This window comes from Kitasatospora sp. NPDC048239 (assembly GCF_043202015.1).
Classification (GTDB): Bacteria; Actinomycetota; Actinomycetes; order Streptomycetales; family Streptomycetaceae; genus Kitasatospora.
Genome location: NZ_JBICZP010000010.1, coordinates 1 through 57,671, shown reverse-complemented (window position 1 = coordinate 57,671; position 57,671 = coordinate 1). Strand labels below are relative to the sequence as shown.

At 73.7% G+C, this 57,671-nt stretch carries 29 protein-coding genes and 2 pseudogenes; 16 read left to right on the top strand and 15 right to left on the bottom strand.

The window, feature by feature from the left end; translation table 11 throughout:
* Window positions 1-29 precede the first annotated feature (29 nt).
* The 4 genes from ACGFZP_RS25345 (at window position 30) to ACGFZP_RS25330 (ending at window position 3,366) form a co-directional block, all read left to right on the top strand.
* The gene (locus tag ACGFZP_RS25345) at window positions 30-740 is read left to right on the top strand and encodes a VC0807 family protein (RefSeq protein ID WP_392937085.1); all 711 of its coding nucleotides are present in this window, start codon (window positions 30-32) and stop codon (window positions 738-740) included.
* Window positions 741-925: 185 nt separating this feature from the next.
* A complete protein-coding gene (locus ACGFZP_RS25340; RefSeq protein WP_392937082.1) occupies window positions 926-1,666 on the top strand; it encodes a tyrosine-protein phosphatase in 741 nt (246 codons plus the stop codon).
* A gap of 161 nt (window positions 1,667-1,827) precedes the next feature.
* Window positions 1,828-2,535 (top strand): class I SAM-dependent DNA methyltransferase, encoded by a 708-nt coding sequence (locus tag ACGFZP_RS25335; protein WP_392937079.1) that lies wholly within the window; start codon window positions 1,828-1,830, stop codon window positions 2,533-2,535.
* A gap of 81 nt (window positions 2,536-2,616) precedes the next feature.
* Window positions 2,617-3,366, top strand: a complete 750-nt coding sequence (locus tag ACGFZP_RS25330) for a Clp protease N-terminal domain-containing protein (RefSeq protein WP_392937076.1) — start codon at window positions 2,617-2,619, stop codon at window positions 3,364-3,366.
* 51 nt (window positions 3,367-3,417) lie between these two features.
* Here the strand turns inward: ACGFZP_RS25330 and ACGFZP_RS25325 are convergent, their stop codons facing one another.
* Window positions 3,418-3,909, bottom strand: a complete 492-nt coding sequence (locus ACGFZP_RS25325; RefSeq protein WP_392937074.1) for an NUDIX domain-containing protein — start codon at window positions 3,907-3,909, stop codon at window positions 3,418-3,420.
* A 218-nt stretch (window positions 3,910-4,127) separates the two neighbouring features.
* Here ACGFZP_RS25325 and ACGFZP_RS25320 point away from each other — a divergent pair, with 218 nt between their 5' ends.
* On the top strand, window positions 4,128-4,352 hold the full coding sequence (locus tag ACGFZP_RS25320; protein WP_392937071.1) for an STAS domain-containing protein: 225 nt from the start codon (window positions 4,128-4,130) through the stop codon (window positions 4,350-4,352).
* Between the two features lie 213 nt (window positions 4,353-4,565).
* Here the strand turns inward: ACGFZP_RS25320 and ACGFZP_RS25315 are convergent, their stop codons facing one another.
* The 5 genes and pseudogenes from ACGFZP_RS25315 to ACGFZP_RS25295 all read right to left on the bottom strand — a co-directional run.
* Window positions 4,566-5,540 carry a sigma-70 family RNA polymerase sigma factor gene (locus tag ACGFZP_RS25315; RefSeq protein WP_392937069.1) on the bottom strand — a complete coding sequence of 325 codons (975 nt, stop codon included), beginning with the start codon at window positions 5,538-5,540 and terminating at the stop codon, window positions 4,566-4,568.
* A gap of 132 nt (window positions 5,541-5,672) precedes the next feature.
* Window positions 5,673-6,914, bottom strand: coding sequence for a serine hydrolase domain-containing protein (locus ACGFZP_RS25310; RefSeq protein ID WP_392937067.1), 1,242 nt, complete (start codon window positions 6,912-6,914; stop codon window positions 5,673-5,675).
* Between the two features lie 219 nt (window positions 6,915-7,133).
* Window positions 7,134-7,406, bottom strand: coding sequence for a hypothetical protein (locus ACGFZP_RS25305; protein WP_392937065.1), 273 nt, complete (start codon window positions 7,404-7,406; stop codon window positions 7,134-7,136).
* A gap of 168 nt (window positions 7,407-7,574) precedes the next feature.
* The gene (locus ACGFZP_RS25300) at window positions 7,575-7,841 is read right to left on the bottom strand and encodes a UBP-type zinc finger domain-containing protein (protein ID WP_392937062.1); all 267 of its coding nucleotides are present in this window, start codon (window positions 7,839-7,841) and stop codon (window positions 7,575-7,577) included.
* Between the two features lie 58 nt (window positions 7,842-7,899).
* Window positions 7,900-8,107: pseudogene (locus ACGFZP_RS25295) on the bottom strand (transcriptional regulator); the annotation flags it as partial.
* A 170-nt stretch (window positions 8,108-8,277) separates the two neighbouring features.
* On the opposite strand from ACGFZP_RS25295, the gene ACGFZP_RS25290 reads away from it, so the two are divergent.
* Window positions 8,278-9,039 (top strand): SDR family oxidoreductase, encoded by a 762-nt coding sequence (locus tag ACGFZP_RS25290; protein WP_392937060.1) that lies wholly within the window; start codon window positions 8,278-8,280, stop codon window positions 9,037-9,039.
* 53 nt (window positions 9,040-9,092) lie between these two features.
* The gene (locus tag ACGFZP_RS25285; RefSeq protein ID WP_392937058.1) at window positions 9,093-11,690 is read left to right on the top strand and encodes a lysylphosphatidylglycerol synthase domain-containing protein; all 2,598 of its coding nucleotides are present in this window, start codon (window positions 9,093-9,095) and stop codon (window positions 11,688-11,690) included.
* A gap of 2 nt (window positions 11,691-11,692) precedes the next feature.
* Here the strand turns inward: ACGFZP_RS25285 and ACGFZP_RS25280 are convergent, their stop codons facing one another.
* Window positions 11,693-11,887 carry a hypothetical protein gene (locus ACGFZP_RS25280; RefSeq protein ID WP_392937055.1) on the bottom strand — a complete coding sequence of 65 codons (195 nt, stop codon included), beginning with the start codon at window positions 11,885-11,887 and terminating at the stop codon, window positions 11,693-11,695.
* Window positions 11,888-12,157: 270 nt separating this feature from the next.
* Between ACGFZP_RS25280 and ACGFZP_RS25275 the strand changes: the two genes are divergently transcribed.
* Both ACGFZP_RS25275 and ACGFZP_RS25270 read left to right on the top strand, forming a co-directional pair.
* Window positions 12,158-12,799 carry a class I SAM-dependent methyltransferase gene (locus ACGFZP_RS25275; RefSeq protein ID WP_392937053.1) on the top strand — a complete coding sequence of 214 codons (642 nt, stop codon included), beginning with the start codon at window positions 12,158-12,160 and terminating at the stop codon, window positions 12,797-12,799.
* Window positions 12,796-13,380: a TrmH family RNA methyltransferase gene (locus ACGFZP_RS25270; RefSeq protein WP_392937050.1), complete on the top strand. Its 585-nt coding sequence runs from the start codon at window positions 12,796-12,798 to the stop codon at window positions 13,378-13,380. Before ACGFZP_RS25275 ends, ACGFZP_RS25270 begins: the two co-directional genes overlap by 4 nt.
* A gap of 123 nt (window positions 13,381-13,503) precedes the next feature.
* Here ACGFZP_RS25270 and ACGFZP_RS25265 read toward each other — a convergent pair whose 3' ends face one another.
* From ACGFZP_RS25265 to ACGFZP_RS25230, 8 genes are all read right to left on the bottom strand, one after another.
* Complete coding sequence (locus ACGFZP_RS25265) at window positions 13,504-14,562, bottom strand: MDR family NADP-dependent oxidoreductase (RefSeq protein ID WP_392937047.1); 1,059 nt, start codon at window positions 14,560-14,562, stop codon at window positions 13,504-13,506.
* Complete coding sequence (locus ACGFZP_RS25260; protein WP_392937044.1) at window positions 14,559-16,304, bottom strand: phytoene desaturase family protein; 1,746 nt, start codon at window positions 16,302-16,304, stop codon at window positions 14,559-14,561. Before ACGFZP_RS25260 ends, ACGFZP_RS25265 begins: the two co-directional genes overlap by 4 nt.
* A 133-nt stretch (window positions 16,305-16,437) precedes the next feature.
* Window positions 16,438-17,628: a cytochrome P450 gene (locus ACGFZP_RS25255; RefSeq protein WP_392937041.1), complete on the bottom strand. Its 1,191-nt coding sequence runs from the start codon at window positions 17,626-17,628 to the stop codon at window positions 16,438-16,440.
* Window positions 17,629-17,731: 103 nt separating this feature from the next.
* Window positions 17,732-27,199 carry an amino acid adenylation domain-containing protein gene (locus tag ACGFZP_RS25250; RefSeq protein ID WP_392937038.1) on the bottom strand — a complete coding sequence of 3,156 codons (9,468 nt, stop codon included), beginning with the start codon at window positions 27,197-27,199 and terminating at the stop codon, window positions 17,732-17,734.
* Between the two features lie 253 nt (window positions 27,200-27,452).
* Window positions 27,453-28,322 carry a sterol desaturase family protein gene (locus ACGFZP_RS25245; RefSeq protein WP_392937035.1) on the bottom strand — a complete coding sequence of 290 codons (870 nt, stop codon included), beginning with the start codon at window positions 28,320-28,322 and terminating at the stop codon, window positions 27,453-27,455.
* A 355-nt stretch (window positions 28,323-28,677) separates the two neighbouring features.
* On the bottom strand, window positions 28,678-29,229 hold the full coding sequence (locus ACGFZP_RS25240) for a TetR/AcrR family transcriptional regulator (RefSeq protein ID WP_392937613.1): 552 nt from the start codon (window positions 29,227-29,229) through the stop codon (window positions 28,678-28,680).
* An 89-nt stretch (window positions 29,230-29,318) separates the two neighbouring features.
* Window positions 29,319-30,896, bottom strand: a complete 1,578-nt coding sequence (locus tag ACGFZP_RS25235) for a DHA2 family efflux MFS transporter permease subunit (protein ID WP_392937033.1) — start codon at window positions 30,894-30,896, stop codon at window positions 29,319-29,321.
* A gap of 243 nt (window positions 30,897-31,139) precedes the next feature.
* Window positions 31,140-31,922 (bottom strand): thioesterase II family protein, encoded by a 783-nt coding sequence (locus ACGFZP_RS25230; protein ID WP_392937031.1) that lies wholly within the window; start codon window positions 31,920-31,922, stop codon window positions 31,140-31,142.
* A 380-nt stretch (window positions 31,923-32,302) separates the two neighbouring features.
* On the opposite strand from ACGFZP_RS25230, the pseudogene ACGFZP_RS25225 reads away from it, so the two are divergent.
* The 7 genes and pseudogenes from ACGFZP_RS25225 to ACGFZP_RS25195 all read left to right on the top strand — a co-directional run.
* Window positions 32,303-35,509, top strand: a pseudogene (locus ACGFZP_RS25225) (type I polyketide synthase); the annotation flags it as partial.
* Between the two features lie 15 nt (window positions 35,510-35,524).
* Window positions 35,525-43,984, top strand: coding sequence for a type I polyketide synthase (locus tag ACGFZP_RS25220; RefSeq protein ID WP_392937029.1), 8,460 nt, complete (start codon window positions 35,525-35,527; stop codon window positions 43,982-43,984).
* A 126-nt stretch (window positions 43,985-44,110) separates the two neighbouring features.
* Window positions 44,111-45,268 carry an acyl-CoA dehydrogenase family protein gene (locus tag ACGFZP_RS25215; protein ID WP_392937028.1) on the top strand — a complete coding sequence of 386 codons (1,158 nt, stop codon included), beginning with the start codon at window positions 44,111-44,113 and terminating at the stop codon, window positions 45,266-45,268.
* A gap of 177 nt (window positions 45,269-45,445) precedes the next feature.
* A complete protein-coding gene (locus ACGFZP_RS25210) occupies window positions 45,446-46,276 on the top strand; it encodes a hypothetical protein (protein WP_392937025.1) in 831 nt (276 codons plus the stop codon).
* 29 nt (window positions 46,277-46,305) lie between these two features.
* Entirely contained in the window at window positions 46,306-49,488 is a 3,183-nt protein-coding gene (locus ACGFZP_RS25205; RefSeq protein ID WP_392937022.1) for an amino acid adenylation domain-containing protein, read from the top strand.
* Window positions 49,489-49,734: 246 nt separating this feature from the next.
* Window positions 49,735-55,146 carry an SDR family NAD(P)-dependent oxidoreductase gene (locus ACGFZP_RS25200; RefSeq protein WP_392937019.1) on the top strand — a complete coding sequence of 1,804 codons (5,412 nt, stop codon included), beginning with the start codon at window positions 49,735-49,737 and terminating at the stop codon, window positions 55,144-55,146.
* A 36-nt stretch (window positions 55,147-55,182) separates the two neighbouring features.
* On the top strand, window positions 55,183-57,671 hold a 2,489-nt coding region (locus ACGFZP_RS25195), incomplete at its 3' end, for a type I polyketide synthase (protein ID WP_392937016.1).

Here is a 57,671-nt window from a genome sequence, read left to right as displayed (position 1 = left end):
CCGAGCACCAGTCCGGGGAGGAACCCACCATGAGCCAGACCCTCACCACCGCCGCCACCGCGACCGCCACCACGCCGAAGACCCCGAACCCGGTCGCCGCGGCGCTCCGCCCGCTCGCCGTCGACGTCGCCGCCCCGCTGGCCGGCTACTACCTGCTCCACTCGGCCTTCGGGATGAGCGAGTTCGCCGCCCTCGCCTGGAGCGGCGCGATCCCCGCCGTCCGGACGGTCCACGGGCTGCTCCGCGAGCGCCGGCTCAACCTCTGGGCCTCGATGATGCTCGGCGTGAACGTCGTGGGCCTGGCGCTCACCACCGTCACCGGCGACGCCCGGCTGATGCTCGCCAAGGACGGCGCGCTCAGCGGCACCCTCGCCCTGGCCATCCTGTTCTCCGTGCTGGTCGGACGGCCGCTGATGTCGCCGATGCTGATGCCCTTCCTCACCAAGGGCGACCGGGCCCGCGGCGCCGCCTGGGAGCGGCTGGCGGGCGGGCGCTCGGCCCACTCGCGCGCCTTCCGCCGCCACGAGCGGGTGTTCTCCGGGATCTGGGGCACCGCGCTGCTGACGGAGTGCGCGGCCCGGGTGGTCGGCGCCTTCACCCTGCCGGTGGCCACCATGGCCTGGCTGTCCACGGTGTTCCTGATCGGCGCGATCGCCGCCGGCTCGGTGCTCGGCCACACCGCCGCCGACCCGATGGAGAAGCTGGTCCGCACCGAGGCCGCCGAGCCCGCCGGCCGCTGACCCGCCGGGCGCCGAAAGCCCGACCACCCGGACGTCCGAACCCTGACCACCCGACAGTCAGAACACCCGTCAATCCGAACGTCCGACAGCCTGAACACCGGACAGCCGCCAGGAACCATCCGGGAGCCCCCGGAGTCCTCTATAACGAGGGGGTAACGAGCCCCCGGTATGAAACGGGGAGCCTGATGAGCCGGACGCACACGCTGACCACCGCCACCGAGGACCGCACCCTGGTCTGGGACGGCTGCCTCAACGTACGCGACCTCGGCGGGCTCCCCACCCGCTCCGGCGGACGGACCGCCCACCGCGCCGTCGCCCGGGCCGACAACCTCGACCGCCTCACCGCCGAGGGCTGGGACGCCCTCCTCGACCACGGCGTCCGCACCGTCGTCGACCTGCGCAACATCGAGGAGTACAAGCCGCTGCTGCCGCTCCCGGCCGGCGTCGACCTGGTCCGCGTCCCGCTGGACGAACTGGCCGGATCCGCCTGGTGGAAGACCTACGGCCACCTGGACGGCACCCCGCTGGCGCTGCGCCCGTACCTCGACCACTGCCCGCGCGCCGCCGCCGAGTTGATCGCCACCATAGCCGGGGCCGGTCCCGGCGGCCTGGTCGTCCACTGCGGCGCCGGCCGCGACCGCACCGGCCTGGCCGCCCTTCTGCTGCTCTCCCTGGCGGGCGTCGAACCCGCCGAGATCGTCGCCGACTACCTGCTCAGCGCGCCCAACGTCCGCCCGCTGTACGGCATGCTCGGCCTGCCCGACCAGTACCGGCGGATCGACTCCGTGCTCGCCGACGCCGGCACCACCGCCGAGGACGCCCTGTTCGCGGCCCTGGACGGCTTCGACCCGGTCGACCACCTGCTCGCCGCGGGCGTCGACCCCGCCGACCTCTCCGCCGTCCGCGCCCGGCTGCTCGGCGCCTGAGCGGCTGAGCGGCCGAGGGGCTGACCGGCCGCCGGAATCCGGCGGCCGCACCCGCCCGGTTCGCGGCACCGCCCACCCCCGGCGGGGGCCTGCAACCGAATCGGTCCGCACGCGAGGTAATTCACTCGCCCGCCGCGCGACGCCGTGGCAATACTTCACCCATGGTGCAATTCTCCGACTTCGACTCCCGCAACTACCCCACTGTCGACGTCCGTTCCGGCTACGCGCAGTGGGTGGACAGCTATGAGCAGACCGTCGAGGACACGATGGACCTCGCCGTCCTCGACCGCCTCGCCACTCCCGACTGGACGGAGGTCCGCCGGGCCGCCGACCTCGGCTGCGGCACCGGCCGCACGGGCGCCTGGCTGCGCGGACGGGCCGCCCCGGGCCTGGTGCTGGACGGGGTGGACCTGACCCCGGAGATGCTGGCGGCCGCCAAGGCGAAGGGCGCGCACGACAGCCTCACCGAGGCGGACGTCGCGGACACCGGCCTGCCGGAGGGCGGCTACGACCTGGCCGTCTCCTCGCTGATCGACGAGCACCTGGCCGACCTCGGCCCGCTCTACCGCGAGGCCTGGCGGCTGGTCCGCCCCGGCGGGCGGTTCGTCCTGGTCGGCCTGCACCCGTACTTCATCATGGCGGCCGGCATGCCCACCCACTTCACCGGCGCCACCGGGGAGGACATCGCCATCACCACCCACGTCCACCTGGTCAGCGACCACCTGAGCGCCGGACTGGCGGCCGGCTGGACGCTCACCGAGATGTCCGAGGCGGTCGTGGACGACACCTGGATCGCCCTGAAGCCCAAGTGGGAGAAGTACCGCAGCCACCCGGTCTCGGCGGCGTACGTCTGGCGGAAGCAGGCCTGAGCGACCATCCGAACGACACAACTCGCACAATCGTCAACCGGCCGTTGACGATCCCAGGGTCGACAACCTACGGTTGACGGCATGGAGAATCCTGTCGTTCCCACGACCAGTCCGCTGCGCCTCGACGACCTGATCGACGCGATCAAGAAGGTCCACAGCGACGCGCTCGACCAGCTCTCCGGCGCGGTCATCGCCGCCGACCACCTCGACGACCTGGCCGACCACCTGATCGGCCACTTCGTCGACCAGGCCCGCCGCTCCGGCGCGTCCTGGACGGACATCGGCCGGAGCATGGGCGTCAGCAAGCAGGCCGCCCAGAAGCGCTTCGTCCCCAAGGATCCGGGCGCCCCCACGGACCTCGACCCCAGCCAGGGCTTCAGCCGGTTCACCGACCGGGCCCGGCACGTGGTGATGGCCTCCCAGGAGGAGGCCCGCCAGGCCGGCAACGACGAGATCGGGCCGGGGCACATCCTGCTCGGCCTGCTCGCCGAGCCGGAGGGCCTCGGCATGAAGGCGCTGGCCGCCCAGGGAGTCGCCCCGGACGCGGTCCGCACGGCCGCGACCGCGGCGCTCCCGGCCGCCGCGGGCGAGGTGCCCGGGCTGGTCCCGTACGACGCCCAGGGCAAGAAGGTGCTGGAGCTGACCTTCCGGGAGGCCCTGAAGCTGGGGCACAACTACGTCGGCACCGAGCACATCCTGCTGGCGCTGCTGGAGTTGGAGAACGGCGGCGGCGTACTCAACGACCTCGGAGTGGACCAGACCGAGGCCGAGACCTTCACCAGCGAGGCCGTCGCGGCCCTCATCGCGGCCCGGGCCACCGAGCCGCAGTGACCCGCACGCCCCGCCCGCACACGGCAGGCTCCGGCTCCGGCCGGAGCCTGCTCAGAAGCCCGACACGCGGGTGGTGATGATCCGCACCCGGCCGTCGGCGGCCGCCTCGATCGCCGCACGCAGCCGCAGCGACCTGGCAGGGCCCAGCAGTTCGAGCGCCTCCTGGTCGGTCACCCAGCGGTAGTCGTCCAGTTCACCGGCCGGGACGGTCACGGGGGTGCCGTCCGGCACGGTGCCGAAGTCGAAGAGGAAGTGCTCGGCGGGGTGGTCGAGCTCGTCCGACGCGTGGGTCCACGAGATCGCCAGCAGGTCCCCGGCCGGCCGGACGAGGCCGGTCTCCTCCAGCAGCTCCCGCGCGGCGCACTCGGCCGGCCCCTCGCCCAGGTCGATCGTCCCGCCCGGGAACTGCCAGTACTCCCGGTACCCGGCCTTCACGATCAGCAGCCGACCCGAGGCGTCCCGCAGCACACCCCCCGCGGCCGCGTAGATCCGCGGCAGGGAGGCCAGCCACTCTTCCCGGGACTTCAACGGCTCGGCCGCCATGGTGCTGCTCCTGGACTCGGGGGACCCACAAGGGGTCAGGCAGACGCGGGCACCCGTGCGGGACACCGCGCGGCCTACTCTGCCACGGGCGGCAGGCGGGCGGCGCGGGCGGTGACGGCCTGCCTGCCGCGTCGGAGGCCGCCGTCTCCGAGGGGGGATTTTGCGACAAACGCGCCCCGGACCGATGAGCCGGGGCCGCCGGACCGGTCCACACCTGTATGAACACCGACCGCACGACCCCGACCGACCCCGTGCTGACCTGTGACGTCGGCGCCCTCACCCGCCCTGACCTGGCCGTCCTCGACGCCCTCGCCCGCCTGCAGCTGGCCGCCGGACGCCAGGGCGTCCGGGTCGTCCTGAAGAACGCGGGCGGACCCCTGCGGGAGCTGCTCGCGCTGACCGGGCTGTCCGACGCCCTGCCGGTGGACGACCCGGTGTCCTGAGTCTGACAATTCGCGTCGGATCAGCGTGCGGCTCCCCAGCCTTCGGCCGGGAGGTACCCCCGATCCGCGCCCGGCTGGGCGTGCCGGCGGAGCGGCCTCGTACTGGGTCGTACGTGGCCGATTCGCCGGTGCGTCCAGGTGGGGTGCCTCCCGGCCGGAGGCTGGGGGAGGATGCCCGGCGTCGCGCGCCCGGCGGGAATTGTCAGACCCGGCCTACGCGTCCAGCCGGGCCGGGAGGCCGAACAGCGGGAAGACGGTGTCGGTGTCGAGGAAGTTGGTGAGGCCGGCGATCCGGCCCGCTGACACCTCCAGCACGATCAGCGCCCACGGCTCGTACCCGCCCGCCGGGCTGGGCCGGTACTGGCCGAAGGCCGGGCTGCCGTTGGCCTCCACCGGGACGAGCCGCGAACCCCGGCAGCCGTGGCCCGGGCCGAGCATCCACGCGCGGATGTCGCCGTGGCCGCACAGCCACAGCTCGTACGGCGGCATGTTCAGCGTGACGTCCTCGTGCAGCAGCGCGGCCAGCCCGTCCATGTCGTACGCCTCGAAGGCGCTGACGTAGCGGGCGAGCAGCGCACGGTGGTCCTCGTCCAGCGCGGGGGCCGGGCGGGCCGCCGCGGTGTCCGCCGCGAGCACCGAACGGGCCCGCTGGAGGGCGCTGTTGACGGAGGCCACGGTGACACCGAGCAGCTCGGCAACCTCGGCCGCCCGCCAGCCCAGGACCTCGCGCAGGATCAGCACCGCGCGCTGCCGGGGCGCCAGCCGCTGCAGCACGGCGATGAAGGCCAGCCGCACCGACTCGCGCTGGGCGGCCACCTCGGCCGGGTCGCCCGTCTCCGGGACGACCCGGCCGTCCGGGGCGGGCCCGATCCAGGTCACCTCGGGCAGCTGCGCCTCGGTCGCGGTGGCCACGGTGGACGGGCCGGCCAGGTCCATCGGCCGGGCCCGGTTCTTGCGGCCGTTCAGCGCATCCAGGCAGACGTTGGTGGCGATCCGGTAGAGCCAGGAGCGCAGCGCGGCCCGGCCCTCGAAGCCCTGGTGGCCGCGCCAGGCGCGGACCATCGTCTCCTGCACCGCGTCCTCGGCCTCGAAGACCGAGCCGAGCATGCGGTAGCAGTAGCCGGTCAGCTCCGTGCGGAACCGCTCCAGTTGGAGCTCGACCGGCTCCTGCGTCAACTGCCCTGTCATCGCCCTGTGCCCCTTGCGTACTCTCGGTCACCGCGCACCGTCGGCCACCGCGGACGGCCGACCCCCTCGCTGCCGCCGCCGTCACCGGCCGACCCGAACAGCCCGAACGTACCGCAGGCCACTGACAACCGGTCAGCCCTCCTGCCCGTAGACCTGGCCGGAGCCGAAGGAGGTGGTCACGATCTGCCACAGCTTGGGGAACTCGCCGCCGGAGATGTCCGTCGGGTTGAGCGAGAGCACCACCTTGCGGCTGAGGTCCCGGGTGGCGAAGACGGCGCTGGAGTAGCCGGGCCGGGAGCCGGTCTTGCCCCAGACCACGGTGCCGTTGGGCAGGGTGGCGCTCATCAGGCCCTTGCTGAAGCAGGCGTGGCCGGCGGTCGGGCCGATCTCGCAGTTCCTGTTCCGCTGGTTGGGCACGTCCGGGACGTTGAACAGCTCGGCCTGCTGCGCGGGCGGCAGCAGCCGGCCGCGGAACAGCGCGGTCACGAAGCGGTCCAGGTCGGCGGCGGAGGAGATCATGCCGCCCTCGGCCCACGGCCAGGGGCTCTGCTCGGTCACGTCCACCAGCCGCCGGACACCGTCCGGGCCGGTGACCGCGACCCGTCCCGACGTGTGCGGGCCGGGCAGTGCGAGGTCGTCGCGGCCGGGCACGAAGGTGTCGCGCAGGCCCAGCGGGCGGGCGATCCTGGACTGCACCTCCTGGGCGAAGGTGCGGCCGGTGACCTTCTCGATCACCAGGCCGGCCACGAAGGTGTTGATGCCGTTGTACTGCTGGGCCGTACCGGGCGCGAAGCCCATCGGCTGGGCGACCGCCGCGGCGACCACCTGGGCGGGCGTCCAGGAGTCGGCCCTGTGCTCGGCGAACCACCGCTCGCTTCCGTCGCCGGAGGTCAGGCCGCCGCCGCCCGGCAGGCCGCTGGTGTGGTCGAGCAGTTGGCCGACGGTGATCGGCGGGTAGTCCGCCGGCAGCAGGCCGGGCAGGTAGTGCTGGACGGTGCCGTCCAGGTCGAGCCGCCGCTCGGCGGCGAGCTGCAGGACGACGGTGGCGGTGAACACCTTGGAGATGCTGCCGATCCGGAACCGCGCGTCCGCCGGGACCCCCTCCCCCGCCGTGCCGGACCAGCTACCGCCCCGGCCGTCGACCCGGACCAGCGCCCCGGTGACCTGCTCGCTCGGCAGGTCGGCCAGCGTCTTCGCCAGCGCCGTGCGGTCCACCGGCCCGGCCAGCCGGAGGGCGGCCGCGGCGGCGCCCGACCCGCCCGGCGTCCGGTCGGCCGCGAGGGCCGGGGTGGCGACACCGGCGGCGACGGCGGCCAGCAGTGCGCCGGAGACGGCGAGGGTGCTCCAACGGCGGTCGCGCTTGGGCGTGTTCATGGGCTTGGTCTCCAACAGGGGCTCGTCCGGCGGCATCCGGTCTCCGGTGCCTGGTTCGAGTCTGTCGGCGGGCGGTGCGCGGGCCATCCGGGGCGGACCCCGATCACGCCCCGAGCGGCCCCCGAGAGCCCCCTGGGGCCGCCCCTGAGGACGCGTCAGGGGTGGGGGCCCGCCCATGGGCCCCCACCCCTGTCGGACCTGGCCGCTCAGTGTGCGGAGTCAGTGCGCGGAGTGCTTCTCCGCGCCGCGGTGGCGGTGGCCCTTGAGCTCGGCGTGCATCGCGGGGGCGGAGTGCATGGCCGCCGCCCCGACGTCGCGCCCGCCGTGCCGGAATGCGTCGCCCCCGAGGGACGTGCCGCCGCCGGCGGGTGGCGCGTTGGTGCGCAGCTGCGGGGCGAGGGGTCTGGGGCTCGTCGCCATCCCGCGGCGCTCCAGCAGCTCCTGGGTGCCCCGGCGGAGCTTGTTCGTACTGCTCGGCGTTCGCCTGGTCATCGTCGGCCTCCCTTCGGCGGTCACCGGCCGCGCGGACGCGGGCCGGGAGGGCCGCACGGGCGTTATGTCCGGATTTTAGCTGTCGTACACCTGCTCGCCCCCGGAGAGAGCGGCCACGGGTGGACGACGGCGGGTGGACGGCGGCGACCAGGAGGCGTCGGCAGGGGCTCAGCCCATGACCTCATGGACGAAGCACCAGCGCCAGTCCTCCCCCGGCTCGTAGGAGCGGATCACCGGATGGGAGCTGTTGTGGAAGTGCGCGGTGGCGTGCCGCTGCGGCGAGAAGTCGCAGCAGCCGATATGCCCGCAGTCCAGGCAGAGCCGCAGGTGCACCCAGTCCCGGCGGCCCTCGGCGAGGCAGTCGGCGCACCCGTCCGTGGGCGGGATCGGTGCGATGTCCCGAGGGGTCGCCGTGAGGTCTTCGCACGCGCTCATGGACGCAGGGTAGTGACGACCGGCCCGGGCGGCGCCTCAAGACACGCCCCGCCGCTCACGCCACCGCGTCCGGCACCGCGTCCGAGACGCTGGAGCCCCGGCCCTGCTCCAGCCGGATGTAGGAGTCGACGCTGACGCCCGCGAGCTGGGCGCCCTCCTCCCGGCGCAGGCCCTGCACCCGGCGCCGGCCGTGCACGGGCAGCCCCACCTCCTCCGGCTGGATCCGGGCGGCGCGAGCGGAGGAAGTCCCCGACGGTGTTCTCCATGCCCCGCAGTGGAGCCCCGGGCCCACCGGCCCAGGGTGGTACCGGCGTTCCCAGGATGGGCAGACCCGGGACGGGCCGTCCCAGGTGCACCACGGCCCTGGGTGGAGCCGCGCGCCGCGCGCAGAGTTGTCCCGTCAGCCCGCCCCGAACGACCTCGAAGGTTGGACCCCATGAGCTACCCCGCCCTCGCCGCCCGCACCGCCGTCGTCACCGGAGCCGCCAGCGGTATGGGAGCGGCCACCGCCCGCCTGCTCGCCGCGAACGGCGCCAAGGTCGCCCTGCTGGCCCGCCGCACCGAGCGGCTGGACGCACTGGCCGCCGAGATAGCCGCCGCCGGCGGCCGGGCCCTCGCCGTCACCGCCGACATCACCGACCAGGCCTCGGTGGACGCCGCCGCCAGGGCCGTCCGCGACGCCTACGGCCGGGTCGACCTGGTGGTCAACAACGCCGGCGTGATGCTGCCCAACCCGCTCACGGACGGCCGCCTCGACGAGTGGACCCGGATGATCGACACCAACCTCACCGGCGCCCTGCGGATCATCCGCGCCTTCACCGCCGACCTCACCGCGGCCGCCGCCGACGGCGGCACCGCCGACCTGGTCAACGTCTCCTCGATCGCCTCGCACGTCTCCTTCCCCGACTACGCCGTGTACGGCGCCACCAAGGCCGCCCTCACCCAGCTCTCCACCGCGCTGCGCACCGAGTTCGGCCCGCGCGACGTCCGGATCAGCGCCGTCGAGCCCGGCCTGACCGACACCGAGCTGGGCGGGCACATCGACAACCCGGCACTGCGCGAGCAGCTCGGCGGGATGTTCACCGCGATCCCGGCGCTCACCGCCGAGGACGTCGCCGACCTGGTCGGCTACACCGTCAGCCGCCCCCGGCACGTCAACCTGCGCCAGATCGTCGCCCTGCCCACCCGCCAGGCCTGACATTCCCGGGCGACCGCGCCGACCGCCGTGGGAGCATGCCCCTCGTGGCCATCGTGACGCAGAGATCGGACAGCGGTACCGGCGGTACCAGCGAGACCGGCATACCCGGCGGACCTCCCGCCGAGCCGGCCGAACCCGGGACCGGGCGGATCCGGCAGCCGGCGGCACTGATCCGGCTGTTCGTCGGGGTCGCCGCGATCGCCCTGACCCTGCTGCTCGCCGACTACGCCCGGGCCACCACCGGCGGCGTCGCCGCCGACGTCGCCCAGCTGGCCCGGCTGGTCCCGCGCCCGCTCGCCAAGGCCGTCGGGGTGCTGTCCACCGCCGCCCTGCTGCTGGTACCGGCCTACTCGGCGGCCCGGCGACTGCTCGCCGCCGACCGGCGGCGCGGGCTCCAGCAGGTCGCCGACGGCCTGCTGGCCGCCGTCCTCGCCTACGGGGTCTCGCTCGCCTTCGGCCTGTGGGCCGACGGCCTCGCCCCCGTCTCGGTGCTCGCCGCACTCACCCAGTCGCTGCCCGACGGCGGACTCGGCCACACCGAGCCGGTGTACGGCTACCTCGCGCCGGTGCTCGCCTTCATGACGGCCTCCGGCGCCCGCGAGCGCCGGGTGCCGTGGGCGGTCCTCGGGGTCTCCGGACTGGCCGGACTGGCCGGCGGGTACGCCACCCCGACCGCCCTGCTGCTCGGCCTGCTGATCGGCTGGACCACCGCCCACGGCACCCTCTACGCCGTCGGCACCCCGGACCCCCGGCCGCAGCCCGACCGGCTGCTGCGGAGCCTGCGCGAGGCGGGCCTGCGCCCGACCGCCGCCCGACCGGCCGGCCCGGACCGCTACCGCGTCGAGCAGCAGGGCGGCCGCCCCGACCTCGACGTCCAGCTGCTCGACCGGCAGGCGGTGACGGCCGCCCTCGTCCAGCGCGCCTGGCGCCGGCTGCGGCTGCGCACCGCCCCGCACCCCCGGGCGCTGCGCTCGCTGCGCACCGGGCTGGAGCACGAGGCCCTGGTCTCCTACGCCGCCGTCGCGGCCGGTGTCCGCACCCGGCGGATCGCCGCCACCGCCGAGCTCGGCCGGGACACAGCCCTGGTCGCGTACGAGTACCTGCCCGGCCGCACCCTGGACCGGCTCGCCGACGAGGAGCTCACCGACACGCTGCTCGCCGACGCCTGGACCCAGCTCTCGCTGCTCCAGCGGCGGGAGATCTCGCACCGGGCACTGGTCCCCTCCTCGGTGCTGGTCGACGAGGCCGGCGCGGTGCACCTGGTGGACCTCGCGGACGGCGACATCGCGGCCGGCGAACTGGTGCTGTGCTGCGACATCGCCCAACTGCTCACCACCCTGGCGCTGCGGGTCGGCGCCGAGCGCGCGGTGCGCAGCGCGGTGGCGGTGCTGGGCCCGGACGCCGTCGGCGCGGCGCTGCCGCTGCTGCAGCCGATCGCGCTGGCCCGCGGCACCCGCGGCGCCCTGAAGCAGGCCGCCGCCGCCCAGCGGGCCGCCCTGCGGCAGGCCGAGCAGAGCCCGGGCCCGGAGAACCAGGGCGCGGCCGACCCGGCCACCGCCCCTCGGGTACCCGTGCAGCGCACCGCCTCCGACGCGCCCGACGCCGCTGCCCCCGGTGCCACCACCGCCCCCGCCCAGCCGGTGGAGCTGCTGGACGCGATCCGCGCCGAGGTGCTGCGCACCCTGCCGCAGGCGCCGGTGCGGCCGGTGAAGCTGGAGCGGCTGCGGCCGCGCACGCTGCTCGCCGTGGTCGGCGGGGTGGTGGCCGGCTGGCTGCTGCTGCCGCAGCTGTTCGCCAGCGAGCAGAACCCCGTCGCCACCATCGCCGACGCCGACCCGGCCTGGCTGGCGCTGGCCCTGCTGGCCGCGGCGGCCAGCCACGTCACGGCGGCGATGGGGTTCGTCGGCTTCGTGCCGGAGCGGCTGGACTTCCGCAACGCCGTGTTCGCCCAGGTCGCCGGGGCCTTCGTGAAGCTGGTCTCGCCCGGCGGCGTCGGCGGGGTCGCGCTGAACACCCGCTTCCTCCAGCGGGCCGGGATCCCGACCGCCCAGGCGCTCTCCAGCGTCGGCGTCGGGCAGCTCTTCGGCCTGGTGCTGCACCTGCTGCAGCTGGGCGCCTTCGTCTACCTGCTGGGCCTGGAGCCGGGCGGCTCAGAGCTGGACGCGCTGCCGGCCGTGGTCGGCGGGCTCGCGGGCGCCGCCGTGCTGCTGGGGCTGGTCTCCGCCGTGCCGCCGGCCCGGCGCTGGCTGGCCGCCCGCCTGCGGCCGCTCACCTCCGAGGTGCTGCCCCGGCTGCTGGAGCTGCTGCGCAACCCCGGGCGGCTGGCGGTCGGCCTCACCGGCCAGCTGCTGGTCTCGATCTGCCTGGTCGCCTGCCTGTACTGCTGCACCCGGGCGGTCGGGCGGGAGCCGGCCTTCGCCTCGGTCGCGGTGGTGTTCCTGATCGGCAACGCCGTCGGCAACGCGGCGCCGACCCCGGGTGGGGCCGGCGCCGTGGACAGCGCGCTGGTCACACTGCTGGAGCACACCGCCTCGATGGAGGAGGGCGGCGCACTGGCCTCCGTGGCGCTCTACCGCCTGCTGACGCTGGTGCTGCCGGTACTACCGGGCTGGGCGGCGTTCACCTGGCTCCAGCGGCGCGGCGCGCTCTAGGGCTACTCCCGGTACTCGTCCTCGTCGAGCTGGACGATCCGGCTCTGCTCCGCGACGTCCGCGACCTCGGTGGCTGGGTCGGCGCCGAGGGCGCGGCGTTCGGCCAGCTCGTCGTACTCGTCGCCGTCCTCGGCCTCCTCGTCCGGCTCCACGGCCTCGGCGACCTCGTCCAGATAGTCCTCGGGATCTTGCGGCATGGCGTCCGTCCTCGCTGTTCGGAGCCTCCCACGGGCCCTGGTGGGGGTACTGGAAGTATCCGCCGCCGAGCGCTCGGACGCGATGTGCCGCCCGGCGCCCGGCGTGTTGCCGGGCCCGGCCCTCCCGGCGCCGTGGAGGCCCACTGCACCAGCTCCCACCTGCGCGGATGCCGGGGCGAAAGCCACCGGGGGTACCATCAGTGCCGTACCAGCAGGGCTTACCCGCACCCACCCGGTGGCCCCGAGGCCCAGACGAACGACGGGGAAAGCATGTCCGGCTCGCACTACTTCACCGGTGCACCCGAGGTCGCCAGCGAGCGCCGGCCGATCACGGTCTCCCTGCCGGACCTCACCCTGGAACTGACCACCGACACCGGTGTGTTCTCCCGCAGCCGGCTGGACCCGGGCACCCGGGTGCTGCTGGAGCACGCCCCGCTGCCCCGGGTCCGCGGCCCGATCCTGGACGTCGGCTGCGGCTACGGCCCGATCGCGCTGACCTGGGCGAGCCGGCGCAAGCGCCTCCCGGTGTGGGCCGTGGACATCAACACCCGCGCCCTGGAGCTGGTGGAGCTCAACGCGCAGGCCCTCGGCCTGGGCAACGTGCACGCGGCACTGCCGGAGGACGTCCCCGCGGACCTGCGGTTCGCGGCGATCTACTCCAACCCGCCGATCCGCGTCGGCAAGGCCGCCCTGCGCGGGCTGCTGCACCAGTGGCTCGGCCGGCTCACCCCGGACGGCTCGGCCTTCCTGGTCGTCCAGCGCAACCTCGGTTCGGACTCGCTGCAGAAGTGGCTGAACGAGCAGGGCTACCCGACCACCCGCGCCACGTCGGTCAACGGGTTCCGGATTCTGGAAGCGCGGCCCCGCCCGGAGGGCGCGGGCCCCGAGAGTGGACGAGGTACGACGTCGTGAAGCAGCTCCGCGGGACCGAACTGAAGCGTCTGCACCGCCAGTGGCGGCGCAGCAACGAGTTCCGGCTCGCGATGATCCTGGAGAACCTGCAGTCGCCGTTCAACGTCGGCTCGGTCGTCCGGACGGCGGCCGCGATGGGCGCCGAGAAGCTGTACCTGACGGGCGACACCCCGTCGGTGCGCTCGTCGGGCGCGCAGAAGGCCGCGATGGGCACCGACAAGTACCTGAAGGTCGAGCACTTCCCCACCGTCGCCGAGGCGGTGGCCTCCGCCAAGGCGGACGGCTTCAAGGTGGTCGGTCTGGAGCTGGCCGACGAGGCGGCGCCGCTGTTCGGCACCGAGCTGACCCCGGCGGTCGCCTTCGTGCTCGGGCACGAGGACCGGGGCATCACCCCCGACGCGCTGGCGCTCTGCGACTCGGTGGCGTTCGTCCCGCAGCTGGGGCGGGTCGGCTCGCTGAACGTCTCGGCGGCCGCGACGGTGGCCTGCTACGAGGCGCGCCGCCAGGGGTACGCGATCAGCGGCACCCCGGACGGCAGCGACCCGGGCGGCCTGGACGGTCTGGACGGCGACGACGACTGACGGCCTGCGGCACACGACGACTCGCGGCCGACGGCTTGGGACTGACGACTTGGGACTGACGGCTGACCGCGGGTCGGCCGGAACGGGAGGAGGGCGGGCCGGCGGCCCGCCCTCCTCCCGTTCTCACACCTCGACCAGGACCTTGCCCCGGTTGGCGTCGCGGTCCAGGAAGAGGCTGCGGTAGGCCTGCGGGATCGCGTCGAAGCCCTTGTGGACGGTCTGGTGGTAGCGGATCCCACCGCTTCGCACCAGCCCGCCGAGGTCCTCGTGCATCTCGCTCAACTTCGCCTCGGTGAACCACTCCTGGGCGAAGATGCCGCGGATGGTGGTGCGCGGGAACATGATGTACGGCAGCAGCCTGGGCCCGGTCAGCTCGCCGTTGACGGTGGTCGCCCACTGCCAGCAGACGGCGACCCGGCTGTCCACGTTGAGCATGGTGAACACCGCGTCGGTGACGCTCCCGCCGAGGTTGTCGAAGTACCGGTCGACACCGTCGGGGGCGGCCGCCAGCAACGCCCCGCGGACCTTCTCGGCGTCGTCCGCCTGGTCGTACAGCACCACCTCGTCGAAGCCGAGCTCCCGCAGGTACGCGGCCTTGGCGGGCGAGGCGGTGGTGCCGACCACCCGGCCGGCGCCGGCCCGCCTGGCCAACTGGCCCACCAGGGTGCCGATCGAGCCGGACGCGCCGCTGATCACCACGGTGTCGCCGGGGCGGACGGCCAGGAAGGTGGTGAGGGTGCCCCAGGCCGTCATCCCCGGGGCGCCCATGATGCCGAGCGCGGTGGAGAGCGGCAGCCGCTCGTCGTAGTGGGCCGGGTCGAGCCGGCGGTAGGCCGGGAAGACCATCGGGAAGATGCCGGTCTTCCACAGCTCCTCGGCGCCGTTGTGGACGACGTGGCTGCGCCAGCCGCCGAAGCCCTGCACCAGGTCACCCACCTGGAAGGCCGCCTCGGGCCCGGCCTCCAGCACCTCCATGACGGAGTCGGCGCCCATGTGGTCGCCGATCGGCGTCTCCAGCGCGAGGCCGTTCTGGTACGGGTCGACGGAGACGTACCTGGTCCGGAACAGCATCTCGTCCGGGCGCAGGCGGATCTCGACCTCCTCCGTCACCTTCCGGTAGATCCGGTTGACGTCGGGCACCCCGTCGAGGTGCTCGCGGACCACCCACTTCTCGATCTTCATGCCAGGGCCCCTGTCGAAACGGTGCTGGTGGACGGGATCCCCTCGACCGGGGCGGCCTGCTGCGGCGGCCGCCCGACGGGGAGGATCAGATGGGTCGGCGGCGGCGCGCTCTCGTCGATCTCGGCGTGGAACTCCCGCCCGTCGTCGCGGCAGACGAACTGCATCACGTGCCGTCCGGCGGCGGCGGCCCTGATCAGGCCGCCGATGGTGGCCCAGACCCCGGAGAGGTAGAAGTCGGAGAGCCCGGGCAGCACCGGGCCGTTCTTCCTGATCTCCTGCTCCACCGTCTCGCTGCCCTCGACGAAGGGGTTCCAGCCGGGGAAGGTGCCGTCGTAGACGCCGGTGTAGCGGACCTGGGTGAGCGGGGTGGAGACGTCCGCGACGGCCACGGCGTCCTTGAAGCCGGGGAAGCGCTCGTCCAGGAAGGAGACGATGCCGCCGCGGACCCTGCGCTTGGCCGCGGTGTAGTCACGGCCGTGCTTGACCGGCAGCGTGTGCAGCTCCTCGCCGCGGCGCACCCGGGAGGACTGCTCCGGGCCCTCGCGCAGCGCCCGCCAGGGCTCGATGTCGGAGAAGTACGTCGCGAACACCACGGTGGACTCCCGCGGGGCCAGCTCCGGGTAGTGCCGGGTGCGGAACTGCACGTTCATGCTCGGGCAGCGGATGCCGGTGAGCTCGGCGGCCTCGTGCTCGTCCAGCAGGTAGGTGGTGCACGGGTCGCCCTCCGGGAAGGGCCGGCGCAGGCCCAGGAAGAGGGAGACGTAGCCGGGCGACAGCTGGCCCGGCTCGTCGATCAGCGAGGTGTACAGCCGGCGGTAGGTGTCGTTCAGGTAGCGGCCCTTGAGCAGCTTCATCACCGTGGTGTGGCCGTCGGCGGCGGAGACCACGATGTCGGCGCGGAACTCCCGGCCGTCGCTCAGCCGCACGCCCACCGCGCGGTCGTCCTCGACCAGGATCTCCTCGACCTTGGCGTTGTAGGTGATCTCGCCGCCGAGCTTCTGGTAGCGCTGCTCGATCGAGCGGGCCAGGCCGAGCGAGCCGCCCTCGGGCACCCCGGCGGCCTGGTTGGCATGCGAGGCCAGTTGGAAGTAGAACGGCAGCACCGGGAAGGCAGGGTGCTTCTCGTAGAGGATGAAGTTGAAGGCCTCCCGCAGCAGCGGCTCGCGGAAGCGCTGCGCGTAGTCCGTCATCAGCACGGTGATGGACCGGCGGATGGTGGTGAAGTAGGGCAGGAACGAGGCCAGCATCCGCCAGCGTTCGACCCGGCCCATCAGGCCGACGGGCTTGAGGAACGGGTACACCGCCAGGGCCTTGCGGAAGGTCCGGATGCCGTCGCAGAACTCCCGGATCGGGGCGGCGTCGGCCGGTGAGATGCCCAGCAGGTGGGCCTCCAGCCGGTCCGGGTCGGAGTAGAAGTACACCGCCCGGCCGTCCCGGCCGCGGACGATGTTGAACGCGTCGAAGTGCCGCATCTCCTTGCCCTGGAGGGCGCCCAGCTCCAGCCAGATCTGGTACATCTCGTTGCCCGGGCCGCTGCCGAGCAGCCAGCTGATGCACCAGTCGAAGGTGAAGTCGCTGCGGTCCCAGCCGGTGCAGGAGCCACCGGGGATCTCGTGCATCTCGAAGATCCGGGTGCGGTACCCGTTCATCCGGGCGTAGCAGCCGGTGGAGAGGCCGCCGAGGCCGCCACCGACGATGATCATCGTCTCTCGCCGCCGTCTGTCAGCGGTGTCCCGCGCCATGTCTCTGGCCTTCCTCGTGGTCCTCGGGGTGGTCGGGCCGGTCACTTCGCACCTCCGGTCCGGGCGCTTCCGGCCCGGGTGCTTCCGGTCCGGGCGGTGGCGGTCCGGGCGGTCGCGGTGCGGGCGGTGGCGGTCACCAGGTGACCGGGAGCGTCTGCAGGCCGTTCACCATCGCGTCGGCCTTCCAGCGCAGTTCGTCCTCGGGCACGGCCAGCCGCAGGCCCGGCATCCGGCGCAGCACGGTCTCGATCGCCACCTGGAGCTCCAGCCGGGCCAGATGGGCGCCGATGCAGTAGTGCACGCCGTGGCCGAAGCCGATGTGCGGGTTGCCGGGGCGGTCCAGCACCAGGCGCTCCGGGTCCTCGAAGACCTCCGGGTCCCGGTTGGCGGCGGCGGTGGCGATCATCACCGCGTCGCCGGCCCGGATCGTCACCCCGCCCAGCTCGACGTCGGCCGTCGCGTACCGGGGCAGGCTGAAGCCGGTGAGCAGCGGCACGTACCGCATCAGCTCCTCGACGGCCCGGGGGATCAGCTCGGGCCGCTCCCGCAGCCTCCGCAGCTCGTCGGGGTTGACGAGGAGCTGGTGGAAGAAGTTGCCGATCTGGTTGGTGGTGCTGACGAAGCCGGCGATCAGCAGGTCGCAGGCGATGGAGAGCAGCTCGTCCTCGCTGATCAGGCCCTGTTCGCGGCAGGCGGCCACCAGGACGGTCAGCAGGTCCTCGCCGGGCTCGCGGCCGCGCAGGTCGAGGACGCCGGCCATGTACTCGATGAAGGCCTGGCCCTGGACGGCGAGCACCTCGCCGGGGGTGACGGCGGAGAGCACCGTCTCGGCCCAGCCCCAGAGCATCCGGTGGTCCTCGGCGGGGATGCCGAGCACCTCGCAGATGATGGTGGTCGGCATCGGGATGGCGAAGTCCTCGACCAGTTCGGCCGGCCGGCCGGCGGCCAGCATGCCGTCGACCAGCTCCTCGGCCAGCTCGCAGGCCCGCACGCGCAGCCGTTCGACCCGGCGGGCGCTGAACTCCCGGGCCACCAGGGAGCGCAGCCGGGTGTGCTCGGGCGGCTCGGTGGAGAACAGGCCGGCGCCGGTCCTGGACACCGGGCGCATCCGGGGCTGGTCCTGGCCCATTGCTTCGGCGAGGCTGAACCGCGGGTCGGCCAGGACGGTCCGGACGTCCTCGTAGCGGGTGACCAGCCAGGCGCCGTCGCCGTAGGGCATCCGGATCCGGGGCAGCGGTTGCTCGCGCAACTCGGCGTACCTGGGGTGGAGTTCGAGCCCGAGCGGCTCGAAAGGGTAGGTCAGCGGCTGGTGCTGCCTCAGCATGAGGCGGTCCACCTCTCGTGTGGGACTGCTGGAACCACCGGGATCGCCGGGGGTGTCGGGGCTGCGGCCGGGGCGGCGGGCCGGGGCCTGCGGGGTGCCGGTCTCAGGACGCATGGGCGGCGGCTCCGGTGAGGATGTCCCGGGCCAGCCCCGCGTTGCGGCCGCTGTACTCGCGGTCGAGCATCTCGGCGTGGGTGCCGAAGCCCTGGAACACCGCCGTCCGGGTGGCCGAGCTGCCGTGCCAGGCGCCGTGCTCGCCGTCCGCGTAGAGCGCCACCTTCTCGTCGTCGGAGATCACGCTGACCGGGGCGGCGATCACTCCGAGGTTGGGCGTGCGACTGCAGAACTGCAGGTAGTCCCGGGCCTGTTCGCGGGTCTCCTGGGCCAGGACCGCCGAGCCGGTGTGGCGGTGCAGGTGCTCGGCGAGCTCGCGCTCGAAGGCCTCGACGTGCTCGTCGCCGAGGGTGAAGGACTCCAGGATGCGGTGCGAGTCCATGATCACCACATTGGGCACCGCCCGGCCGCGCCGCTCCAGCTCCTTGGCCACCTCGAAGGCGAGGTTCCCGCCGAGCGAGTAGCCGAGCAGGGCGCAGGGGCCCTCCGGCTGGAGGGTGTCGATCAGGTCGGCGTAGCGGGTGACCTTGTCGTCCCCCGTGACGTAGTTGAAGGCGACCATCCGGTACTCGGGCAGGTGGGCGGCGAACTGCCGGTAGACCAGGCCGTGGCCGCCCGCCGGCGGGAAGCAGAAGAGGGTCTGCTGCTGCTCCTGGTTGAACCAGAGGTACGGCTGGGCGCCCTCGATCCGGCCGGTGACGATGTGCTCCACCGTCCTGGCCATCCCGTGCAGGGTGGTGACCTTGAACAGCAGGCTGACCGGGATGCCGATGTTGAACTCGGTCTGGAGGCCGTGGATCAGCTCGATCAGCTTGATCGAGCTGCCGCCGACCTCGAAGAAGTCGTGCTGGAGGCCGACCTCCCCGATCCCGAGCAGGGCCTGCCAGTGCTCGGCCATCCGGACCTCGTAGAGGGTCACCGGCGGTTCGACGGCCTGCTCGCCGGCGTCCGCCCGGGGGGCTGGCAGCGCCGCGACGTCCACCTTGCCGTTGGCGGTGAGCGGCAGCGCGGCCAGTTCGGTGAAGTGGCCGGGGATCATGAAGGTGGGCAGGTAGCCGGCCAGGTGGCGGCGGAGCTCCCGGCGGTCCAGGGCGCGCCCGGGGGCGGGGACGCAGTAGGCGCAGAGCACGTTCTCGCCGCTCGCGCCGGGACGGACGGTGACCACCGCCTGGGCGAGGTCGGGCCACTCGGCGAGCTGGGTCTCGATCTCGCCGAGCTCGATCCGGTGGCCGCGCACCTTGATCTGGGAGTCGGCCCGGCCGAGCAGGTGCACCCCGCCCGAGGCGTCCCAGCGGGCGAGGTCCCCGGTGCGGTAGAGCCGCAGCGGCTCGGTGCCGTCGGGGCCGCCGAGCGGCCGGGTGACGAAGCGGCGGTCGGTCTGCTCCTCGTCACCGACGTAGCCCAGGGCCACGCCGGAGCCGCCGATGCACAGCTCGCCCGGGACCCCGGGCGGGACCGGCCGGCCGTGCTCGTCCAGGAGGAGGAGGGCGCTGTTCGGGAACGGCCGCCCGATCGGCACCATCCGGCTGGGCTCCAGGCCGTCGACCGGGCCCTCGAAGTAGGCGCTGTCGATGGTGGCCTCGGTCAGCCCGTAGGAGTTGACCAGCCTGGTCCGCGGGCCGCACAGGGCGCCCAGCCGCTGGTACTCCTCGACCTTCCAGACGTCGGAGCCGACCACCAGCAGCCGCATGAAGTCCAGCCGGGCGTCGGCCCGCTCGCAGTGGTTCATCAGGGTGCGGACCACGGCCGGGACGAACTCGGCGGCGTCCACCCGCTCGGCCCGCATCACCTCGTACAGCCGGGCGGTGTTGAACAGCAGCTCCCGGCCGACCAGCACCAGGGTGGCGCCGGAGCAGAGCGCCCGGACGACGTCCCCGGTGAAGACGTCGAAGGCGGGGCCGGCCATCTGGAGGTGGACCCGGGCGTCGGTGTCCAGCCGGTACTCGGTGCGCCAGGCCTGGTAGGCGGAGGCCAGGTTGCGGTGGCCGACCCGGACGGCCTTGGGGCGGCCGGTGGAGCCGGAGGTGTAGACGACGTAGGCGGTGGCGTCGGGGTCGACCGGCCCGTCGATCGCTTCGGCGGGCGCGGCAGGCTCGGCCGCCTCGGCCAGCTCCGCCGGGGTGACCACCCGGGCCGGCAGCCCGGACAGCCGCTCGTCCTCGGTGACCAGCAGCCGCGCACCGGCGTGCTCGACCATGTACGCCAGCCGGTCGGCCGGGTGGCCCGGGTCGAGCGGCAGGTAGGCGGCGCCGGTGCGCAGCACCGCCAGCAGGGCGACGATCAGCCCGGGGGACTTGTCGAGGCAGAGCGCCACCACCGAGCCGGGGCCGGCGCCGAGGGCTCGCAGCCGCTCGGCGGCCCGGCGGGAGCGCTCGGCCAGCTCGCCGTAGGTCAGCCGGACGGTCTCACCGGACTCGGCGGGGGCGGTGACCGCGAGCGCGGTCGGATCCGCCGCGGCCGCCCGCAGCACCAGCTCGTGGACCGGCTCCTCGTGGGCCACCGTTCGGTCGGCCCCGCTCCACCGGCCGAGCACCAGGGCGCGCTCCGCCGGGCCCAGCAACTCCAGCCCGGTGGCGGGCTGTTCTGCGCCGGCCGCGGTCAGCCCGGACAGCAGGTTGACGTAGTGGCCGGCCAGCCGCCGCATGGTCTCCGGCAGGAAGAGGTCGGTGTTGTACTTGAAGACGCAGTGGAACCGGCGCTCGGCCTCGTCCTCGTAGGCGGACAGCGTGAGATCGAACTGCCCCTCCTCCTCCGGGAGTTCGATGTACTCCAGGTGGTAGCCGTACTTCTCGGTGGCCACCTTGTGGTGGAGCAGGATGAACATCGCCTGGAAGACCGCCGAGCGGCTCGGGTCGTGCTGCAGCCCGAGCTTCTCCACCAGCAGGACGAACGGGTACTCCTGGTTGTCCAGCCCGCCCAGCACGGTGGTGCGCACCTGCGCCAGCAGCTCGGCCACGGTCGGCGCACCGGCCAGCGAGACGTGCAGCGGCAGCGGGTTGACGAAGTAGCCGTAGACGGAGGCGAACTCCTCGTCGGTGCGGCCCGTCACCGGGCTGCCGACGATGATGTCCTCCTGGCCCGAATAGGCGTGCAGCAGCAGGTAGTAGGCGCTGAGCAGCACCATGAAGACGGTGACGTTGTGCTCCCGGGCCAGCGCGTGCACCCGGGCGCTGAGCTCCTCGTCCAGGACGAAGAACTCGGAGGCGCCGTTGTGCGTCTGCACCGCCGGGCGCGGCTTGTCGGTGGGCAGGCTGAGGATCGGCACCTCGGCGGGCAGGTGCGAACGCCAGTAGTCGAGCATCTTCGGCGCCTCGCGTCCGGCCAGGAAGGCGTTCTGCCGGTTGAGGAAGTCGAGGTAGCGGGCGGTGACCGGGGGGAGCTGCGGGGCCCGGCCCTGGCGCAGGCCCTCGTAGACGGCGAGCAGCTCCTCGATGAAGGTGAAGGTGGAGATGGCGTCCGAGATGATGTGGTGGACGGCCTTCATGATCACCCAGCGCTCCGGCCCGCGCCGGAACAGCCGGAACCGCACCAGCGGGTCGTGCTCCAGGTCGTACGGCTTGCGGTACTCGCGGACGATCAGGTCGTGGACCTCGGCCCACTCCAGGCCCTGGACGTCGAACACCCGGAAGTCCGGCTCGGCCTCGGCGCGCACCCGCTGGACGGCCCGGCCGCCGTCGAGCAGGAAGTTGGCCCGCAGGCTGGGGTGGCGCTCGACCATCGCCCGGAAGGCGGCGGCCATCAGCTCGGGCTCCAGCTCCACCCGGACCTCGACCGCGCCGCCGATGTTGTAGGCGAAGCCGTCCGGGTTGAGCTGTTTGAGGAACCAGAGCGCCTTCTGGTTCTGGGTCAACGGGAAGCTCGTCGCGTCCTCGAAGAGCTCGACCTCGGCGCCGCCGGAGCCCGCGCCGTCGTCCTCGATCAGCTCGGCCACGCCCTCGTACAGCCGGGCGACCAGCTCGCCCACCGGCGCGTTGCCGAGCAGCGCCACCACCGGCAGGGCGACGCCGAGCTCGGTGTTGAGCCGGGCGCGCAGCTCCATCGCGAGCAGCGAGTCCAGGCCGAGGCCGCCCAGGCCGGTGCCGGGCCCGATCTGCTCGACGGGCACCCGCAGCACGGTGGCGGCGAGCGCGGCGAACCGCTCGGCGAGCAGCGCCCGGCGCTCCTCCTCGCCGGCCGCCCGCAGCGCCTCCAGCAGGCTGCTCTGCTCCTGGGCCGGGGCGGCGGACCGGGCGGCGGCGGCCAGCTCGGCGACCAGCGGTGGCGGCGCCGGGTACCAGGAGAGGAAGACCGGCCAGTCGACCACGGTGGCGACCAGCAGCTGGGCGCGGTCCTGGCCGAGCACCCGTTCCAGCACGGCCATGCCGGCCTCCGGCGCGAGCGAGCTCATGCCGCGGCTGTTGCGGTAGTGGTCGATCAGTCCGAGCTCCTCGATCATGCCGGTGGCCCAGGGCCCCCAGTCGAGCGAGAGCGCGGGCAGCCCGAGGGCCCGGCGGTGGTGCGCCAGCGCGTCCAGGAAGGCGTTCCCGGCCGCGTAGTTGGTCTGGCCGGCCGTCGTCAGCAGCGAGGCGATCGAGGCGAACAGCACGAAGTGGTCGAGCGGTTCGTCGGCCAGCTGCCGGTGCAGCGCGAACGCGCCGAGCACCTTGGGGCCGTGGACGGTGTCGAACACCTCACGGTCCAGCTCGGGGACGAGGGTGTCGCGGACCTGCCCGGCCAGGTGGAAGACGCCCCGGATCGGCGGCGAGTCGAGCGCGCGGTACTCGGCCAGCCAGTCGGCCAGCGCCCGCTCGTCGGTGATGTCCAGCGGCGCCGGGACGGGCTGCGCGCCGAGGGCCTCCAGCTCGCGCACGAAGGCGGCGCCACGTCCGGCCGGGCTCTGCGGGTCGAGACCGCGCCACTGCTCGCGCGGGGGCAGCGGGCTGCGGCCGACCAGGATCAGCCGGCGGGCGCCGCGCCGGACCAGCGTCCGGCAGAGCAGTCGGCCGAGCGCGCCGAAGGCGCCCGTCACCAGGTAGCTGCCGTCCGGGCGCAGCCGGGGCGGCAGCGGCCTGGTGAGGCCCTCGGCGGAGCGCAGCCGGGCGGTCAGCCGGCGGCCCGCGCGCAACGCGATCTCGTCCTCGTCGGCGAGCCCGAACTCGCGCAGCAGCGCGGCCGCCTCGGTGCCGGGCTCGGCGGCCGGGCCGAGGTCGACCAGCTTGCCGGGGTGGCCGGGCAGCTCCTGGTGGCGCAGCACCCGGCCGATGCCCCAGGCCGGGGCGCCGAGCGGTTCGACCGGCTCACCGGGGGCGGTGGCCTGGGCGGTGCGGGTGACGATGTGCAGCCTGGCCTCGGGCAGTTCACCGGGGAGCAGGGCGGCGAGCGCGATCAGGCTGTACGCGCCGACGGCGGTGCCGTCGGCCACGGCGGCGTGGTCGGCGGCCGCGAGGGCGGGCCGGTCGAGGTTCCAGAGGTGGACGACGGCCGCCGGGTCGGGGGCGCCGGCGGCGCGCAGTGCGGCCAGCACCCGGCCGAGGTCCTCGGCCGAGCCGGGCTCGACGGTGGACTCCCGCCCGTCGGCGGCCGGCCGGTAGCCGGTGCCCGGGCGGAGCAGGTGGCAGCTGCCGCCGCGTGCGGTGATCCGGGCGGCCAACTCCTCGGCCACTCCCCCGGCGTCGGCGAACAGCAGCCAGTGGTCGGGGTGTTCGGCGAGCAGGTCGGGGGTGTCGGGAGCGTCCGGGAGCTCCTGCCAGACGGGCTCGGCGAGCCAGCCGTCGATGGTGGCGAGGCCGACGGCGGTGGCGGCCCGCTCGACGTCGGTGGCGCGGAAGCCGCCGATCCCCCCGAGCGGGGCACCGCTCTCGTCGTACACGGCGATGTCGCCGAGCAGCTCGTCCCCGGCGTCGCGGGTGACGGTGGCGTGCACCCAGAGCGGGCGTTCGCCGACCGCGTCCAGGCGGACCTCCTCGATGGCCAGCGGCAGCTTGATGCCGGTGCCGGCCGGGCCGGTGGCGGTGAGCAGCTGGGGGGTCAGCAGGGTCTGGAAGCAGGCGTCCATCAGCACCGGGTGGACGTGGTGGCCGGCCGTCGTGCCGGCGATCGCCGCCGTGGGGCGGATCCGGGCCAGCGCCTCCCCGGGGCCGATCCAGACCTCCTCGATGCCCTGGAAGGCCGGGCCGTAGTGGTAGCCGAGGGCGGCCAGGGCGGTGTAGCAGTCGGGGCCGGACAGCCGGCGGGCGCTGCGCCCGCGGATCCGCTCGGCGTCCAGCCGGTGGCCGCCGCGGCGGCGCTGGGCCGGGCGGACGGTGCCCGCGGCGTGCACGGTGCGCTCCCGGCCGCCCTCGCCGAGGGTGCTGACGGTGAAGCCGCCGTCCTCGGCCGAGAGGGCGAGCTGGACGGCCCGGGCCTCCCCGTCGGGCAGGAACAGCGCCTTGCGCAGCTCGATCCCGGCCAGCGCGGCGTCGGTGCCGCCGGTCAGTGCGCGCACCGCCTGGACGGCCATCTCCAGATAGCCGGCCGCGGGGAAGAGCACGTCGCCCTGGATCCGGTGGTCCTCCAGGTAGGGCAGCGCCTCGGCGTCCAGCCGGGCCTCCCAGAGCGGCTCGGCGCTCGGCAGCCGGCGGCCGAGCAGCGGGTGGTCGAGCCGGCCGAGTCGGACCTGCTCGACCACACCGGGCTCGACCCAGTGCCGGTCGCGCTTGAACGGGTAGCGCGGCAGCGGCACCGGCCGTCCGGACGGCTGGAGGACGGACCAGTCGACGGCCGCGCCGAGGTTGTGCAGGGCGGCCAGCGAGGCGGTGAAGCAGGCCTGCTCGTCCTCCTGGCGGCGGATCGAGGGAAGGGTCCGCACCTCGGGGAGGTCGTCGCCGGGCCGGCCCTCCAGCGTCTCCTGGATCGCCCGGCCCAGCACGGGGTGCGGGCCGATCTCCAGGAAGAGCCGGCAGCCGTCGTCGGCGAGCCGCTCCACCGCCTGCCGGAAGCGCACGCTGTCGCGGACGTTGCGCCACCAGTAGGCGGCGTCCAGCTCGGTGCCGTGGGCGGTGCCCTCCTGGCCGGTGAGGTGGAGCGGCACCTGGGCGGGCCGGGGCTTGAGGTCGGCGAGCGAGTCGAGCAGCTCCTCCCTGATCAGCTCCATCCGGGCGCTGTGGTAGGGCACTTCGACGGTCAGCGGGCGGGCGAAGACCTGTTCGGCGGTCAGCTCGGCGGCCAGTTCGGCCAGGACGTCGGTGTCCCCTGCGAGGGTGAGCGAGGTCGGGCTGTTGATCGCGGCGACCGAGACGGCGTCGCCGTGCGGGCGCAGCCGGCGCAGCGCCTCGGCCTCGGACAGCGCCACGGCGAGCATGCCGCCGGTGCCGGCCAGCCGCTGCTGGAGGCGGCTGCGGTGCACCACGACCTTGACCGCGTCGGCCAGGTCGTAGACCCCGGCCTCGTGGAAGGCGGCGACCTCGCCGGTGCTGTGGCCGACGACGGCGTCGGGGCGCACGCCGCGGCTGCGCCAGAGGGCGGCCAGGCCGATCTGGACGGCGAAGTTGGCGGGCTGGGCGAGCCAGGTCTCGGCCATCCTGGAGGCGGACTCGTCGGCGGCCAGCTCCTCGGTGAGCGACCAGCCGGTGAGCTCGGCGATGTGCTCGGAGCAGCGTTCGACGGCCTCGCGGTAGACCGGCTCGGCGGCGAACAGCTGCCGGCCCATCCCCCACCACTGCGGGCCCATGCCGGTGAACACCCAGGCCAGCCGGCGGTGTCCGGCCGCGCGGCGCTGGTCGGTCAGCACCCGGGGGTGCGGCTCGCCGCGCAGGTAGGCGCCGAGTGCGTCGTCCAGCGCCTCCCGGGTGTCGTAGACCACCGAGAGCCGGGAGTCCAGGTGCTGGCGGCGGTGGGCGAGGGTGTGGCCGAGGTCGGCGAGGGCGACGGGGGCGCCGCCGCGGACGCCGGTCAGCTCGGCCTGGACGCCGGCGGCCAGCTCGGGCAGCGCGGCGGCGTCGCGCGCGGTGAGCGGCAGGACGGTGTACCGGGGCGGCGGTGCCTGCGCGGGCTCGGCGGCCGGCGCGGGGGCGGCCTCCAGCAGGACGTGGGCGTTGGTGCCGCCGAAGCCGAAGGAGTTGACGCCCGCCCGGGCGGGGCCGCGGTGGGCCGGCCAGGGGGTGGGCTCGGTGGGGATCTCGTACGGCAGGGTGGCCGGGTCGATCGCCGGGTTGAGCCGCTCCAGGTTGATGTGCGGCGGGATCAGGCGGTGCTCGATCGCCAGCGCGGACTTGATCAGCCCGGCCAGGCCGGAGGCCGACTCGGTGTGGCCGATGTTGGTCTTGACCGAGCCGACGTAGCACTGGTCGCCGGGGCGGCGGCCGACCCGCAGGGCGCGGGCCAGGGCGCCGGCCTCGATCGGGTCGCCCACCGGGGTGGAGGTGCCGTGCGCCTCGACGTACTGGAGGCTGCCGGGGGTGATGCCCGCCTCGGCGCAGACCCGCTCGATCAGGGTGACCTGGGCGTCCGGGTTGGGCACCGTGATGCCGTTGGTGCGGCCGTCCTGGTTGACGCCGCTGCCGATGATCACGGCGTGGATCGGGTCGCCGTCGCGCTGGGCGTCGGAGAGCCGCTTGAGCGCGACCACGGCGACGCCCTCGGCGCGGACGTAGCCGTCGGCCGAGGCGTCGAAGGTGCGGGAGCGGCCCTGCGGGGAGAGGAAGCCGCCCTTGCTCTCGGCGATGGTGTACTGCGGCGCGATGTGCAGCAGGGTGCCGCCGGCCAGCGCGAGGTCGGTCTCGCCGCGCTGCAGGCTCTGTACGGCGAGGTGGACGGCGACCAGGGAGGAGCTGCACGCGGTGTCGAGGGAGACGCTGGGGCCGCGGAAGTCGAAGCAGTGCGAGATCCGGTTCGACACCATCGTCATCATCGTGCCGGTGGCGGTGTGCGCGGCCAGGGTCTCGAAGGAGAGGTCGGAGAACTGGACGATCTTGTAGTCCAGGGTGAACGCGCCCACGTAGACGCCGACTTCGCGGCCGGCCAGCTCGCCCGGCTTCTGGCCGCCGTCCTCCAGGGCCTCCCAGGCGACCTCCAGGAGCTTGCGCTGCTGCGGGTCCATGTGGTCGGCCTCGCGGCCGCTGATGCCGAAGAACGCCGGGTCGAACTCGTCGAAGCCGTCGATGTAGCCGCCTCGGCCGCCCACCAGCCTGCCCGGCTTGGCCTTGTCCCGGCTGCCGAGGGTGGACACGTCGTAGCGGCTGCGCGGGGTCGGGGTGATGCAGTCCTTGCCCTCCACCAGGTTCTGCCAGAACGTCCGGTGGTCGTTGGCGCCGCCCGGCAGTCGGCAGCCGATGCCGATGATCGCGATCTTCTCCTGGGCGCCGGAGGGGCGGGCGGCGCCCGGTCGGACTGCGAGGTCCGGGCGGGGCGAGTCGGCAGAGCGGTCGGAGCGGTCGGAGCGGTGGGAGCGGTCGGGGGAATCAGAGGAGTCCGGGGGTACGGCGAAGCATGAATCCGTCATGGTCGAGTCCTTGTGTCACTGCGTTCGCCCGCGCGGCACGGGTGTGGGAGGCCGCGCGGGCATGGAAACGGCGGCCGCGGCCCCGCTCCGGGCACGCCGGAGCAGGGTCGGCCGGGGCGGGCCGGGAAGGAGGACGGGCCGGGAGGGGGGACGGGCCCGGGGGAACGGGCCGAAGGAGGGCGGGCCGAAGGGCGGACGGGTGGGGCGACGGGCGGGTGGACGGGGGCGTGGGAGCGGTCAGGCCGGGAAGCGGTCAGGCCGGGGAGTCCTCCGCCCGCACCGGGCGGCGCAGGGCCTGGAGATGACTGGCGATCACCTCGCCCGTACCGGGGAAGTCGGACGGGCGCCGCAGCCCCACCGCGGCCGGTCTGCGGCCCGGCTGCCAGGTGAAGCTGCCGAAGAGGTGGTCCCAGACCGAGAGGTCCGAGCCGTAGTGCCCGGCCTCGGCCAGGTCGACGCTGTGGTGCAGCCGGTGCTGCTCCGGGCCGGCCAGGACGTGGTTGAGCGGGCCGATCCGGACGTCGACGTTGGCGTGCACGAAGTACCCCTGGGCGACCACGAACAGGCCCACCACGAACACCGACTCCTGTGAGAAGCCCGCCAGTGCCAGGGAGAGCTGGACGGCGCCCTGGGTGACCAGCACGTCGAGGACGTGGTTGACGCCGTTGTTGGCGACGTTGACCTTCCGCGGGACGTGGTGCACCCCGTGCAGCCGCCAGAGCCACGGGTTGTGGTGGCTCCACCGGTGCACCAGGTAGTTGGCCAGCGAGCCGAGCAGCAGCGCCGCCGGGATCTCGGCCCAGAGCGGCAGCCCCGGATGCGGCGGCGCCACCCGGCCCACGACGACCGAGACCGGCAGCTGCGCGAGGCTCCCGCCGATCAGGGTGAGCACGAAGTACACGCCGTACCGGCCCAACTCACCAGGGGCCGGTCGCCATTGCACTTCGTAGGGGATCAACCATTCGAGCACCGCCAGATAACCGACCGTGCCGAACAGGAAGAGCAGGCTCACCCGGCCGAAGTCCCAGCGCCAGCGCAGGGCCGAGAGCGATATCGCCACGAGCGTGAACAGCAGTACCGGGTATGCGACATGACGGAGCACAGCTCGCAGCCGTACGCCCATGGCGGCCCCCTTCGCGATCCAACACCGAGCGATCACCGAACGCATTCGTTCTGATACTAACGGTGATCCGAAGGGGATGCGAGCGATTTCGGAGGGGAATCACAAGCGGCCAAAATTGTCCGACAATACGCAGACAAACAGTGCGTCATATGCTTTCAGTGTTACGTGAGTTCCGATATCCCATCGCATCATCAGCCCGATCCGCCGACGCTGCGGATCGCCGGCGGCAGGGCCCGGCGGCGGACCGGACGGCCCGTCACCACCGGCCTCCCGCAGGGTCGTTGGGGAACGAAAAAGACTCAGGCCCGATGGTCTCCCATCGGGCCTGAGTCGTGGATCCCCCGTTCCCGGAGGATCACCGGGGCGCCAGCCCGTCCAGTACCGCGTTCACCAGTTCCTCGGGGTCGAGGTCACTGAAGCTGGTGTCGGTCGGATCCGCTCCCGAGGACCGGAACGAGCGGATCAGGACCGGACCGAGCAGCAGGTCCATCGCGAGGTTCAGATTCGCCCCCGAGCGGATCACCCCCTCCGCGACCCCCTTCTGGAGGATCTGGAGGACGATGTCCCGACGCGGGCGGATCGCCTGGTCGACGTACTCCCGGTAGAGCTCCGGGTGGGTGTCGGCGACACCGAACAGCCGGGGCACCAGCTGGATGTACCGCGGATCGTCGTGCATCCGCTGCATCCCCCGGACGCATTCGATCAGCGCCTGCCGCAGGTCCTTCGCGGCCGGGGCCTCCGGCATCTCGCCCCGCAGGGAGCAGATCGCGGCCACCAGGAGCTCGTCCTTGGTCTTCCACCGCCGGTAGATGGTGGTCTTGGCGACGGAGGCCCGGGCCGCGACGGTCTCCACGGAGAGCCCGTCCGGGCCGACCTCGGCGAGGAGGGCGAGCGAGGCGTCGAGGATCGCCCGCTCCGCCTCCTCACTCCGAGGCCGTCCGGACCGGACCGGCGTTCTTTTGACCGGCGCACTTGTCTTTTGGATGGTGGGGCCTCCTACTCGGTGCGGGGGTTACGGCTGGGCATCGCCAGGACCACCGCCGCCGCGCCGAGGAGCGCGAACCCTCCAGCAGCGATCGACGTCACGTGCATCGCCGAGATGAAGGCGTCCTGTGCCTTCTCGAACAGCGAGTGCAGGTTGGCGAGCGCGGATTGTGGAACGCTACCCGACTGTACCTGGGCGACCAGCTTCTCGGCCTCGGTACCCGTACCAACGATCGACTCGGCGGCATTGTGCCGGGCGGCCTCCGGGAAGACCGTGTCCACCGTGCCGGAGATCTTGCCACGGTAGGCCGCGGCGAGCACCGATCCGAGCACCGCGATACCGAGCGCACCGGCCATCTGGCGGACGGTGTTGGTGACCGCCGAGCCGGCGCCCGCCTTGGTCACCGGCACCGCCGACATGGCGAGCGCGGTGGCCGGGGCGAACACGCCGCCCATGCCGAAGCCGAACAGGAGGCTGATCACCAGCAGGTACCAGACCGCGGTGTCCTTGTCGACGATCGCCCAGCCCAGCAGGGACAGGCCCATGATGGCGAGGCCGCCGGCGACCGGGCCGCGGTGGCCGAACTTGGCGGTCAGGCCGGAGCTCTTGGCCGCGCTGATCATCATGCCGACCGCGACGGGCAGGGCGAACAGGCCGGCCTTCAGCGCGTCGTAGCCGCGCGCCGCCTGCCAGTAGTAGGCCATGAAGACCAGGCCGCCCATCAGCGCGAACGAGGTCACCGAGAGGGCGAAGGTACCGCTGGAGAAGAGCCGGTTGCGGAACAGGTTGACGTCCAGCGTGGGCGAGGCGCTGCGCTTCTGCAGCCAGACGAAGAGCGCCAGGACGGCCACGCCGCCGACGGAGGGGAGCAGGACGGCCGCGGAGATCCAGTCGTTGGTCTCGCCGCCCTTGATGATCCCGTAGACCAGGCCGATGACGCCGACGGTGCTGAGCACCACGCCGAGCGGGTCGAGCCGGCTGGGCTTGGGGTCACGGGACTCGGGCACGACCATCATCACCGCGATGGAGCCGACGATCACGACCGGGATGTTGACCAGGAAGAGCGAGCCCCACCAGAAGTACTTGAGCAGCAGGCCACCGGTGATCGGACCGACCGCGATGGCGATGCCGGAGAAGGAGGACCAGAGGCCGATGGCCTTCCCGCGCTCGTTCGGCGGGAAGACGTTCTGGATGATCGAGAGGGTCTGCGGCTGGACCATCGCGGCGCCGAGGCCCATCCCGGCGCGGGCCAGGATCAGCGGGACCGGCTCGGTCACCAGCGCCGCGACCACCGAGGTGAGGCCGAACAGCACGAGGCCGATCACCAGGAGGAGCTTGCGGCCGACCCGGTCGCCCAGGACGCCGAAGGTGAACATCAGGCCGGCGAAGATCAGGATGTAGGAGTCGAGCACCCACTCCATCTCGCTCTGCGTGGCGTTCAGGTCGTGCTGGATCGTGCGGAGGCCGACGTTGAGGATCGTGTTGTCGATCAGGATCACCAGCAGGCTGCTGACGAGCACGCCGAGGATCAGCCAACGGCGCGGATGTCCTGCCTGGGGCTGGACTTGGGGAATCGTGGTCTGTGTCATGGCCCAGAACTCTAGGGGATTTCGATACGCAACGGGAGCGTATCGCTATGGTCAGGGAATGTGACCTTCGTCACAGAGTTTGGTACTGACCGCGGAGCGGAGCGACCGTCCGGGTCCAGGCAGCCGGACACCGCCCGCCACCGGTCCGAGGACCGGCAGACGGGCGGTGCGGAAGCGGTTGTCGGGGAGCCCCCGGCCGCGGTCTTCCGGCCGCGGGGAATCCACGGCCGGCTGCTCTTGAATTCACGCGATGTTCGCCATGGAGCGGTGGCCGGCGATGAATGCGTTGATCGCCGGGATGACCGACAGCGCGTGGTCGTTGAGGAAGAAGTGGCCACCCGCGAAGGTGCGCAGCGAAAAATCAGCCGTGGTGTGCTCGGCCCATGCCTCGGCCTCGGCGGTGGTGACATGCGGATCGGCATCGCCGGTCAGCACCAGAATCGGCCGGTCAATGGAATCCGCGCCGGGCCGGCAGCGGTACGTCTCGGCCGCCTTGTAGTCGCTGCGGACGTACGGGAGAATCATTTCCAGAATTTCCGGATCGCGCAGCATCCGGGGGTCGGTGCCGCTCAGCCGCTCCATGTCCCGGATCAGCGCGCGGTCGTCCAGCAGGTGGACGTACTCGTCGCGGGGGCGGGACGGCGCGCGCCGCCCGGAGGCGATCACGCCCTGCAGCTCGATCCCCTCGCGCTCCAGCCGGACGGCCACCTCGAAGGCCAGCGAGGCGCCGAGGCTGTGGCCGAACAGCGTGAGCGGCCGGTCCGACCAGGGACGCAGCTCCCGCACCACCAGGTCGGCGAGTTCGTGCAGGTCCTCGACGCAGGGTTCGGCGGCGCGGTCCTGGCGCCCGGGGTACTGGACGGCGAGCACGTCCACCGAGGTGTTCATCGCCCGGGCCACCGGCAGGAAGTACCCGGCCGAGCCGCCCGCGTGCGGGAGGCAGACCAGCTGCGCGGGTGCGGCCGGGGACGGCTGGAAACGCCGTATCCAGAGACTGCTCCGTTCCGGCGCTGCTGACTTGTACATTCGGATTCCCCATCCCCTCGCGCTTCCCGAGAAGCGGTCCGCCGCTCAGTTCCGCCTTGTGCGACGGGCCGCCGGTCTGCATAACATTCAAGCCGGGGCGATACTCGCGGGGCCAGACGTCAACCCCCCTCAAGCGCCCCCGGGCACCCCTATCGGGCAATAGGGGGTTCCCCCTGCCCGGAACTGCGGGTATGCCGCCGGGCGGCCCGTCCTGGGCGGGTAGGGGGACACCAGGGGTTGAGCCCGGAATGAGCGGGTGGATATGGTCGGCGCCATATAACCCGTGATTCGTCGCATTCTGCCGCGCGGTCCGTTCTTCAGTCGAGGAGATAGACGTTCGCATGACAACGAACGAGGAAAAACTCCGGGAATACCTCAGGCGGACCACCACGGCCCTGCATCAGGCGCAGCAGCGGCTGAACGACATCGCCGACCGCGAGCAGGAGCCGATCGCCATCGTCGCGATGGGCTGCCGCTACCCCGGCGGGGTCCGTTCGCCCGAGGACCTCTGGCGGATGGTGTCCGAAGGAGTGGACGCCATCGGCGAGTTCCCCGAGGACCGCGGCTGGGCCGAGGACCTCTTCGACCCGGACCCGCGGACCGCCGGAAAGACCTACTCCACGCGCGGTGGATTCCTGTACGACGCGGCGGAGTTCGACGCCGGGTTCTTCGGTCTGCCGCCGCGTGAGGCGGTCGCGATCGACCCGCAGCAGCGGCTGCTGCTGGAGACCTCCTGGGAGGCCCTCGAGCAGGCCGGGATCGTGCCGGACTCGCTCCGCGGCGAGCAGGTCGGCGTCTTCACCGGCGTGATGTACCAGGACTACGCCTGGCGCTGCCGGCCCACGCCGAAGGAGGTCGAGGGCCTGGTCGGCATCGGCAGCGCGGCCAGCGTGGCCAGCGGCCGGATCGCCTACACCTACGGCTTCGAGGGCCCGGCGATCACCGTCGACACCGCCTGCTCCTCCTCGCTGGTCACCCTCCACCTGGCCGTGCAGTCGCTGCGCCGCGGCGAGTGCACGCTGGCCCTGGCCGGCGGGGCGACCGTGATGGCCACCCCGGGCGTCTTCGTCGAGTTCAGCCGCCAGCGCGGCCTGGCCCCGGACGGCCGCTCCAAGGCCTTCGCGCAGGCCGCCGACGGTACGGGCTGGTCCGAGGGCGTCGGCCTGCTGGTGCTGGAGCGGCTCTCCGACGCCCGCGCCAACGGCCACCCGGTGCTGGCCCTGATCCGCGGCTCGGCCGTCAACCAGGACGGCGCCAGCAACGGCCTCACCGCCCCCAACGGCCCCGCCCAGGAGCGGGTCATCCGCCAGGCGCTCGCCCAGGCCGGGCTGGCCCCCTCGGACGTGGACGCGGTCGAGGCGCACGGCACCGGCACCGCCCTCGGCGACCCGATCGAGGCCCAGGCGCTGCTCGCCGTCTACGGCCAGAACCGCGAGGAGCCGCTCTGGCTCGGCTCGTTGAAGTCCAACCTGGGCCACACCCAGGCGGCCGCGGGCGTCGGCGGCGTCATCAAGACGGTGCTGGCGATGCGCCACGGCCTGCTGCCGCAGACCCTGCACGTCGACGAGCCGACCCGGCACGTGGACTGGTCCTCCGGCGCGGTCGAGCTGCTCACCGAGCGGCGCGCCTGGCCCGAGACCGGCCGCCCGCGCCGGGCCGGGGTGTCCTCCTTCGGCATCAGCGGGACCAACGCGCACCTGATCCTGGAGCAGGCCGAGGCCGTGGACGCGGGCGAATCCGCCCCCGGCGAGGGCCGGTTGACCCCGTGGGCGCTGTCCGCTCGCAGCCCCAGGGCGCTGCGCGGACAGGCCGAGCGGCTGCACGCCCTGCTCACCGGGCAGCCCGCCGCCGACCCCGGCGCCGTCGCCTCCGCACTGCTCACCACCCGCGCCGGCTTCGACCACCGGGCCGTCGTCCTCGCCGCCGGGCGGGACGAACTGCTCACCGGGCTGGCGGCGCTGGCCGCCGGCACCGCCAACCCCTCGGTGGTCCAGGGCCGTTCGCACGCCGGACCGCTCGCCGTGCTGTTCACCGGCCAGGGTGCCCAGCGCACCGGCATGGGCCGCGAGCTGTACGAGCGCTTCCCCGCCTTCGCCGAGGCCTTCGACGCCGCCTGCGCCGCCCTCGACCCGCACCTCGGGCGCTCCCTCAAGGAGCTGGTCTTCGACCCGGAGCACGCCGAGGAGCTGGACCGGACCGGGTACACCCAGCCCGCGCTGTTCGCCCACGAGGTGGCGCTGTACCGCCTGTTGGAGTCCTTCGGAGTCCGCCCCGACCACCTGATCGGCCACTCCGTCGGCGAGCTGGCCGCCGCGCACGTCGCCGGGGTGTTCGACCTCGCCGACGCGGCCCGGCTGGTCGCCGCCCGCGGCCGGCTGATGCAGAGCCTCCCGGCCGGCGGCGCCATGGCCGCCGTCCAGGCCACCGAGGCCGAGGTGCTGGCCGCCCTGGACGGGTACGGCGACCGGGTCTGCGTCGCCGCCGTCAACGGCCCCGCTGCCACCGTGATCTCGGGCGACGAGGACGCCGTCACCGCGGTCGCCGACGCGCTCGCCGCGGGCGGCCGCAAGACCAAGCGGCTGCGCGTCAGCCACGCCTTCCACTCCGCCCACATGGACCCGATCCTCGACGAGTTCGCGGCGGTCGCCCAGGAGTTGACCTACCGCGAGCCGCAGATCCCGGTCGTCTCCAACCTGCTCGGCGCCGTCGCCGGCCCCGGCACCCTCACCGACCCCAAGTACTGGGTGCGGCACATCCGCGAGGCGGTCCGCTTCGCCGACGGCGTCGCCGCCCTGCGCGAGGCCGGCGTCACCGGCTACCTGGAGGCCGGACCGGACGCCGTCCTCGCGGCGATGGCCCGCGAGAGCCTGACCGCCGCCGACGCCACCGTCCTGCCGGCGCTGCGCCGCGACCGCCCCGAGTCCACCGCGCTGCTCACCGCGCTGGCCGGGCTGCACACCGCCGGCCACCCGGTGGACCTCTCCCCCGCCGTGCCGACCCGCACCGGCCGGCCCGTCGACCTGCCGACCTACGCCTTCCAGCGCGAGCGCTACTGGTTGGACGCCGAGTCCGAGCCGCCCGGCGCGGCCGCCCCGGACTCCGCCGAGGGCCGCTTCTGGCAGGCCGTCGGCGAGGGCGACTCCGCCGCCCTGCTCGGCCTGCTGGACGGCGCCGAGGAGCACCAGGAGGCCGTGGACCGGCTGCTCCCGCTGCTCACCGACTGGTGGCAGCGCCGGCAGCCGCAGGCGCCCGCCGGCGAGGCCGGGGCCGAGCCCGAGGCGCTCACCCTGCTCGACCGGCTGCGCGCCCTGGACGAGCCGGCGCGGTTCGACGAGCTCTGCCTGTTCGTGCGGCACGAGTGCGCGATCGCCCTCGGCCACGCCTCCGGTGAGGCGATCGACCCCGACGGCGACTTCCTCGACCTCGGGTTCACCTCGCTCTCCGCCGTCGACTTCGGCAACCGGCTGCGCGAGGAGACCGGTCTGGAGCTGTCGCTCAGCGCCGTCTACGAGTACCCGACGCCACTGGCTCTGGCCGAGTTCCTCTCCGCCGAGCTGATCGCCACCTTCCCTGAACTGCTCTCCTGAAGCTGGATTGGGTGTATGTCCAAGCAACTCGCACACACTGTGAACGAGCCGGTGGCGGTCATCGGCCTCTCCTGCCGGCTGCCGCAGGCACCGGATCCCGCCTCCTTCTGGCAGCTGCTGCGCTCCGGCCGGGACGCCGTCACCGACGCCCCGGCCGGCCGCTGGTCGGATGACGAGGGCCTGCGGACCTCCTACGGACGCGGCGGCTTCCTGGACTCGGTCGACGGGTTCGACGCCGGGTTCTTCGGCATCTCGCCGCGCGAGGCGACGGCGATGGACCCGCACCAGCGGCTCGTCCTGGAGCTCGGCTGGCAGGCCCTGGAGGACGCGGGCATCGCCCCGGACCGCCTGGCCGGCAGCCGCTCCGGCGTCTTCGTCGGCGTCATCACCGACGACTACGCGAGCCTGACCGGTCAGCTCGGGGCGGCCGCCGTCACCCCGCACACCATGACCGGCCTGCACCGCAGCATCATCGCCAACCGGCTGTCCTACGTGCTCGGCCTGCGCGGCCCCAGCCTCACCGTGGACACCGGCCAGTCCTCCTCGCTGGTCTCCGTCCACCTGGCCTGCGAGAGCCTGCGCTCCGGCGAGTCCACCGTGGCCCTGGCCGGCGGCGTCAACCTCAACCTGATCCCGGAGACCACCGAGCGGATCGGCACCTTCGGCGCCCTCTCCCCGGACGGCCGCTGCTACACCTTCGACGCCCGCGCCAACGGCTACGTCCGCGGCGAGGGCGGCGCGGTCGTCGTCCTCAAGCTGCTCTCCCGGGCGATCGCGGACGGCGACCCGATCCGCTGCGTGCTGCTCGGCAGCGCGGTCAACAACGACGGCGGCGGCGCCACCCTCACCGCGCCCCACCAGCAGGCCCAGGAGCAGGTCGTCCGGCTCGCCCACGAGCACGCCGGGATCGCGGCCGGCGACGTCCAGTACGTGGAGCTGCACGGCACCGGCACCCCGGTCGGCGACCCGATCGAGGCGGCCGCGCTCGGTCGCACCGTCGGCGCCGCCGAGGGCCGCGAACTGCCGCTCGTGGTCGGCTCGGTGAAGACCAACGTCGGCCACCTGGAGGGCGCGGCGGGCATCACCGGACTGCTCAAGGTGCTGCTGAGCGTCCAGCACCGGGAGCTGCCGGGCACCCTCAACCACGAGACGCCCAACCCGGACATCCCGCTGGACGAGCTCAACCTGGAGGTCCGCACCGCCCTCGGCCCCTGGCCGCAGGCCGACCGGCCGCTGCTGGCCGGCGTCTCCGCGTTCGGCATGGGCGGCACCAACTGCCATGTGGTGGTGGGCGAGTGGGACGGCGCCGCGGCGCCCGCCGAGGCCGCCGAGCCGACCGGCCCGGCCCTGCTCACCGAGACCTCCGGCGCCCCCGTGCCGTGGGTGCTGTCCGGCAGCGGCCGCGCCGGGCTGCGCGCCCAGGCGCAGCAGCTGGCGGCCTTCACCGCCGAACACCCCGAGGCCGACCGGGCCGACCTCGGCCGCTCGCTGGCGCTCACCCGCGCCGCCCTCGACCAGCGGGCCGTGGTCCTCGCCGCCGACCGCGCCGACGGCCTCGCCGGGCTGACCGCCCTGGCCGACCGGCTGCCGGGCGCCAACGTCGTCACCGGCCAGGCCGACATCCCCGGCAGGGTCGCCTTCGTCTTCCCCGGCCAGGGCGCGCAGTGGCAGGGCATGGCCGCCGCGCTGCTGGAGACCTCCCCCGCCTTCGCCGAGCGGCTCGCCGAGTGCGACGCCGCGCTGCGCGCGCACGTCGAGTGGTCCGTGACCGACGTGGTCCGCGGCGGCGAGGACGCCGAGTCGCTGGAGGACGTGGTCGTCGTCCAGTGCGCGCTGTGGGCCGTGATGGTCTCGCTCGCCGCGATGTGGCGGGCGGCGGGCGTGGAGCCGGCCGCCGTGGTCGGCCACAGCCAGGGCGAGATCGCGGCCGCGACCGTGGCCGGTGCGCTCACCGTCCAGGACGGCGCCCGGGTCGTCGCGCTGCGCGCCCGCGCCATCAAGGAGCGGCTCTCCGGCCTCGGCGGCATGGTCTCGCTGGCGCTGCCCGCCGAGCAGGCCGTCGAGCGGCTCGCCCGCTGGGGCGAGCGGATCTCGCTCGCCTCCGTCAACGGCACCTCCTCCAGCGTGGTCTCCGGCGAGCCCGAGGCCCTGGACGAGCTGATCGCCTCCTGCGAGGCGGACGGCGTCCGGGCCCGCAGGGTCGCCGTCGACTACGCCTCGCACGGCGCCCAGGTCGAGATCATCCGCGAGCAGGTCATCGAGGCGCTGACCGGCATCGAGCCGCGTGGCGCCGAGATCCCGTTCTACTCCTCCGTCACCGGCGGGCTGATCGACACCGCCGGCCTGGACGCCGAGTACTGGTACACCAACCTGCGCCAGACCGTCCGCTTCGCCGACACCGTCCGGGCCCTGGTCGCCGACGGCTTCGGCTTCTTCATCGAGTCCAGCGCCCACCCGGTGCTGACCGTCGCCGTGCAGGAGAGCCTGGAGGCCTCCGGCGCCACCGCCGTCGCGCTGGGCACCCTGCGCCGCGGCGAGGGCGGGCCGGACCGCTTCCTCGCCTCGCTGGCCGAGGGCTTCGTGCGCGGCCTGCCGGTGGACTGGGAGGCGGTGTTCGCCCCGCTCGGCGGAGCGCGCGTCGCGCTGCCCGGGTACGCCTTCCAGCGCCAGCGCTACTGGCTGGACACCACCGGCCTGGCCACCCGCCCGGCCCTGCGCGCGGCCGCCGCCGCGGACACCGGTGAGGAGCCGGCCGCCGCCTCGGCGCTGCGCCAGGAGCTGGAGCCGCTGGGCGCCGCCGAGCGCGAGGCGGCCTGCCTGCGCCTGGTGCTCGCGCACACCGCCGCCGCGCTCGGCCACCCGTCTCCGGACGCCGTCGAGGCCGACCGGACCTTCAAGGACCTGGGCGTCGACTCGCACCTGTCGGTGCAGATCCGCAACGCGCTCGGCGCCGAGTGCGAACTCCCGCTGCCCACCACCGTCCTGTTCGAGCACCCGACGCCGACGGCCCTGGCGCACCACCTGCACGCGGCCGTGTTCGGCACCGAGGACGGCGCCGCCCGCTTCGACGGCCCGGTGGCCGCCCCGGACGACGACCCGATCGCGATCGTCGGCATGGCCTGCCGCTTCCCCGGCGGGGTCTCCTCCCCCGCCGAGTTGTGGCGGCTGATCGCCGAGGGCCGGGACGGGATCTCCGGGTTCCCGGAGGACCGCGGCTGGGACCTCGAGGGCCTCTACCACCCCGACCCGGAGCACTCCGGCACCAGCTACGTCACCAAGGGCGGCTTCCTGCACGACGCCGGCCGGTTCGACGCGGGCTTCTTCGGCATCTCGCCGCGCGAGGCCACCGCGACCGACCCGCAGCAGCGCCTGCTGCTGGAGACCTCCTGGGAGGCCTTCGAGCAGGCCGGGATCGACCCGGCGGCGCTGCGCGGCTCGCGCACCGGCGTCTTCGCCGGCGTCATGGCGCCGGACTACGGCCCGCGTCTGCACGAGGCGCCCGAGGGCGCCGAGGGCTACCTGCTGACCGGGATGGCCGGCAGCGTGGTCTCGGGCCGGATCGCGTACTCCTTCGGCTTCGAGGGCCCGGCGGTCACCATCGACACCGCCTGCTCCTCCTCGCTGGTCGCGATGCACCTGGCCGGCCAGGCCCTGCGGCTCGGCGAGTGCGACCTCGCGCTGGCCGGCGGTGTGACCGTGATGGCCACCCCGGGCATGTTCCTGGAGTTCAGCCGGCAGCGCGGTCTGGCCGCCGACGGGCTCTGCAAGTCCTTCTCCTCCTCGGCGGACGGCACCTCCTGGGGCGAGGGCGTCGGCGTGCTGGTGCTGGAGCGGCTGTCCAAGGCGAAGGCCAACGGCCACCGGGTGCTGGCCGTGCTGCGCGGCTCCGCCGTCAACCAGGACGGCGCCAGCAACGGCCTGACCGCCCCCAACGGCCTCTCCCAGGAGCGGGTGATCCGCCAGGCCCTCGCCCAGGCCGGACTGTCCGCCGCCGAGGTGGACGCCGTCGAGGCGCACGGCACCGGCACCTCGCTCGGCGACCCGATCGAGGCCCGCGCGATCCTGGCGACCTACGGTCAGGACCGCGAGGAGCCGCTCTGGCTGGGCTCGTTGAAGTCCAACATCGGCCACGCCCAGGCGGCGGCCGGTGTCGGCGGCGTCATCAAGATGGTCATGGCGATGCGCCACGGCGTGCTGCCGAAGACCCTGAACGTGGCCGAGCCGACCCCGCACGTGGACTGGACGGCGGGCGCCGTCGAGCTGCTCACCGAGGAGCGGGAGTGGCCGCAGGACGGCCGTCCGCGCCGGGCCGGCATCTCCTCCTTCGGGATCAGCGGCACCAACGCGCACGTCATCATCGAGCAGGCCGAGCCGGCCGAGGAGACGGCCCCCGTCGAGGCGGCCGGTCCGCTGCCGTGGGTGGTCTCCGCCCGCACCGCGGACGGGCTGCGCGCCCAGGCCGCCCGGCTCGCCGGGTTCACTGCCGAGCACCCCGAGACCTCGCCCGCCGCGATCGCCGCGGCGCTGGTGGACTCCCGGGCGCGGTTCGACCAGCGCGCGGTGGTGGTCGGCGCCGGCCGTGACGAACTCCTCGCCGGGCTGGCCGCTTTGGCCGCGGACGGCGCGGCGTCGGGGCTGGTCCAGGGCACCGCGGCGAGCGCGCCGAAGGTGGCCGCGCTGTTCACCGGTCAGGGCGCCCAGCGCACCGGTATGGGCCGGGAGTTGTACGAGCGCTTCCCGGTCTTCGCGGAGGCCTTCGACGCCGCGTGTGCCGAACTGGACCAGCACCTCGGGCGCTCGCTGCGCGATCTGTGCTTCGAGTCCGAGGAGTTGGACCAGACCGGCTACACCCAGCCCGCCCTGTTCGCCTTCGAGGTCGCCGCCTACCGTCTCCTGGAGGCCTTCGGCGTCCGCCCCGAGATCCTGGTCGGCCACTCCATCGGAGAGATCGCCGCCGCCCACGTCGCCGGGGTCTTCAACCTCGCCGACGCCGCCAAGCTCGTCGCCGCCCGCGGCCGCCTGATGCAGGCCCTGCCCACCGGCGGCGCCATGATCGCCGTCCAGGCCGGCGAGGCCGACGTGCTGCCGCTGCTGCTCGGCTACGAGGACACGGCGTCGATCGCCGCCCTCAACGGGCCCAACGCCACCGTGATCTCGGGTGACGACGAGGCCGTCACGGCGATCGCCGAGCAGCTCGCCGCCGAGGGCCGCAAGACCCAGCGGCTGCGGGTCAGCCACGCCTTCCACTCCCCACTGATGGACCCGATGCTCGCCGACTTCCGCAAGGTCGCCGAGCAGATCGCCTTCAGCGAGCCGACGATCCCGGTGGTCTCCAACGTCACCGGCACCCTGGCCGAGGCCGGACAGCTGACCGACCCCGAGTACTGGGTGCAGCACGTGCGGGAGGCCGTCCGGTTCACCGACGGCCTCACCGCCGCCGTCACCGCGGGCGCCCGGGTGCTGGTCGAGACCGGCCCGGACGGCGTGCTCGCCGCGATGTCCCGGCAGATCCTGGCCGACGAGCAGCCCGAGGTCACCGCCGTCCCGCTGGCCCGCAAGGGCCGTACCGAGACCCAGACCGCCACCGAGGCCCTGGCCACCCTCTGGACCCGCGGCGTCAGGGTCGACTGGGCGCCGGTCCTCCCCGCCGGGACGGGCCCGGTGGAGCTGCCGACCTACGCCTTCGACCGCCAGCAGTACTGGCTGACCGCCCCCGCGGCCACCACGGCCGACGTCGGCACGGCCGGACTGGCCGCCGTCGAGCACCCGCTGCTCGGCGCCGTCACCGAACTCGCCGGCACCGAGCAGTTCGTCCTCTCCGGCCGGCTCTCGCTCGCCACCCACGCCTGGCTCGCCGACCACCAGGTCCACGGCAACGTCATCGTGCCCGGCACCGCCTTCGTCGAGATGGCGCTGCAGGCCGCCCACCGGGCCGGCTGCACCCGGGTCGAGGAACTCACCCTGCAGGCACCGCTGGTGCTCACCGAGCAGGGCGCCCGGCAGATCCAGCTGGTCGTGGCGGAGCCGGGCGAGGACGGCCTGCGGGACGTCAAGGTGTACTCGCGGGCCGAGGACGCCGCACTCGGCGCCTGGACCCTGCACGCCGCGGGCCGCCTGTCCGACACCGGCGCCACCCCCGCGCCGGACGACCGGGCCTGGCCGCCGGCCGGCGCCCGGCCGGCCGCGCTGGACGAGGCCTACCCGCTGCTCGCCGACCGGGGCTACGGCTACGGCCCGGTGTTCCAGGGCCTGCGGGCCGCCTGGCGCGCGGGCGACACCGTGTACGCCGAGATCGAGCTGCCCGAGCAGGCGCACTCCGATGCCGCGCGCTTCGGCCTGCACCCGGCGCTGTTCGACGCCGCGCTGCACATGGTCCTGCAGCCGGACCAGGCCGACAGCGCGGACCAGCCGGCCCTGCTGCCGTTCTCCTGGTCCGGGATAGCGCTGCACGCCGCGGCCGCCACCGCCGTCCGGGTGCGGATCACCGCCAGGAGCGCCCAGGAGGTCGCCCTGCACCTCACGGACGCCTCGGGCGCACCGGTCCTCTCGGTGGACTCGCTCGACCTGCGGCCCGTCTCGGTGGAGCAGCTGACCGCCGCCGTGACCGGCGCCTCGGCGGGCTCGCTGCTCGCCCTGGACTGGACCGAGGTGCCCGTCCCGGCCGCCGACGACCGGCTGCGGCTCGCCGCCCTGGGCGCGGACGGCCTGCCGCCCGCGTTCGACGCCCACGCCGACCTCGCCGCGCTGCGCTCGGCCGCCGCCGTCCCGGACGTGGTGTTCACCCTGGTCCAGGCCGCTCCCGGCGCCGACACCGCCGAGAGCGCCCGGCTGACCGCGCACCGCACCCTGGAGCTGGTCCAGCAGTGGCTGGCCGAGGAGAAGTGGGCGAACGGCCGCCTGGTGCTCGTCACCCGGGGCGCCGTCGCCACCGACAGCCCGGACCTGGCGCTCGCCCCGGTCTGGGGGCTGGTCCGCGCCGCGCAGGCCGAGCACCCGGGCCGCCTCGTCCTGGCCGACCTGGACGACACCCCCGAGAGCCTGCGGGCCCTCCCCGCGGCCGTCGCCGCCGACGAGCCGGAGCTCGCCGTCCGCGCGGGCCGGCTGCTCGCACCGCGGCTGGCGCCGGCCACCGCCACCGGCGGCCCGGCACCGCTCTGGGACCCGACCGGCACGGTGCTGGTCACCGGCGGCACCGGCGGCCTCGGCGCACTCGTCGCCCGCCGGCTGGTGACCGTGCACGGCGTCCGGCACCTGCTGCTGGTCAGCCGCCGGGGCGCCGAGGCGCAGGGGGCCGAGAAGCTGGCCGCCGAGCTGGCCGAGCTCGGCGCCGACGCCGTCCTCGCCGCCTGCGACGTCGCCGACCGCGGGGCGCTGGCCGCCCTGCTGGCCACCGTCCCCGCCGAGCACCCGCTCACCGCCGTCGTCCACCTGGCCGGTGTGCTGGAGGACGGGCCGGTCACCGCGATGACCACCGACCGGCTCGACCGGGTCTTCCGGCCGAAGGTCGACGCCGCCTGGCACCTGCACGAGCTCACCCGCGAGCTGCCGCTCACCGCGTTCGTCACCTACTCCTCGATCGCCGGCACCATGGGCACCGCGGGCCAGGCCAACTACGCGGCGGCCAACGTCTTCCTGGACGCGCTGGCGGAGCACCGCCGGGCCGAGGGCCGGCCGGCCGTCTCGCTGGCCTGGGGCCTGTGGGAGCTGGACCACGGCATGGGCGGCACGCTCGGCCAGGCCGACCTGGCCCGGTTCCGCCGGATCGGCATCGCCCCGCTGACCGAGAACGACGGGATGCCGCTGTTCGACCTGGCGCTCGGCCTCGACCGCGCCGTGGTGGTGCCCGCCCGGCTCGACCTGACCGCACTGCAGCGGCAGGACGAGGTGCCCGCGCTGTTCCGCCGCATGGTGCGGACCCGCCCGCGGCAGGTGGCGCAGAGCGCGGCCCCCGCACAGCCCGCGCTGTCCTCCTTCGCGATCAAGCTCAGCGTGCTCCCGGTCGAGGAGCAGGAGAGCCGGCTGCTGGAGATCATCCGGGAGACCATCGCGGTGGTGCTCGACTACCCGTCCGCCGACGACGTCGACACCGACTACACCTTCAAGGAGCTCGGCTTCGACTCGCTGAGCGGCGTGGAGTTCCGCAACCAGCTCAACAAGGCCGTCGGCGTGCAGGTCCCGACCACCGTGGTGTTCGACTACCCGACGCCCGGTGCGCTCTCCGGCCACGTGCGCAACCTGCTCCTCCCCGAGGACGAGGAGGCGGCGGAGCCCGAGCAGACCGACGAGGACGTGCGCCGGATGCTGGCCGCCATCCCCGTCCAGGAGCTCCGCGACTCCGGCCTGCTGGAGGGCCTGCTGCGGCTCGCCGACGGCGGGGCGGCCGCGGAGGCCGAGGACGCCCCCTCGGACCAGGACATCGACAGCATGCAGGTCGACGACCTCATCCAGCTGGCGCTGCAGGCGGACGGGCAGTGACCCGGACGGGCAGGACACCGGCCCGCGGGGTGCCGACAGGCCCCGCACCGGTGCGTACGGCGGGGACCCGCGCGGCAGTGACCGGCACGGCAGTGACCGGCTCCGAAGAGAAGGAGAAGTGAATTGGTGGCGCCCGAAATCCAGAAGGCCGTCCGCGGCTTTGTCGCCCAGGAGCTGAAGGGCCGGCACGCCGAGCTCGATTCCCTGGCCGAGGCCCCGCTTCCGCTGTACGACCGGTTCCGGGAGACCGGGCTCGCCAACTGGTGGCTGCCGAAGGAGAGCGGCGGGCAGGGGCTGACCCTGTCCGACAGCGTGGATATCGTCAATGAACTCGCCTACGGCGACGCGGGTGCGGCGTTCACGCTGTTCATTTCGATCCTCGGCACGAGCATGGTCTCTCTGTACGGGTCGGAGGAGCTGAAGGAGCGCTATCTCGCGTCGATGGCCGAGCGCGGCGCGTACTGCGCGACGCTCGGCAGCGAGCGCAATGCGGGCAGCGAACTCGGCCGGATCGAGACGGTCGCCGCCCGCAGCGGAGACGAACTCGTGCTGAACGGCGAGAAGTACTTCTCGACCAACGCGGGATTCGCCGACTTCCTGCTGGTCGTCGCCGTGTCCGCCGAGGACCCGGGCGACCACCTGGCCGTCCTGGTACCCCGGGACACCCCCGGGGTGAGCATCGTCCGCCGCTGGGACGTCATCGGGCTGCGCTCCTCCGCCACCTACGAGGTGCACTTCGAGGACTGCCGCGTCCCGGCCGGGAACCGGCTGAACGGCAACGGCCTGCGGCTGCTGGAGATCGGCCTCAACGCCAGCCGCACGCTGATCGCCACCACCGCGCTCGGCACCGCCCGGCGGATCCGCGACCTGTGCATGGAGTACGCCAAGACCAAGCGCCTGCGCGACGCCCCCCTGGTCGACAGCCCGGTGTTCGCCGCCAAGCTGGGCCAGATGGAGATGCAGATCGACGTCATGAAGAGCCAGTGCCGGCAGGCGGCGCGGGACTACGACGCGATCATGGAGAGCCCGGACCCGGCCACCGCGTTCGCCAAGCAGGGGACGCTGAAGTCGGCGCTGACCGCCAAGATGTTCTGCGGCCAGACCGGCTGGGACGTCGCGACCGTCGGCTCGGAGATGTTCGGCGGACTCGGCTACACCAACGAGCACCCGATCGGGAAGCTGGTGCGGGACATGCGCTACGTCTCGATCGTCGAGGGCGGCGACGACGTCCTGCGCGACCTCGTGTTCAGCCGCTATGTGATCCCGATTCCGCGCCGCTCGTAACACACGTCACAACCCCAGGGGGCCCCGGGACACCGGGGCCCCCTTTTCGCCGTGCCCGGGCCTCCCCGGACCCCCCACCTCCGCGTTTAGGGGGCCTTAGGGGGTGTGGCCGGATAACCCGGATGACTAACTTCGCTAGCGACCGCCTGATCGTGGGATTACATCCAAGGGGAATCAATGAGCGACCCGACGACCAGCTGGACGAAAATCACCGAGGGGGAGACCGGCCAGGTCATTCTCACGGTCGACTTTCCGGCCACCGGCCGCCTTCAGGCGGATTTCTCCGAACTCGCCGCGCGCCTGACCGGCGGCCACGCCTTCTGGCGCACCGTCGTCGCCCCGACCCCGCTGACCGGGGTGGACAGCCAGGAGTACATCCGGCCGTGGCTGGACGAGGTGAAGGCCAGCGGCCTGACCGTCCGCGCCGTGATGGGCTTCTGCGTCGGCAGCGTGCACGCCGCCCTGCTCGCCGAGCGGATCGCCGAGTGGCAGGACCCGGCGCCCGAGGTCGTCCTGTTCGACCCCGAGCTGGTCAACACGGGCACCGTGTACTGGCAGTTCGCGATGGTCGTGGAGAGCCTGAGCCAGGTCCTCAACACCGAGGAGGCCGAGGACCTGCGCGAGGCCGGCAAGCTGGCCTTCGAGGAGATCCAGGACCCGACCGAGCTGGCCCGGGCCCTGGTCGAGCGGTTCCACGACGCGATCGCCATCGCCTGCGAGCGCACCGGGCTCGGCGAGGAGTTCGTCGAGGAGCTGGTCGAGATGTTCGGCGCCTTCATGGCCTACCTGGCGATCGCCGACCAGGCCGACCCGCTGCCGCTCTGGGCCGGCGCCACCGCCGTCTCCTCCTCCAGCGCGGAGAACGGCCTCAGCCGGGTCCGCAACGAGATCCTGCGGCGCGAGGGCAAGTACGTCGCCGAGGAGCTGGTCTTCCCCGGCATCGTCCACGCCGACCTGCTGCGCAACGACGACGTCGCCAAGGCCGTCGACGAACTGCTCGCCAAGTAGGGGCCCCCGAGAGGATCGGAAGCACGGAGATGCAGCACACCCACGGGGCAGCCGCCGACACCCTGCCCGCCACGAGCAAAGAACGGTCCCTCTGGCTGCTGGAGGACCTCGTCCCCGGCGCCGGGGTGAACAACCTGACCTTCACGTTCCAGGCCGACGGCCCGCTCAACGGCGAGGCCCTGCGGCAGGCGCTGGACTCCCTGGTCCGCCGCCACGAGGTGCTCCGTACCGTCTTCCGCGCCGAAGGGGCGGACGGCTCCGGCCTCCAGCGGTGGACCGTGCCGGCCGACCGCGCCGAGGTCCCGCTGGAGACCGTCCGGCCCGCGCCCGAGGCCGACGTCCTCGCCGAGCTGACCGCCTTCACCGGCACCCCGTTCCGGGCCGACGGCAGCACCCTGCTGCGCGCCCGGCACGTCGAACTGCCCGGCGGCGGAAGCCCGGTGGGCGACCAGTCGGAGGGCGAGCCGGCCACCGGTGACGTCTTCTGCCTGGTGCTGCACCACAGCGTCTACGACGGCATGTCCACCGGCATCGTGGTGGAGGAGTTCTGCGCCCTCTACGACGCCTTCGACACCGGCGCCCCGGTACCCGACGCGCTGACCGCCGAGGTGCCGCGCTGGACGGAGCCCCAGCCGTCCGAGCGCAGCCGGGAGTTCTGGCAGAAGCAGGTCGACGGCCTGGACGTCTCCGGGCTGAACCTGGGCAACGACAAGCCGCTGCCCGCCAAGACCACCCTGGTCGGCGACTGGGTCACCCGGAAGCTCTCCCCGGAGGCCGCGGCCGTCGCCAAGCGGCTCCAGCGCGAGCTGCGCGCCCCCGAGGTGGTCATCCTGCTCGCCGCCTACTACGCGCTGCTCGCCGCGCACGGCGCCGGGCCGGACATCACCGTCGGCTCCCCGATCAGCGTCCGCGGCCGGGAGCAGCAGAAGGCCGTCGGCTACCACATCAACGTGCTGACGCTGCGCCAGCAGGTCGAGCCGGAGAAGACCTTCCGCGAGCTGGTGACCGGTCTGCGGCGCACCTTCCTGGACTCCGTCGGGCACGCCGGCTTCCCGGTGGACGAGCTGTTGGAGATCGTGCCGCGGGTCGACGCCTCCTGGCGCAACTCGCTGTTCCGGCACGTCTTCAACTTCGTGCCGCAGAGCGACCCGCGCTTCGGCATCGGTGGCGGCAAGGCCCGGCTGCTGACCGTCGAGAACGGCTACAGCAAGTTCGACCTGGAGTTCTTCGTCACCGAGCTGGGCGACTCGCTCCAGATCCGGGCCGCGTTCTACCAGGACGCGTACGACCGCGAAGACGTCGCCCTGATGATCGAGCGCTACGAGGCGCTGCTGCTCGCGGTGGGCCAGGACGCCGACCGCGCGGTGGGCGACCTGTCGGCCTGGTCGGCCCGCGACCACGCCGTCATCGACGGCGCCAACGCCACCGAGCGGCCGCTGGCCTACGCGTCCGTGCTGCAGGCCGTCGCCGAGCGGGCCCAGGCGGACCCCGCGGCGGTGGCGGTCGAGGAGGCCGGCCGCGAGATCGGCTACGGCGAGCTGTGGCGGGCCGCGCAGGCGGTCGCAGCTCGGCTGCGCGAGGCGGGCACCGAGCCCGGCTCGGTGGTCGCGCTGCTCTCCCGGCGCAGCGCGGCGCTCGCCTCGGCGGTGCTCGGCGTCTGGCTGGCCGAGGGCGTCTACCTGCCGCTCGACCCGGACCACCCGAGCCAGCGCATCGTCTACCAGCTGGACGACGCGCAGGCCCGGTTCGTGCTGGCGGACCCGGACGTCGAGGTGCCCGAGGGCGACCGCACGGTGCTGCGGCTCGCTTCCCCCGAGGCCGGTGCGGCCGACGGGGACGCGGCTGCCGAGGGCCCGACGGCCGAGGGCTTCGCGGTGCCCGAGGTGGACCCGCAGTCCTGCGCCTACCTGATCTACACCTCCGGTTCCACCGGCCGCCCCAAGGGCACGAAGATCAGCCACCGGAACCTGGTCAACCTGGTCGCCCACTTCGTCGACGAGCTGGACTGCTCGGCGCGGACGGCGGCGCTCTGGATGACCACCTTCAGCTTCGACATCTCCGCCCTGGAGCTGCTCGTCCCGCTCGCCTGCGGCGGCCGTGTGGTGGTCGCCCCGGACGACGCGCGGGTCGACGGCGGACGCCTGCTGGAGGTCCTGGACCGGCACGCCATCGACATCGTCCAGGCCACCCCGACCACCTGGCGGCTGGTCGTCCAGGAGGCCGGCGCCCGGCTGGAGGGCCGCCGGGTGCTGTCCGGCGGCGAGCCGCTGCCGCCCGCACTGGCCCGCCAGCTGCTCGCCACCGGCGGGGAGCTGCGCAACGTCTACGGTCCGACGGAGACGACCATCTGGTCGGCCTCCGGTCTGATCGCGGACCTGGACGAGGGCCGGCTGCACGTCGGCGGCCCGATCGCCAACACCCAGATCTTCGTGGCCGACCCCCGTGGTCGCGAAGTCCCCGTCGGCCTCCGCGGTGAGTTGTGCATCGCGGGGGCCGGCGTGGGGATCGGCTACCACGACCGCCCCGAGCTGACCGCCGAGCGGTTCGCCGACCACCCCCGGTACGGCACCCACTACCGCACCGGCGACGTCGCCCGCTGGCTGCCCGACGGCACGCTGGAGGTGCTCGGCCGGATGGACCGCCAGGTCAAGCTGCGTGGCAACCGGATCGAGCTCAGCGAGGTCGAGTCGGTGCTGCTGGAGCACGCCGAGGTCGGCGCGGCCGCCGTCGTCCTGGTCGGCGACCCGACCACCGACGGTGCCCTGGTCGCCTTCGTGGTGGCGCCCGACGACCCGCGCGTGGTCGAGGAGCTGTGGAGCCACAGCCGCGCGCTGCTGCAGGGCGCGGCCGTGCCACAGGACTTCATCGTGGTCGACGCCTTCCCGATGACGGGCAACGACAAGGTGAACTACCCCGAGCTGACCAGGGCGGCCGAGGAGCGCCGCGCCCAGCAGGAGGGCGGCGCCGCGGTCGTGGCCACCACCGGCGACCCGGTCGTCGACGAGCTGACCGGGATGTGGCGCGAACTGCTCGACGTCCCCGGTCTCAACGCCGACTCGCACTTCTTCACCAGTGGCGGCCACTCGCTGCTGGGGGCCCAGCTCATCCAGAAGATCAGCCGGCAGATCGGCATCCGGCTGAAGCTGGCGGATCTCTTCGCCAACCCGACCCCACGCGGGCTGGCGGAGCAGGTCAAGGCGCGGCAGGGCTGACCGGCCGCTGTCGTGGACGCTGTCCAGCCCGCCGTGACCCCATAAACGGCGGGCTGGACAGCCCCTCTTCTTTTGTCTTGCCGTTGTCGGTGCCTTTCGTCTTGCCGCTTGCCGTCCTGCGCTTGCCGTCTTGATGCGTGCCGTTCTTGATGTCTTTCCGTTTGTGATGCCTTTCCGTCCGTTCTTTCCGGCGGACTCTTTCCGAACTTTCCCCGATCTCGGTGACGCGAGGAGCGTGTAGCAGAGATGGCTGCCAACGACACCAAGCTGATCGATGCGTTGCGCGCGTCGTTGAAGGAGACCGAACGGCTGCGTGAGCAGAACCGGCAGTTGGCCTCGGCCACCCGGGAGCCGATCGCGATCGTGGGAATGGCCTGCCGGTTCCCCGGCGGGGTGAAGTCCCCCGAGGACCTGTGGCGGCTGGTCTCCGACGGACGGGACGTCATCGGGGAGTTCCCGCAGGACCGCGGCTGGGACCTGGACAACCTCTTCGACGACGACCCGGACCACTACGGCACCACCTACAGCCGCAGTGGCGGGTTCTTCTACGAGGCCGGTCAGTTCGACGCGGGCTTCTTCGGCATCTCGCCGCGCGAGGCGGTCGTGGTCGATCCCCAGCAGCGGCTGCTGCTGGAGGTGTCCTGGGAGGCCCTGGAGCGGGCCGGCCTCGACCCGTCGGGGCTGCGCGGCAGCCGGACGGGCGTGTTCACCGGCCTGATGACCCACAACTACGCCACTCCGCTGAGCGCCGTCCCCGGCGACCTGGAGGGCATGGCGAGCACCGGCAAGGCGGCCAGCGTGGCCTCCGGCCGGGTCTCCTACGAGCTGGGCCTGGAGGGTCCGGCGGTCACCGTGGACACCGCCTGCTCCTCCTCGCTGGTCGCCATGCACCAGGCCGCGCAGGCGCTGCGGCTCGGCGAGTGCGAGCTCGCACTGGTCGGCGGCGCGGCCGTGATGGCCAACCCGGCGATGTTCGTGGAGTTCAGCCGGCAGCGCGGGCTGGCGCCCGACGGCCGCTGCAAGTCCTTCTCGTCCACCGCCGACGGCACCTCCTGGGGCGAGGGCGCCGGCGTGCTGGTCATGGAGCGCCTCTCGGTGGCCCGGGCCAACGGCCACCGGGTGCTGGCCGTGCTGCGCGGCTCGGCGATCAACCAGGACGGCGCCAGCAACGGCCTGACCGCCCCCAACGGCCCCTCGCAGGAGCGGGTGATCCGCCAGGCGCTGGAGCAGGCCGGGCTGGCCGCCGCCGACGTCGACGCGGTGGACGCGCACGGCACCGGCACCTCGCTCGGCGACCCGATCGAGGCGCAGGCCCTGATCGCCGCCTACGGCCGCCAGCGCGAGGCCGGCAAGCCGCTCTGGCTGGGCTCGCTGAAGTCCAACATCGGGCACACCCAGGCCGCGGCCGGGGTCGCCAGCGTGATCAAGATGGTCATGGCGATGCAGGAGGGCGTCCTGCCGCAGACCCTGCACGTGGCCGAGCCGACCCCCTACGTCGACTGGTCCTCCGACGCGGTGCGGCTGCTGACCGAGAACCGCGCGTGGCCGGCCGACGCCGAGCGTCCGCGCCGGGCGGGCGTGTCCTCGTTCGGGATCAGCGGCACCAACGCGCACGTCATCATCGAGCAGGCGCAGGCCGAGGAGACGGCCACGGTCGAGGTGGCCGGTCCGGTGCCGTGGCTGGTGTCCGCGGCGACCGCGACGGCGCTGCGCGCCCAGGCCGCCCGACTGGGCGAACTACTCTCCTCCGACAAGGACTTCAGCCTCGGCGGGGCCGCGAAGACGCTGCACTCGCGGGCCGGCCTCGAACACCGGGCCGTGGTCGTCGGCGCCGACCGTGACGAACTGGCCGCGGGGCTGGCCGCGTTGGCCGAGGGCGGCGCGGCCGCCGGGCTGGCGCAGGGCGTGGCCGCCGGATCGTCCAAGGTGGGCGTGCTGTTCACCGGTCAGGGCGCCCAGCGTGCGGGTATGGGCCGGGAGTTGTACGAGCGGTTCCCGGTGTTCGCGGAGGCCTTCGACGCCGCCTGCGCCGAGCTGGACGGGCACCTCGGGCGCTCGCTGCGTGATCTGTGCTTCGAGTCGGAGGAGTTGGACCAGACGGGCTACACCCAGCCCGCCCTGTTCGCCTTCGAGGTCGCCACGTACCGGCTGCTGGAGGCCTTCGGGGTCCGCCCGGAGGTGCTGGTCGGCCACTCCATCGGAGAGATCGCCGCCGCCCACGTCGCCGGGGTCTTCAACCTCGCCGACGCCGCCAAGCTCGTCGCCGCCCGCGGCCGGCTGATGCAGGCCCTGCCCGCCGGCGGCGCCATGATCGCCGTCCAGGCCGCCGAGGCGGACGTCCTGCCGCTGCTCGCCGGACACGAGGACAAGGCCTCCATCGCCGCCCTCAACGGCCCGAACGCCACGGTGATCTCCGGCGACGACGAGACCGTCACCGCCATCGCCGAGCAGCTCGCCGCCGAGGGCCGCAAGACCCAGCGGCTGCGGGTCAGCCACGCGTTCCACTCCCCGCTGATGGACCCGATGCTCGCCGACTTCCGCAAGGTCGCCGAGCAGCTCGCGTACAGCGAGCCCGTGATCCCGCTGGTCTCCAACGTCACCGGCACCCTCGCCGAGACCGGACAGCTCACCGACCCGGAGTACTGGGTCCAGCACGTCCGCGACGCGGTGCGCTTCACCGACGGCCTCACCGCCGCCGTCACCGCGGGCGCCCGGGTGCTGGTCGAGACCGGCCCCGACGCCGTGCTCACCGCGATGGCCCGGCAGATCCTGGCCGACGACGAGCGCATCAGCGCCTTCGCCGCCGTCCGCCGCAAGCAGGACGAGCCGGGCACCCTGGTGACCGCACTCGGCGGCCTGTGGGCCCGCGGCGTCAAGATCGACTGGAGCCCGCTGCTGCCCGAGCAGGCCGCGCTGGTGGACCTCCCCACCTACGCCTTCGAGCACCGGCACTACTGGATCCAGGGCCAGGCGCCCGCCGGCGACCTCGCCACCGTCGGCCTCGGCACCGTCGAGCACCCGCTGCTCGGCGCCGCCACCGAGGTCGCCACCGCGGACCAGCTGGTCCTCTCCGGCCGGCTCTCACTCGCCACCCACGCCTGGCTCGCCGACCACACCGTGCACGGCACGACCATCCTGCCCGGCACCGCCTTCATCGAGCTGGCCCTCCAGGCCGCCCACCGCACCGCCACCCCGCACCTGCGCGAGCTCACCCTGCGGGCGCCGCTGGCGCTCACCGAGGACGAGGCCGTCCAGCTCCAGGTCGTGGTGGAGGAGGCCGCCGAGGACGGCACCCGGGCCGTCAGCGTGTTCTCCCGCCCGCAGGACGGCGGCTGGACCCTGCACGCCACCGGTCAGCTCGCCGCTGACGCCGCGGCGCCCGCGCCCGCCCCGCAGGCCTGGCCGCCGCACGGCGCCGAGCCCGTCGAACTGGGCGACGCCTACGGCACGCTCGCCGACCAGGGCTACGACTACGGCCCGGCGTTCCAGGGCCTGCGGGCCCTGTGGCGCGCGGGCGACGAGGTGTACGCCGAGGTCGGGCTGCCCGAGGAGTACCGCGGCGACGCCGAGCGGTTCGGCGTCCACCCGGCCCTGCTCGACGCCGCGCTGCACTCGATCCTGCTGAGCCGCCCGGCCGACGCCACCGAGACCCTGCTGCCGTTCAGCTGGTCCGAGGTGGCCCTGCACGCCTCCGCCGCCACCGCCCTGCGGGTGCGGATCACCACCAAGGGCGCGCAGGAGGTCGCCCTGCACCTCGCGGACGCCACCGGCGCCCCCGTCCTCACCGTGGACTCCCTCGGCCTGCGGCCGGTCTCGGCCGAGCAGCTCGCGGCCGCCGGCCGGGCCTCCGACGTGCTGTTCGGCATCGAGTGGTCGGGCGTCCCCGTCGCGGAGGACGCCGTCGACGGCCTGGCGGTGTTCGGTACCGGCCTGGACGCCCTGACCCGCGCGGAGCGGTACACCGACTGGGACGAGCTCTCCGACAGCTTCGCGCCGTACGTCCTGGCCGAGGTCACCGCGGACGCCGGGGCCGACGCCCCCGCCCGGATGCGCAGCGCCTCCTACCGGGCGCTGGAGCTGGTCCAGGGCTTCCTGGCCCAGGAGAAGCTCGCCGACTCCCGACTGGTGATCGTCACCCGGGGCGCCGCGGCCACCGACACCCCCGACCTGGCACTCGCCCCCGTCTGGGGCCTGGTCCGCGCCGCCCAGGCCGAGCACCCCGGCCGCCTCGTCCTGGCCGACCTCGACGACACCGCGGAGAGCCTGACCGCCCTGACCCGGGCGATCGCCGGCGACGAGCCCGAACTCGCCTTCCGGGCCGGCGCGGTGAGCGCTCCGCGGCTCACCCGGACCGCGGCCGCGCCGGACACCGCCGCGACGCTCGACGCCGAGGGCACCGTCCTGATCACCGGCGGCACCGGCGGCCTCGGCGCCGTCGTCGCCCGCCACCTGATCGCCGCCCACGGCGTCCGCCACCTGCTGCTGGTCAGCCGCCGCGGCGCCGACGCCCCCGGCGCGGCCGAACTGCGCGCCGAACTCGCCGAGTCGGGCGCCGAGGTGACGATCGCCGGATGCGACGTCGCGGACCGCGAGGCGCTGGCCGCCCTGCTGGCCGCCGTCCCCGCCGAACACCCGCTCACCGCCGTCGTGCACGCCGCCGGCGTACTGAACGACGGCCTGGTGGAGGGCATCTCGACCGACAGCCTGGACGGGGTCTACCGCCCCAAGTCCGATGCGGCCTGGCACCTGCACGAGCTCACCCGCGAGCTCCCGCTGGCCGCGTTCGTGGTCTTCTCCTCGCTGGCCGGCTCCTGGGGCAACGCCGGGCAGGCCAACTACGGCGCCGCCAACGCCTTCCTGGACGCCCTCGCCGCCCACCGCCGGGCGGCCGGCCTGCCCGCCACCGCCCTCGCCTACGGGCTGTGGACGGCCGGCGGCATGGCCGAGGAGCTCGGCGCCGCCAACCTGCGGCGCCTCGGCAGCACCGGCGTCCTGCCGCTCTCCGACGCCCAGGGCCTGAGCGCCTTCGACACCGCGCTCGGCACCGACCAGCACCACGTCATCCCCGCCCGCCTCGACCTGAAGGCCCTCGGCCAGCAGGACACCGTCCGCCCGCTGCTGCGCCGCCTGGTCGCCACCCAGACCCGCCGCGCCGCCGCCGCACAGCCCGCCGGCGGCGGCCTCGCCGAGCGCCTGACCGGGCTGGACGCCACCGCCCAGCAGGAGCTCCTGCTGGACGTGGTGCGCCGGCAGGCCGCCACCGTCCTGGGCTTCACCGGCCCCGAGGCGGTCAACCCCGACCGCCTCTTCCAGGACCTCGGCTTCGACTCCCTGACCGCCCTCGAACTGCGCAACCAGCTCAACCGCGCGACCGGGCTCCGCCTGCCGGCCACGCTCGTCTTCGACTACCCCACCCCCCACGCCCTGACCGACCACCTCCGGACCGAACTGGCCCCGGCGGAGGCCACCAACCCGCTGCTGGCGGACCTCGACCGCTTCGAGGCGGCGCTGGCCCAGCTGGACCCGGACGACGAGCTCCGCCAGGAAGTCGTCGGCCGACTGCGCGAGTTGGCGCGGTCGACGGCGGACTCCGAGCTGACCGAGGCGTCCGAGGACGACCTGCTCGCGGCGCTCGAAAACGAACTCAAGACCTTCTGACCTCCGGACAACTGAGCAAGGGCTAGGGGACTGGCGATGTCGAACAACGAGAGCGGTCTGCGGGAGTACCTCCGCCGGGCGACGGCTGAGCTGCGGGACGTCAACCGTCGGGTACGGGAGATGGAGGAGCGGCAGCAGGAGCCGATCGCGATCGTGGGCATGGCCTGCCGGTTCCCGGGCGGGGTCTCCTCGCCGGAGGAGCTGTGGCGGCTGGTGTCCGAGGGGCGGGAGGGCATCTCCGCCTTCCCGTCGGACCGCGGCTGGGACCTCGACGGCCTGTTCGACGACGACCCCGAGCAGCTCGGGACGTCGTACTGCCGGGAGGCCGGATTCCTGCACGAGGCCGGCCTGTTCGACGCCGGGTTCTTCGGCATCTCGCCGCGTGAGGCGCTGGCGATCGACCCCCAGCAGCGGCTGCTGCTGGAGACCTCCTGGGAGGCGATCGAGCGGGCCGGGGTCGACCCCCGTTCCCTGCGCGGCTCGCGGACCGGCGTGTTCGCCGGACTCATGTTCCACGACTACCTGCCCCCGCTCGCCGCCGTCCCCGGCGAGCTGGAGGGCATGGTCGGCATCGGCAGCACCGGCAGTGTCGCCTCCGGCCGCATCTCCTACACCCTGGGGCTGGAGGGGCCGGCCGTCACCATCGACACCGCCTGCTCCTCCTCGCTCGTCGCGATGCACCTCGCCGGACAGGCGCTGCGGCAGGGCGAGTGCGACCTCGCACTCGCCGGCGGCGTGACGGTGATGTCGACGCCCTCGTCGTTCGTGGAGTTCAGCCGCCAGCGCGGCCTGGCACCCGACGGCCGCTGCAAGCCGTTCTCCACCAGCGCGGACGGCACCTCCTGGGCCGAGGGCGTCGGCATCCTGGTCCTGGAGCGGCTGTCCGTGGCCCAGGCCAACGGGCACCGGATCCTCGCCGTCATGCGCGGCTCGGCGGTCAACCAGGACGGCGCCAGCAACGGCCTGACCGCCCCCAACGGCCCCTCCCAGGAGCGGGTCATCCGGCAGGCCCTCGCCCAGGCCGGGCTCACCACCGCCGACGTCGACGCCGTCGAGGCGCACGGCACCGGCACCTCGCTCGGCGACCCGATCGAGGCACGGGCGCTGCTCGCCACCTACGGCAAGGACCGCCAGGAGCCGCTCTGGCTGGGCTCGTTGAAGTCCAACATCGGCCACGCCCAGGCGGCGGCCGGTGTCGGCGGCGTGATCAAGATGGTCATGGCGATGCAGCACGGCCTGCTGCCGCAGAGCCTGAACGTCGAGGAGCCCACCCACCACGTCGACTGGGCCTCCGGCGCGGTGCGGCTGCTGACCGAGCAGCGCGACTGGCCGCAGGCGGAGGACCGCCCGCGCCGGGCCGGCGTCTCCTCCTTCGGCATCAGCGGTACCAACGCGCACGTCATCATCGAGCAGGGCGAGAGCGCGACCACGGAGGCCGCCCCGGTGGAGGCCGCGGGCCCGACCGCCTGGGTCCTCTCCGCCGCGAGCCAGGAGGCGCTGCGCGGACAGGCCGAGCGTCTCGCCGCGTACACCGACCAGCAGGACGAACTCGGCCTCGGCGCCGTCGCCAAGGCCCTCACCGGCCGGGCGCTCTTCGAGCACCGCGCCGTCGTCGTCGGTGCGGACCGCGAGGAGCTGCTCGCCGGGCTGCTGGCGCTGGCCGAGGGCGAGATCCCGACCGGGGTGGCGCAGGGCGCGCCGAAGGTGGGTGCGCTGTTCACCGGTCAGGGTGCTCAGCGTGCGGGTATGGGCCGGGAGTTGTACGAGCGCTTCCCGGTCTTCGCGGAGGCCTTCGACGCCGCGTGTGCCGAACTGGACCAGCACCTCGGGCGCTCGCTGCGCGATCTGTGCTTCGAGTCCGAGGAGTTGGACCAGACCGGCTACACCCAGCCCGCCCTGTTCGCCTTCGAGGTCGCCGCCTACCGGCTGCTGGAGGCCTTCGGCGTCCGCCCCGAGATCCTGGTCGGCCACTCCATCGGAGAGATCGCCGCCGCCCACGTCGCCGGGGTCTTCAACCTCGCCGACGCCGCCAAGCTGGTCGCCGCCCGCGGCCGACTGATGCAGGCCCTGCCCGCCGGCGGTGCGATGGTCGCCGTCCAGGCCGGCGAGGCGGACGTGCTGCCGCTGCTCGCGGGGCACGAGGGCAAGGCGTCGATCGCCGCCCTCAACGGGCCGAACGCGACAGTGATTTCGGGTGACGACGAGACCGTTACCGCGATCGCCGAGCAGCTGGCCGAGGGCGGTCGCAAGACGCAGCGCCTGCGCGTCAGCCACGCGTTCCACTCGCCGCTGATGGACCCGATGCTGGCGGAGTTCCGTGCGGTCGCCCAGCAGATCGCGTACAGCGAGCCGACGATCCCGGTGGTCTCCAACGTCACCGGTGCACTGGCCGAGACCGGACAGCTCACCGACCCCGAGTACTGGGTCCACCACGTCCGCGACGCCGTCCGCTTCACCGACGGCATCACCGCCGCCGCGGAAGCCGGGGCGACCGCCTTCGTCGAGGTCGGCCCCGACGCCGTCCT

Coding starts and splice junctions, on each gene's coding strand:
- ACGFZP_RS25345 (WP_392937085.1), top strand. CDS start 30: ATGAGCCAGACCCTCACCACCGCCGCCACCGCGACCGCCACCACGCCG.
- ACGFZP_RS25340 (WP_392937082.1), top strand. CDS start 926: ATGAGCCGGACGCACACGCTGACCACCGCCACCGAGGACCGCACCCTG.
- ACGFZP_RS25335 (WP_392937079.1), top strand. CDS start 1,828: ATGGTGCAATTCTCCGACTTCGACTCCCGCAACTACCCCACTGTCGAC.
- ACGFZP_RS25330 (WP_392937076.1), top strand. CDS start 2,617: ATGGAGAATCCTGTCGTTCCCACGACCAGTCCGCTGCGCCTCGACGAC.
- ACGFZP_RS25325 (WP_392937074.1), bottom strand. CDS start 3,909: ATGGCGGCCGAGCCGTTGAAGTCCCGGGAAGAGTGGCTGGCCTCCCTG.
- ACGFZP_RS25320 (WP_392937071.1), top strand. CDS start 4,128: ATGAACACCGACCGCACGACCCCGACCGACCCCGTGCTGACCTGTGAC.
- ACGFZP_RS25315 (WP_392937069.1), bottom strand. CDS start 5,540: ATGACAGGGCAGTTGACGCAGGAGCCGGTCGAGCTCCAACTGGAGCGG.
- ACGFZP_RS25310 (WP_392937067.1), bottom strand. CDS start 6,914: ATGAACACGCCCAAGCGCGACCGCCGTTGGAGCACCCTCGCCGTCTCC.
- ACGFZP_RS25305 (WP_392937065.1), bottom strand. CDS start 7,406: ATGACCAGGCGAACGCCGAGCAGTACGAACAAGCTCCGCCGGGGCACC.
- ACGFZP_RS25300 (WP_392937062.1), bottom strand. CDS start 7,841: ATGAGCGCGTGCGAAGACCTCACGGCGACCCCTCGGGACATCGCACCG.
- ACGFZP_RS25290 (WP_392937060.1), top strand. CDS start 8,278: ATGAGCTACCCCGCCCTCGCCGCCCGCACCGCCGTCGTCACCGGAGCC.
- ACGFZP_RS25280 (WP_392937055.1), bottom strand. CDS start 11,887: ATGCCGCAAGATCCCGAGGACTATCTGGACGAGGTCGCCGAGGCCGTG.
- ACGFZP_RS25275 (WP_392937053.1), top strand. CDS start 12,158: ATGTCCGGCTCGCACTACTTCACCGGTGCACCCGAGGTCGCCAGCGAG.
- ACGFZP_RS25265 (WP_392937047.1), bottom strand. CDS start 14,562: ATGAAGATCGAGAAGTGGGTGGTCCGCGAGCACCTCGACGGGGTGCCC.
- ACGFZP_RS25260 (WP_392937044.1), bottom strand. CDS start 16,304: ATGGCGCGGGACACCGCTGACAGACGGCGGCGAGAGACGATGATCATC.
- ACGFZP_RS25255 (WP_392937041.1), bottom strand. CDS start 17,628: ATGCTGAGGCAGCACCAGCCGCTGACCTACCCTTTCGAGCCGCTCGGG.
- ACGFZP_RS25250 (WP_392937038.1), bottom strand. CDS start 27,199: ATGACGGATTCATGCTTCGCCGTACCCCCGGACTCCTCTGATTCCCCC.
- ACGFZP_RS25245 (WP_392937035.1), bottom strand. CDS start 28,322: ATGGGCGTACGGCTGCGAGCTGTGCTCCGTCATGTCGCATACCCGGTA.
- ACGFZP_RS25235 (WP_392937033.1), bottom strand. CDS start 30,896: ATGACACAGACCACGATTCCCCAAGTCCAGCCCCAGGCAGGACATCCG.
- ACGFZP_RS25230 (WP_392937031.1), bottom strand. CDS start 31,922: ATGTACAAGTCAGCAGCGCCGGAACGGAGCAGTCTCTGGATACGGCGT.
- ACGFZP_RS25220 (WP_392937029.1), top strand. CDS start 35,525: ATGTCCAAGCAACTCGCACACACTGTGAACGAGCCGGTGGCGGTCATC.
- ACGFZP_RS25210 (WP_392937025.1), top strand. CDS start 45,446: ATGAGCGACCCGACGACCAGCTGGACGAAAATCACCGAGGGGGAGACC.
- ACGFZP_RS25205 (WP_392937022.1), top strand. CDS start 46,306: ATGCAGCACACCCACGGGGCAGCCGCCGACACCCTGCCCGCCACGAGC.
- ACGFZP_RS25200 (WP_392937019.1), top strand. CDS start 49,735: ATGGCTGCCAACGACACCAAGCTGATCGATGCGTTGCGCGCGTCGTTG.